We start from the raw sequence: 55590 nt of genomic DNA, 5'->3' as shown, positions 1-55590 counted from the left end.
GGACGTTGATCTCGGGCGTATCCTCAGGACAGAAGACGATTGTCTCGATCCCGCAGCGGCTGGCATAGGCGGCGAGCGCCGCGCCGGCATTGCCGTTGGTCGGCATGGCGATGCGGGTCACCCCCAGCTCGCGCGCCATCGCCACCGCCATCACCAGCCCGCGTGCCTTGAAGCTGCCGGTCGGCAGCCGGCCTTCGTCCTTGACCAGCACATTGCCGCCCGCGCTGTGCGGGATGGGGATCAGTGGCGTCTCGATCTCGCCCAGGCTGACGATACTGGCGGTATGCCGCACCGGCAGCAGCTCGCGCCACCGCCACAGGTCGGTCGGCCGCGCCTCGATCGCGTCCCGTGCCACGGCCGCTCCCGCCGCGGCGAGATCATAGCGGACCAGCAGCGGCCGGCCAGCCCGCGACAGGCCGTGCAACCGATCCGCCTCGTACCGCTCCTCCGTCATCGAACATTCGAGATGGGTGACGAAGGTGGGGCGATGAATGGAAATGTTCATTGATGCAGCCTATGGCGGGATTTCGGATGGAGCGGCGCTAGCCCGTTGGCACCCGTCCCTGCGCGGGGCGGAAATAGCTTTGCCTAAGCGAGGATGGAAGTAAGTCAGCGATGAAAAATCTTGTGCTGGGATTTGCGACGAATCAGCCTCCGGCCGCCTTCGCTACCTTCGTCAACTCTCTACGAAAGGTCTATACGGCCGATCAGTGCGACGTGGTGCTGATCGTCGACAGCCCGCCGGACGGACCGGCGCTAGATGCCAACTATGTCTCAACCCGCAACGTCTATCCGCACCGCCATGTCATCGCGCGCCGCTCCAAAAGCTTGTTCATCCGCCTCGCCAGCTCCGCTGCCTCCGCCAGCAAGTCGTTGTCGTCAGGGCCGGCCAGAGCGATACTGGATGAAGCGATGGAGCGCTGGCATCATCCGCATTACGCCAGATGGCTGGCCTATCGGCGGTTCCTGCGTGACCATTCGGAATATGAGCAGATCCTGTTGACCGACGTGCGCGATGTGCTGTTCCAAGGCGAGTTCTTCTTGCCGGATGTCAAATCGGTCCAGCTGTTTGAGCAGGACGAGTTCTATGGCACGGGCAATTGCGACAGCGATTGGTATCAGCATGCCTGGGGTACCGACGCACTAAACCGAATATCATCGCGTCCGGCAATCTGCATCGGCACTATCCTTGGTCCTCGCGATCAGATATTGATGTTAATCGATGATTTCATCGCCTATTTTTCTCCCGCACCGTTCCGTGGGGTCGAGCAGGCGATCTTCAATCGCATGCTATTCGACGGCGATCTCCGGTTTGATTATGTCGTGAACCACAACGTGGAAGGCTTGGTAGCCACCCTGTCGAACCTCGAAGCGATTGATCAGATCGTCTCTTCCGCCGGTCTGATCCGAACAGCAGCGGGAAAGATCATCCCGGTCGTGCACATGTATGACCGCGTCGACGCCCTAGCGCCGATCGCGAGCAGTTACGCCCATCAGTAATGGCGTCGGTCGTGAATGCTGGCGCTCTAGAAAATGGATGATGGATCGGGACATGGGTCGGTGATCCTGCACCGGCTCTATGGCTCACCCATGCAGCGCTGGCCGGGACAATTGATGGCGCCGGTGCTCGCCTAGCCGCTACATCTCACGCAGCCTGAACGGCACCGCTACGATGCCCCGGGAGACTATATGCCGACTACGCTGATAATCGTTCCCAGCGTTCCCGCAGCGCCTGACGGCGACCGGCTCTTTATGGACATCAAGGCGCTTGATGGCCTAACGGCCTACGCGCGTGGCTGGCCGGGACCGGTGCGATGCCTGTTCCGGCGCGGCGATCGCGGCACGATCGCGTTCGGAACCTCGATTGCCCCCGCCGACTATCCGTTTGATCTAGTGTTGGTCGGCGACGATCCTGCCGCTGACATGAGTAATTTCGCAGATGCCGCGGTGGTTTTAGCGGCAGGGGACAATCATCAGGATCTGCAGTTGGTCGATGCCGTGTCGGCGCCAGTGGTCTTCATCATAGAATACACGTTGGCGACGCGGTTGCAGATCACGCGTCTGAGCATGGGCGTCGGATTGCGGGCCGCCAAATCGCTGGTGTGGACGATCAAAACGGAACTTCGCCGGCGTCGCACCTTCCGCCGGTCATCAGGTCTGCAATGCAACGGCACGCCCGCCCATGCCGCTTATCGCAGGCTGGCGCCGAACTCCCTGCTCTATTTCGATACCCGCGTGCCGGACGCCTTGCAGATTGACGCCGCCCAGCTCGCCGCCAAGACTGCCGCCATGGTGGCGGGCGATCCGCTCAGGATCGCCTTTTCCGGCCGCCTCGAGCCAATGAAGGGGGCCGATCATCTGGTGAAGGTCGCCAAGGCGCTGCGCAACCGGGGGGTGCCCTTTTCTCTCGACATCTATGGCGACGGTTCGCTGCGAGCGGCCATCGTCGCAGAGATTGCCGCTTCGGGCCTGGATGGGCAAGTCGCGGTCAAGGGCCCGGTGCCGTTCGACACCGTGCTGGTCCCCAAGATGATAGGCGAGGTCGACCTGTTCCTGTGCTGCCACCGACAGGCCGATCCTTCGTGCACCTATCTGGAAACGCTCAGCTGCGGCGTTCCAATCGTCGGTTATGACAACGCTGCGTTCAGGGGCGTCGTGGAATTGGGAGACGTCGGGATAGCCGTTCCGGTCGACGATCCCGCCGCCGCTGCCGCAGCCATCGCCGATCTGGCATCGGACAGGCCGCGGCTGGTTCGGATGGCGGGGACCGCCGCCAAGGTCGGGGCGGCCCATAGCTTTGAAAAGGTGTTCGCGACCCGCCTGGCTCATCTGCGAGAAATCGCCGGGCTATAGCGGCCGCATCACCCCGCCTTCGCCACACCGACCAGCGCCGGGCGGAGCAGGCGATCCTTTATCATGTAACCCGCCTGCATCTCCTGCACGATCGTGCCGGGCTCGGCGTCGCTCGGCACTTCCAGCATCGCCTGGTGCTTGTTAGGGTCGAGCGTCGCGCCCATCGCCTGGATGCGGGTGATGCCGTGGCGGGCGAGCACGCTGTCTATCTCGCGACCCGTTGCCTCTAGGCCGGTGACCAGACCCTTGAACCGGTCGTCCTCGCGTGCCTCGGACGGGATCGCCGCCAGTCCGCGCGACAGGTTGTCGGCGACCGACAGGATGTCGCGCGCGAAGCTGGTCGCGGCATAGTTGCGCGCGTCGGCCGCCTCTTTCTCAGCACGGCGGCGGACGTTCTGGATGTCGGCCTGCGCGTAGAGCACATCCTGCTTGGCGGCCGCGAGCTGATCCTCCAGCTCGGCGATGCGCGCGGTCGCGGCGTCGTGCTCGGCCACTTCGGGTGCGGCTTCGGCCGTCTCGGCGCGCAGCGCCTCGGCGTCGGTGTTGGTTTCGTCGATCATCTGTTTCCCTGTAGTTCAGCCCATCAACCGGGCAAGCGTCGCCGCCGTGAAATCCACCATGGGCACGACCCGCGCGTAGTTCAACCGGGTCGGGCCGATCACGCCAACGACGCCGACCACCTGTCCGCCCGGTCCGCGGAACGGGCGGGCGATCACTGACGAGCCGGACAAAGCGAACAGCTTGTTCTCCGCGCCGATGAAGATGCGGGTGGCATCGCCGGTACGCGCCGATTCGAGCAGCGAGGCGATCTCCTGCTTGCCCTCCAGATCGTCGAGCAGGTCGCGCACCCGCTCCAGATCGGCGGCGGCGGCGGCGTCGATCAGCCGCCCCTGCCCGCGCACGATCAGGACCGGACGGCGATCGCCATCCTCGCTCCATACCGCGATGCCGCGCTCGATCAGCGCGCGCGCGACCCCGTCGAGCGTGGCGCGGCCGTCGGCCAGTTCACGCTCAAGCCGCAGCTTCGCCTCGGCCAGGGTCAGCCCGCCGAGCGTCGCGGACATGTAATTGCCCGCCTCGATCAGCGCCGACGGGGTCATGCCGGCGGGCAGGTCGATCACGCGGTTCTCGACCGACCCGTCGCCGGCCACCAGCACGGCCATCGCCTGATCGCGCGACAGCGGCACGAAGCCGACCTGTCGCAGCACCAGCTCATGCTTGGGCACCAGCACCAGCCCGGCACAGGCCGACAGGCCGGAGAGCGCGGCGGTGGTCGCCGCCAGCGCCTCCTCGACCGGGCCGCCGCGTCCGCTGTTGCGCACCAGCTGCGCCTCGATCGCGGCGCATTCCTCGGGCGAGGGTTCGGTCGCCTGCATCATCCCGTCGACGAACAGCCGCAGGCCACGGTCGGTCGGCAGTCGCCCAGCTGAGGTGTGCGGGCTGGCGAGCAGGCCGAGCGCCTCCAGCTCGCCCATCACGTTGCGTATCGAAGCGGGCGACAGGTTCAGCCCGGCGGCGAGCGCGATCGTCCGCGATCCCACCGGCATGCCACTGGCGAGATAACCGTCGACCACCGCACGAAAGATCTCGCGGGCGCGATCGGTCAGCTCGGCGACGGGCAGGGACATGCGCGCGATGTAGGCTGGCGCGGCTACGAACGGAAGGCTAGGCACGCGCTTCGATTTTTGACGAAGGAATTACCATGCGCCCCAGCGGCCGCGCGCCAGACCAGATGCGCGCCATCAGCATCGAGCCCCGTTTCACCCGCCACGCGGAAGGATCGGTGCTGATCGGCTTCGGCGACACCAGGGTGCTCGTCACCGCCTCGGTCGAGGAGCGGGTGCCGCCGTTCCTGCGCGGCAAGGGCGAGGGCTGGGTGACGGCCGAGTACGGCATGCTCCCCCGCGCCACCCATACCCGCGGCAATCGCGAGGCGGCCAAGGGCAAGCAGTCGGGCCGCACGCAGGAGATCCAGCGGCTGATCGGCCGCTCCCTGCGCGCCGTCGTCGACCTGAAGGCACTGGGCGAGCGGCAGATCGTGCTCGACTGCGACGTGATCCAGGCGGACGGCGGCACGCGCACCGCGTCGATCTCCGGTGCATGGGTCGCGCTGCGCCTGGCGGTCGACGGGCTGATGGCGTCGGGCAAGCTGACCGTGGACCCGATCCGGCAGAAGGTCGCGGCGGTCAGCTGCGGCATCTATCAGGGCACGCCCGTCCTCGACCTGGACTATGACGAGGATTCGGCGGCGGACGCGGACGGCAATTTCGTGCTGCTCGAAAACGGTCATATCGCCGAGGCGCAGGCGACTGCCGAACACGCTACCTATGACGAGGAAGCGCTGCTGCGGCTGCTGCGGCTGGCGCGGATGGGCTGTGCGGACATCTTCCGCGCACAGGGAGAGGCGGTGAAATGAGCGGAGAGGGCAAGGAGCCGCAGGCGATCCGCAAGCTCCAGCCGGGGCGGCTGGTGATCGCCAGCCACAATCCCGGCAAGGTGCGCGAGATCGCGGCGCTGCTCGACGGACGCGGGCTGGACGTGGTGTCGGCTGCCGCCCTCGACCTGCCCGAGCCGGAGGAGACGGGCACGACCTTCGTCATGAACGCCGAGCTGAAGGCGCGGGCGGCGGCCGACCTGTCGGGCCTGCCGGCGCTCGCCGACGACAGCGGGCTGTGCGTCGATGCGCTGGGCGGCGATCCGGGCATCTTCTCGGCACGCTGGGCGGGCGAGGACAAGGATTTCGCCCGCGCCATGGACCTGATCGAGGCGAAGGTGGCGGAGAGCGATCCGAACCCGGCGCGCACCGCGCATTTCGTCTGCGCCCTCGCACTCGCCTGGCCCGACGGCCATGTCGAGTGGTTCGAGGGGCGGGTCGACGGAACGCTGGTCACCCCGCGACGCGGCACCAAGGGCCATGGCTATGACCCGATGTTCCAGCCGGACGGGCACGCGCAGACCTTCGGCGAGATGGACGACGACGCGAAGAACGGCGTCAGCCACCGCGCCGACGCGTTCCGGCAGATGGTCGCGGCGGTGTTCTGAAACGGCTCCACGTCCTGCCGGGCTGGTCCCGGCAGGCCGGTCACTTTTTTAGAACGCCGCCTGCCCCATCACATTGCCCGCCGGGGCGTAGCGGCAGACCAGCACGTCGTCGCGTGAGCCGGCCACCATGGCGCAGCCGACATGGGTGGTGTGGCGCCAGATCATCTGCGAGTAATGGCCGACATCCTTCCACGCGCCGGTCCGGCTGAACCGCGGGGTCGGCGCGTTGATATAGTCGCGCGCTTCGGACAGCCAGGCGTCCACCATTTCGGTATAGGTATAGGCGTCATGGCTGCCGGCCCACAGATTCTCGCCGACGCCGGTGCGCGCCGCGGTCCGCCCGAGATGGTCGAAGCGCCCGCTCTGCGCCAGCGCCTCGGCATGCTCGCGGGCGGACGCGGCGAGTTCTTCGCTCCACAGCAGCGGCGGCACGCCGACCAGCGCGCGAGCGGTGGCATGGGTGACCAGCATGGTCCGGCGCAGGACCGCCTCGCCGCGCGGCTGCGGGGTCGGATCGATCCACGGCTCGACCCGCGTCACGACGCTCGACTGGGGCGCGGCCCCTGCCGCCGCCGCCAGTGCCGTCGAGGCCAGAAAGCAGGGAACTCTTGTCCGGGACATGCCGGCACGGATAGCGGATCATGATGAAAGACGTTGAAATCGGGGTGGTTAACACCGCGTCCGTAAAGCAGGACGATCTGGCGCTCTATGTCCACTGGCCGTTCTGCGTGTCCAAATGTCCCTATTGCGATTTCAACAGCCATGTCCGCGAGGCGGTCGACCAGGAGGCGTGGCGCGCGGCGCTGATCGCCGACCTGCGATACGAGGCGGCGCTGCTGCCGGGGCGGCGGCTGGGGTCGATCTTCTTCGGTGGCGGCACGCCGTCGCTGATGCCGCCAGCAACGGTCGCGGCGGTGCTCGACGCCGCTGCCGACGCCTGGGCGATCGCCGACGATGTCGAGATCACGCTGGAGGCGAACCCGTCGTCGGTGGAGGCAGCGCGCTTCGCCGATCTGGCGCGGGCGGGGGTGAACCGGGCGTCGCTGGGGCTTCAGTCGCTCGACGACGAAGCGCTACGCTTCCTCGGGCGGGCGCACGACGCGCGTGAAGGGCTGGCCGCGGTCGGCACGGCGCAGGACAATTTCAGCCGGGTCAGCATCGACCTGATCTACGCCCGCCCCGACCAGACGCTGGCGGCGTGGGAGGCGGAACTGGCGGCGGGGTTGCGGTTGGGCACGGAGCACTTGTCGGTCTATCAGTTGACGATCGAGCCCGGCACGCGCTTCGCGACGGAGGCGGCGGCGGGGCGGCTGGTGATACCCGATGGCGATGCGGCGGCCGACCTGTTCGAGGCGACCCGCGCAATGACCGCGGCGGCGCGGCGCCCCGCCTACGAGACGTCGAACCACGCCGCGCCGGGGGCGGAGAGCCGCCACAACCTGACCTATTGGCGCTACGGCGACTATGCCGGGATCGGACCGGGCGCGCATGGCCGGCGCGGCGGCCTGGCGACGGTACGGCACAAAAAGCCGGAGAACTGGATGGCGGCGATGGCCCGCAACGGCCACGGCGCGCAGGTCGAGGAGCCGCTTGCCCCCCATGCCCGCGCGACCGAGGCGCTGGTGATGGGGCTGCGACTTGGCGAAGGCGTGTGGCTGCCGCGGGTCGCCGCACTTGCCGGCGGCACCGCTCCCGTCGACCTCGCTGCCGTCGAACGGCTCGCCGCACAGGGACTGGTCGCCCTGGACGGCGAACGGCTGAAAGTGACCGAGGCCGGCGCGCTGCTGCTCGATGCGATCCTGACCGAGGTCGTCGCCGACGCCTGACCCTATTTGCCGAATCCCGTCGGTGCCGGCGACACCGTCACCGTCGCGCCGCCGCGGATCTCCTGCACCTCCAGCGCCCGCTCGGCCACGCCGTCGCGGTTAAAGCGGAACGCACCGTCCAGGCCCGCAAAGCCATCGGCGTCGCGCAGCCGCGCCTCGGGGAAGGGCGATCCCGGCTTCCAGTCGCGCGCGATCCGCACCGTCAGCAGCACCGAATCATAGCCCAGGCTCGACAGGCGATAGGGCGCCGCGCCGAACCGCGCCCGGTACTTGGTTACGTACTGGCGATAGAGCGTGTTCGACACGCTGGCGAACCACGCCCCGGCCAGCGCCGGCCGCGCGGCGATGCCGTTTTCCGAGTTCCACAACTCGGTGCCGAGCAGGTGCGTGCCGGCGCCAGTGCCGCGCTTGACCACGCCGGCCGCGGTCGCCGCGATCGCGCCGCCGTCAGCGACCAGCACCGCGCCATAGGGGGCCTTGGCGATCAGCCGCTGCGCCGCCGCGCTCACCGCGCCGGTGGTGCGGCCATAGGTCTGGAGCGAGACGACCTGCCCCCCCGCCCCTTCGACCGCACGGAGGAAGGCCGTGGAGGCGCGCTCGCCGTACAGGCCGTTCGGCACCAGTCCGGCAAAGGTGTCGACGCCGCGGCTGCGCGCATAGTCGACCACCCGCTCGATCGACTGCGACGGCACATAGCCCATCAGATAGGTGCCGCCGCCGGCGACGCCGGTGTCGTTGGAGAAGCTGATGACCGGCACCCCCGCCGCCTTGGCGATCGGCGCGACCGCGCGCACGTCTTCGGCGAGGAGCGGCCCCAGGATCAGCTGCGCGCCCTCCGCGATGGCGCGACGCGCCGCCCCCGCCGCGCCGCCGGCGGCGACCGCGGCGGTGTCGTAGTTGGTGATCCGCACCGACCGGGTCTGGGTGTCGAGCAGCGCCAGCATCGTTGCGTTGGCGATCGACTGGCCGACGCCCGCGTTACCGCCGCTCAGCGGCACGAGCAGCGCGACGCGGCTGCGATCGGCATCGCGGGGCAGGCCCGCTTCGACCTGCGGCGCCGTGGTCGGCGCCGGACGGGCGGCCGGGCGCGCGGGCGCCGGCTCCGCCCCGCGTGGCACGATGGTCTGGCACGCGGCCAGCAATCCGGCGGCGGCGATGACGATCCAACGGCTTAGACTTTGTTTAGAAACTCGCGGAAGAGCGAGTTTCGAGGCGGTGCCGGCCCGCTCCCCCACCCGACCTCCCATCGAGGATACCGTGTGGGAGGTCGGGTGGGGGAGCGGGCCGGCACCGCGAAACGTGCCTCCGCACGTTTCCAAACAGGCTCTTAGCCGGCGGCGTTGCAACAGTGCGGCGGCCTCTGCCATGACGATCCCCATGCTTCCTCTTGATCCCGGTCTCTACATCGTCGCGACGCCGATCGGCAATCTCGGCGATCTATCACCGCGCGCCGCCGACATTTTGGCGCGGGCCGACATCGTCGCGGTCGAGGACAGCCGGGTCACTGCGGGCCTGCTGCGCCATGTCGGCGTCAAGCGGCCGATGATCCCCTATCACGACCATAATGCCGAGGGCGTGCGCCCCGGCCTGATCGCCCGCATGGGCGCAGAGGCGGTGGCGCTGGTGTCGGACGCGGGCACGCCGCTGATCTCCGATCCCGGTTACAAGCTGGTCCGCGATGCGCGAGCGGCGGGGCACGCGGTGGTGACGATTCCCGGTCCGTGCGCGGCGGTGGCGGCCCTGACGCTCGCCGGGCTGCCGACCGACCGCTTCCTGTTCCTCGGCTTCCTGCCGCCCAAGGAGAAGGCGCGCGCCGACGCGATCGCAGAGGTCGCCGCGGTGCGGGCGACGCTGGTCCTCTACGAATCGGGACCGCGGCTGGCAGCGTGCCTCGCCGCGCTCGCCACCGGGCTCGGCGATCGCGAGGCGGCGGTGACGCGCGAGATCACCAAGAAGTTCGAGGAGGCGGTAACCGGCACCCTCTCCACGCTGGCGGCTCGCTATGCCGAGGCACCGCCGCGTGGCGAGATCGTCGTTGTCGTCGCCCCACCCGGCGAGGCGCCGCCCGCCAGCGCCGAGGACGGCGACGCCGCACTGGCGGAGGCGCTGACCCGCCTGCCCGCCGCCAAGGCCGCCGGCGAGGTGGCGAAGCGGCTGGGGCTGGATCGCAAGGCGCTCTATGCGCGGGCCTTGGTGCTGAAGGGGGCATAGCCGCCGCGCCGTTTCCCCGCGCAGGCGGGGATCCAGTGCCTTCGTCCTGACCGCACAGAAGAAGAAAGGGGCTCCCGCCTTCGCGGGAGCACAGACGGAGCCGGTTTCCCTACATTTGCACCCCGCCCCCGCTCCGCTAGGACGGACCGCATGCCCGAGATCCGCCACCGCCTTGCCTTTCACCACGTCGCCGGCACCGGGCCGACGATCATGTTCCTGCCCGGCTATGCGTCCGACATGGCGGGCAGCAAGGCGCTGGCGCTCGACGAGTGGGCGCGGGCGGCGGGGCGGGCGTATCTGCGCTTCGACTATGCCGGCTGCGGGCAGAGCGAGGGCGCGTTCGAGGATCAGACGCTGGCCGGCTGGCTCGACGACGTACTGGCGATGATCGACGAGGCGGTGACCGGGCCGGTGGTGCTGGTCGGATCGTCGATGGGTGGCTGGCTGATGCTGCTGGCGGCAAAGGCGCGGCCGGGACGCATCGTCGGGCTGGTCGGCATCGCGCCGGCGCCCGACTTTACCGACTGGGGCTTCACCACCGACGAGAAGATGACGATGCTGCAGCAGGGACGGCTGGAGAAGCCGAACCCTTACGGCCCGGCACCTACCCTCTACACCCGCGCCTTCTGGTCGTCCGGCGAGGCGCGACGCATCATGTTCGGCCAGATCGCCTTCGACGGACCCGTGCGCTTCCTGCAGGGACAGGCCGACCGGGATGTGCCGTGGGAGCGTACCGTGCACCTGGCTGGACTGATGCGGTCGACGGACGTGCAGACCTGGCTGGTCAAGGATGGCGACCACCGGCTGTCGCGGTTGCAGGACATTTCGCTGCTGATCCGCGCGGTTCACGACGTACTCGCCGCGATCACAGTCACTGGCGGGGAAACCGCCGCCGCGCCGGACGTTGAGCAGGCATGAAGTATCTCCACACCATGATCCGCGTCGCCGATCCCGAAGCGACGATCGCCTTTTTCGAGCATCTGGGCCTGAAGGAAGTCCGCCGGATGGAGAATGAGCAGGGCCGCTTCACCCTGATCTTCCTCGCCACGCCGGCCGAGATGAAGGGGCCGGGCGAGCGGGCGGATGCCGAGGTCGAGCTGACCTACAACTGGCCGGCCGAGGACGGCAGCGCGCCGGAAACCTACACCGGCGGCCGCAATTTCGGCCACCTCGCCTACCGGGTCGACGATATCTACGCGACGTGCCAGCGGCTGATGGATCACGGCTACACGATCCATCGCCCTCCGCGCGACGGGCATATGGCCTTCGTAAAGACGCCGGACGGCATCTCGATCGAGCTGTTGCAGGACGGCGTGCTCGACCCGGCCGAACCCTGGGCATCGATGCCGAACACGGGCAGTTGGTGATGGCCGCCCCGCCGCTCCAGGTCGTCGCGGTGCCGGTGCTGGCGGACAATTACGCCTGGCTGGTCTATGATCCGCATACGCAGGAAGCGGTGGTGGTCGATCCGGGTGAGGCCGGGCCGGTGCAGGCCGCGGCCGACGCGCGCGGCTGGACGATCGCGCAGGTCTGGACCACCCACTGGCATCCCGACCACACCGGCGGCAATGCGGCGATGAAGGCAGCGGGCGCGACGATCCTGGGGCCCGAGGCTGAACGGGCGAAGATCGACCCGATGGACGTCGGCCTGTCCGAAGGCGATGTGGTCCGCATCGGATCGCACACCGGACAGGTGATGGCAGTGCCCGGCCACACCGCCGGCCATATCGCGCTCCACTTCGCCGACGATGCGCTGCTGTTCACCGGCGACACGCTGTTCGCGATGGGCTGCGGCCGCCTGTTCGAGGGGACGCCGGCCGAGATGTGGGCGAACATGGAGCGCTTCGCCGCCATGCCCGACGAGACCAAGGTCTATGGCGGCCACGAATATACGCAGAGCAACGCGCGCTTCGCCGCGCATACCGATCCCGACAATCGCGACATCGCCGCGCGGCGCGAGGAGGTCGATGCCTTGCGCGCGCGCGGCGAACCGACGCTGCCGACGACGATCGGGCAGGAGCGCGCGACCAACCCGTTCCTGCGCGCCGGCTCGGCCGCGCGGCTGGGCGAGTTGCGGGCGGCCAAGGACGCGTTTCGCGGTTAGGATGTCAGGAGAGGTGCGATGCGGCGACGGTGGATGATGACGGCGATGCTCCTCCCGCTCACGGCCGGCTGCGCCGCCGGCGGCGCGCCCGCCGACAAGGTGCCGGCGGGGCAGCAGGTGTCCTACAATGACGGCAAGACGCTGGATCAGGCGCTGACCGGGCTGGTGCCGGGCAAGCCGGTGTCGTGCCTGCCGCTGAACCCGTCGCCGCCGAGCAGCGGCTATGGCAGCACGATCCTCTACCGCTACAGCGCCAAGCGCATCTACCGCAACGACCTGGGTCCGGGCTGCGAGGGGATCGGGCGCGGCGACATCCTCGTGACGTCCAATCCGATCGGCCGATCATGCCGCGGCGACATCATCCGCACCGTCGACCGCACCAGCGGCATCACCACCGGCGGTTGCGCGTTCAACGACTTCACCCCCTATGAGGCACCACGATGAGCCGGGCGCGACTGATCCCACTGGCCGCGCTGATCGTTGCCGCACCGATCGCGGCAGCACCGCGCGATCCCTTCGCCGGGCGCGTCGCCGGCCCGCCGCAGCGCTGCATCACCATATCGCCCAATCTGGGCGGCACGGTGATCGACCGGGATACCATCATCTATCAGGGCAATGGCGGCAGGATCTGGCGCACCGGCCCGACCGGCACCTGCCCGTCGCTGCGCCCGATGACGACGCTGATCGTCCAGATCTATGGCGGACAGCTGTGCGAGAACGACCGGTTCAGCACGATCGAACCGGGGATGAGCATCCCGTCGCCGCAGTGCCGGTTCCGACCCTTCGTGCCCTATACGCGCGTGAAGACGGGGAAGTAGGTTAGAAATTCCTCCCCTGTAAGGGGAGGGGGACCGCCGGCGCAGCCGGTGGTGGAGGGGTGTCGCCGCCATCGAGAGGGGGACACCCCTCCGTCAGCCCTTCAGGCTGCCACCTCCCCTTGCAGGGGAGGATTTGAGAGAAGCTACAGCACGAACCGGCTGAGATCCGCATTCCGCGCGATACTCGCCAGCTGCTTGTCGACATAATCCGCATCGATCGTCAGCGTCGCGCCGGCGCGGTCCTCGGCGTCGAAGCTGACCTCTTCCAGCAGCTTCTCCATCACCGTCTGCAGGCGACGTGCGCCGATATTCTCGACCTGCCCGTTCACCTCGGCGGCGATGCGCGCGACCGCGGCGATACCGTCGGCGGTGAAGTCGATGGCCACGCCCTCGGTGCCGAGCAGCGCGCGGTACTGCGCGGGCAACGACGCCTTGGTGTCCGACAGGATCGCGACGAAGTCCGCCTCGGTCAGCCCTTTCAGCTCGACCCGGATCGGCAGGCGGCCCTGCAACTCGGGCAGCAGGTCCGATGGCTTGGCGACATGAAACGCGCCGCTGGCGATGAACAGGACATGGTCGGTCTTCATCGGCCCGTATTTGGTCGCGACCGTCGTACCCTCGATCAGCGGCAGCAGGTCGCGCTGCACGCCCTCGCGGCTGACCGAGCCGCCGCCGCGATGCTCGGACATGGCGATCTTGTCGATCTCGTCGAGGAAGACGATGCCGTTCGCCTCGGCGTCCGCCAGCGCGGTGCGGTTGACGTCGTCCTGGTCCAGGCGCTTGTCGGCCTCTTCCTCGACCAGCTTCTCCCACGCCGCGCGCACCGGCAGCTTGCGCCGCTTCAGCTGCTGGCCACCGCCGAACGACTTCATCATCTCGGTCAGGTTTATCATCTGCGGCGCACCGCCCGGCACGTCGAAGGGCATGGACGGTGCCTGTTCCAGCTCGATCTCGATTTCGGTGCGGTCGAGATGGCCGTCGGCAAAGCGCTGGCGGAAGCTCTCTCGGGTCGCCTGGCTCGAATCCTTGCCGACCAGCGCGTCGAGCAGGCGGTTCATCGCCGCATCCTCGGCCTTGTCCTTCACCGCGACGCGGCGGCGTTCCTTCTCCAGCCGGATCGCCTCCTCGACCAGGTCGCGCGCGATCTGCTCGACGTCGCGGCCGACATAGCCGACCTCGGTGAACTTGGTCGCCTCGACCTTCACGAAGGGCGCGTCGGCCAGCTTCGCCAGCCGCCGGCTGATCTCGGTCTTGCCGCAGCCGGTGGGGCCGATCATCAGGATGTTCTTGGGCGTCACCTCGTCGCGCAGGTCGGCGGAGAGCTGCTGGCGACGCCAGCGATTACGCAGCGCCACCGCGACCGCGCGCTTGGCGTCACGCTGTCCGATAATGTGCGCGTCGAGCGCGGCGACGATAGCCTTGGGGGTCAGGGAGTCGTTCATAAAACCTCGTCATCCCGGCAAAGGCCGGGATCTCGTGCCGCCAGGGCACGCTCTGTTACGGAGAGACCCAGCCTGCGCCGGGGTGACGTGTGGTCAAGACGCCGCGTCCAGCGCCTCGATGGTCAATCGGTCGTTGGTGTAGACGCAGACCTCGGCGGCGATCGCCATCGCCTTGCGCGCGATCGTCTCGGCATCCGCCTCGTAATCGACCAAAGCCTTCGCGGCGGCGAGCGCGTAATTGCCGCCCGATCCGATCGCCGCCACGCCCGCTTCGGGTTCCAGCACGTCGCCATTGCCGGTCAGGATCAGCGTGACCTCCTTGTCGGCGACGATCATCATCGCCTCCAGGTTGCGGAGGAACTTGTCGGTGCGCCAGTCCTTTGCCAGCTCGACCGCGGCGCGCAGCAGCTGGCCCTGATGCTGTTCCAGCTTGCGCTCCAACCGCTCGAACAGGGTGAAGGCGTCGGCGGTCGCGCCGGCGAATCCGCCGATCACGCTGCCGTCGCCCAGCCGGCGGACCTTGCGCGCGTTAGGCTTCATCACGGTCTGGCCCATCGAGACCTGACCGTCGCCGGCGACGACGACCTTGCCGCCGCGCCGGACCGAACAGATGGTGGTGCCATGCCAGGTCGGCATGGAAGTGTCGTTCCCGCTCATGCCCGCCGATGTAGGGCGCGGGGCGCCATCGTCAACGCGCACCCGGCCGGTCGGACGGTCAGTGGGCGAGCTTGTCGACCTTGTTCTGCAACTGCGCGAGTTCCGCCTTCAGCGCGGCGATCTCGTCGTCCTTGGCGGCGTGTTCGGTCGCGGGCTCGGCCGCGGCCGGCGTCTCGGCAACCGACGGGGCAGCGGTCGCATTCGGGGCTACCGGCTTGAACGCCTCGAACATCGCCATGTTGCGGCGGGCCATCTCGGCGAAGGGCGAGTGGGCCAAGGCCCCCTCCACCGCGGTGCGGAACTGTTCCTGGTTGCGGCGGAAGCTGTTCATCGACGCCTCCAGATAACCTGGCACCATCGCCTGCATCGAGTCGCCGTACATCGAGATCAGCTGGCGCAGGAAGCTGACCGGCAGCATCGACTGCCCCCGCCCCTCTTCCTCCATGATGATCTGCGTCAGGACATTGTGCGTTATGTCGTCGTCGGTCTTGGCATCTACGACCTTGAAGTCGCGACCTTCGCGGGTCATCGCCGCGAGATGTTCGAGGGTGATGTAGGAAGAGGTTTCGGTGTTGTAGAGGCGGCGATTGGCGTATTTCTTGATGATGACGCTGCCACCTGCATTCTGCTTTTTCATGGCTCCCCCCGATTATGTCGTCTGAAAGTCCTACTCCGATCGATGACGCGCCGCAACATGCCCCGCGGCCCTTGCCACTGTTCCTCTCCATGCTGCGCAGCGAAACTGCAGCATCGCCCGATCGGCTGACGGCGGCGCTGACCGGGCTGCACGTCTATCAGCAGGCGGAACGCGCCCCCGCCCCGCCGCCGCTACCGGCCGAGCGACGCCACGGTCGCGCGCGCCTGACCGGCACCGGCGGAGCCGGGCGGCCGGTGGTACTGGTGCCGTCGCTCATCAATCCCGCCGCGATCCTCGACCTGTCGGAGGAGGTGTCGCTGCTGCGCGCGCTGGGTGCGGCAGGGATGCAGGCGTGGCTGCTCGACTGGGGGACACCGTCCTCGGATGAGCGGGCGATGGATGTCGGCGACCATGTCCGCGACCTGCTGCTGCCGCTGATCGAGCAGCTCGACGCGCCACCGGTGCTGGTCGGCTACTGCATGGGCGGCACCATGGCCTGGGCCGCCGCCTCGCTGACGCCCGTCGCCGCGGTCGCGACGATCGCCGCGCCGTGGCGCTTCGCCGGCTATGGCGCGGCGCGGCCGACGATGGCGGAGCATTGGGAGAGTGCCCGCGCCGCCTGCGATACGCTGGGGCTGGTGCCGATGGAGGTGTTGCAGGCCGGCTTCTGGCGGCTCGATCCGCAGCGTACCGTCGACAAGTACATCGCGTTCGGACGCCTCGCGCCCGACTGCGCGGCGGCATGCGCCTTCGTTCGGCTGGAGGACTGGGCCAATGCCGGCGCGCCGCTGACCTTTGCGGCGGGACGCGAGCTGTTCGACGACCTGATCGCGCGCGACCTGCCGGGCAACGGCAGCTGGTTTGGCGACCCGCGGCGCCTGCCCTGCCCCACGGTCGAGTTCGTCTCCACCACCGACCGCATCGTTCCCGCCGCCACCGCCGCCGGGCTGGCCGACCGCCGCGAGCTGAGTGCCGGCCATGTCGGCATGGTGATCGGCCGCGGACGCATGACGCTGTGGCGACCGCTGATCGACTGGATCACGGCGCTGCCAGCGACTAGATAGGGGCAGATCCATCCCGAGAGGACTGTTCCATGACCGCCCCCAACGACGTCGTCATCATCGCCGCCAAGCGCACGCCCGTGGGCAGCTTCCTCGGCGCCTTCGCCGCGACTCCCGCGCACGAACTGGGGCGCGTGGCGATCGAGGCGGCGCTGGAGCAGGCCGGTGTGTCCGGCGACGAGGTGTCGGAGGTGATCCTGGGCCAGGTGCTCACCGCCGCGCAGGGGCAGAACCCGGCGCGCCAGGCGTCGATGGCGGCCGGCGTGCCCAAGGAGGTGCCCGCCTGGGGCGTCAACCAGGTCTGCGGCTCCGGCCTGCGCGCGGTCGCGCTGGCGGCGCAGGCGGTGGCGACGGGCGACGCGACGATCGTCGTCGCCGGCGGCCAGGAATCGATGTCGCTCAGCCCGCACGCGCAGACGATGCGCGGCGGCACCAAGATGGGCAATGTCAGCCTGGTCGACACGATGGTGCATGATGGGCTGACCGACGTCTTCAACGGCTATCACATGGGCATCACTGCCGAGAACCTTGCCGAACAGTATCAGGTGACCCGCGGCGATCAGGACGCCTTCTCCGTCCGCTCGCAGAACCTCGCCGAGAAGGCGCGCGGCGAGGGTCGCTTCAAGGACGAGATCGCGCCGGTCACCATCAAGGGCCGCAAGGGCGACACCGTCGTCGCCGACGACGAATATATCCGCGCCGGCGCGACCGTAGAGGGCGTCTCCGGCGTCCGTCCTGCCTTCAAGAAGGACGGCACCGTCACCGCCGCCAATGCCAGCGGCCTGAACGACGGCGCCGCCGCGATCGTCGTCACCACCCGCGCCGAGGCCGAGAAGCGCGGCGCCCCCGTACTCGCCACGATCAAGAGCTGGGCTTCGGCCGGGGTCGACCCGTCGGTGATGGGCATCGGCCCGGTCCCCGCCACCCGCCGCGCGCTGGAAAAGGCCGGCTGGACGGTAGGCGACCTCGACCTGATCGAGGCGAACGAGGCGTTTGCCGCGCAGGCGCTGTCGGTCGGCAAGGAACTCGGCTGGGATGCCGACAAGGTCAACGTCAACGGCGGCGCCATCGCCATCGGCCACCCGATCGGCGCCAGCGGCGCGCGCGTGCTGACCACCCTGATCTACGAGATGGGCAAGCGCGACGCGAAGAAGGGCTTGGCGACGCTGTGCATCGGCGGCGGCATGGGCATCGCGATGTGCCTGGAACGGTGATTGTAACAAAATTGCGGCCAATACATCGATTAAGGAACATACGCATTTGCTTAGTAACTTTTCTGTCACATAGCCGGATAAAAGTGCGATAGATTATTAGGACGATATTGCGCTAAAAGATGCGACACGCTTTCTTCCAGTGAGCGGCAGCGAGCCGCCCTCTGGGGGTAAGTGAATGAGATTGACGCGTTTGTTGGGCGCTTCTGCGCTTGTATCCACCTTGCTGATCGCCGCGCCCGTGCTGGCCCAAGCGGGATCCACGACCAGCGACGGCCAGGTCGCACCGGATCAGCCGACCGCCCCGACGGGCGATGTAACCGAACGGCTGAATTCGGACGGGAGCAATCGCAACGACGAGATTGTCGTCACCGGCTCGCGCATCAAGCGTCGCCCCGGCGCGATCGCCGACTCGGTGCTGGTCATCGGGCGCGACGAAGCGACGCAGGCCGGCTTTAGCACCACGACCGACCTGCTGCAGAGCACGGCGATCACCAATGGCACGTCGCAGATCAACAATGCCTATGGCGGCTACGTTACCAATGGCGGCCCCGGTGCGAACACCCTGTCGCTGCGCGGCGTGGGCGCATCGCGCACGCTGCTGCTGCTGAACGGCCGGCGGCTGGCGCCCTCGGGCTCGCGCGGCGCAGTCGGCTCGGCCGATCTGAACTCTCTGCCCAGTTCGGTCGTCGACCGGGTCGAGGTGCTGAACTCGGGCGCCTCGTCGATCTACGGTTCGGATGCCGTCGCGGGCGTCGTCAACATCGTGACCCGCACGGTCGAGGGCATCGAGCTGAACGGCGAGGTCAATGTGCCGGAGGTCGGCGCCGGGGTGCAGCGCCGCGTGGCGCTTGCGTTCGGTCACAAAGCGGACAATTTCCGCTTCACCGGCGCCCTGGAATATTACAAGCGCGACGACCTTACCTTCGGTGATCGGGGCTTCACCCAGTGCCAGACCCAGTATCGCAACACCGCCGGCGGTGGTGCGCCGGGTAGCGGCGACCTGATCGATCCGCTGACGGGCGTGTCGAAATGCTATCCGACCGGCAACACCGGCGAGAATGGCGTGACGATCAACACGCTGGGCACGCGCGCTTTCGCGGGCAATACCGTGTTCCTCGCCCCCGGTGTTCCGGCCGGTTACGGCACGCTGCCGACCTCGGCAGGGTTCGGTACGATCGCACAGCAGGTCTGCAACCGCTTTCGTCCTAACGCCAGCGTCACCACCGGCGCGCTGCCGGGCTATGAGTGCGTCGGCGGTGGCCTGCTCGGCCTGAACATCCGCGATACCAACCCGTCCACGCTGCTCAACCAGTCGCTGATCTCGCCGACGGAGAACTTCAACGGCTTCCTGACCGGCGCTTATGAGCTGAACCGGCTGGGCGATGCGGAACTGTATGCCGAGTTGCTGGTCAATCGCCGCAAGTCGAGCCAGCTTGGCCAGCGCCAGCTGAGCATCGACTACAACCAGGGAAGCCTGCTGCTGCCGGATAACCTGCGCAACAACACCTTCTTGGCCTATTCGGCAGCGGGTACGCCCACCGGCATCCCCGGCACACCGGTCGCGGCGCGGGCCTTCACCAACTACGGCAATTACGACAATCGCCAGACCGTCGATTTCGTGAAGATCGGCGGCGGCCTGCGCGGCAACCTGCCGGCGAGCTGGAGCTATGACCTGTACGTCAGCCGGTCATGGTCGGATTCGGAGTACACCACCGATCTGGTGCTGACCAACCGTCTGGCCCAGAGCCTGGACGTCGTCGCGTCGGGCGGTGGCTTCGCCTGCCGCAACCCGATCGGCGGCTGCGTCGCCGCGCCGGCACTGAACGCCGCCACCATCGGCGGTGCCTTCCCGCGCAGCTGGATCGACTACATCACCGCCCCGGTGACCGGCACGACCAAGTTCCGCGAGACGGTCTACTCGGCGAACGTCACCGGTCCGCTGTTCAAGCTGCCCGGCGGTTCGGTCCAGGCGGCGATCGGCTTCGAGCAGCGCGAGCAGAGCATCGACGACACGCCGGCCGAGGACAGCCAGAACAACAACCTCTACTCGTTCACCTCGTCGTCGATCACGCGCGGCAAGGACCGGGTGCGGGAAGTTTACGGCGAGCTGGAAGCGCCGATCCTGCACGAGCAGTTCATCTATGATCTGACGCTCACCGGGTCGGCCCGCTACACCGACTATCGGTCGTACGGCAGCAACACGACGTGGAAGTTCGGCGGCACGCTGGCCCCCGTGCGGTGGCTGACGCTGCGCGGTACCTATGGCTCGTCGTTCCGCGCGCCGCAGCTGTTCGAACAGTTCCTGGGCGCCACCACCGGCTTCCAGGCGTCGACGACCGACCCCTGCAACAACCTGAGCGCCAACACCGCGGCGATCCGCCGCACCAACTGTCTGGCCGACGGCATCCCGTTGGGCTTCGTTGCGACCTCGGGCGTGACGGTGAACCAGCGTGGCGGTGCGGATTCGGGCCTGTCGTCGGAGACGTCGACCAACCTGAACCTGGGCGGCGTGTTCGAGCCGCGGTTCGCGAACGGCAGCTTCTCGTTCTCGGCCGACTATTTCCGTCTGAAGATCAAGGACGGCGTCAGCCAGCTGAGCTTCGCAACCGTGCTGAGCCAGTGCTACGACTCGGTCGAGTTCCGGCAGAACAGCGTCTGCAATTTGGTTCAGCGCAGCGTCGCTGCGCCGTACCAGCTCAGCGTCACCACCGGGTACGTCAACATATCGAACTACAAGCTGACAGGCATCGACTATACCGCCCGCTTCGCACATGATGTCGGCCCTGGCCGGTTCCGCCTGAACGCCCAGGTGACGCAGTTCTTCGATCGCATCAACCTGAACCTGCCGACCGACCCCAGCGTCAACCTCATCGGGCTGATCGCAAACCCGAAGTTCTCGGGCGTGTTCGACGCTGGCTACACCTATGATCGGTGGAACGTCCGCTATGGCGTGGAGTGGACCGACGCGACCGACAGCACCGACTATCTTGAGGCTGACGACACGTACAACTTCAAGACGAAGGACTATTTCATCCACACGCTGTCGATGAACTATCGTGCCGACAATTTCGGCCTGACGTTCGGCGTCCGCAACCTGCTCGACAAGGATCCGCCGCAGATCTCGTCGGGTGCGTACAACCGGGTCGGCAATGCCCCGCTGTACAGCGGATACGACTATGTCGGCCGGACCTTCTTCGCGAGCGTGACGACGAAGTTCTGATCGACAGACGATCGTCTTTCGGGGACCGGAGCGGCGACGCTCCGGTCCCTTTTTTCATCAGCGCCAATACCGCTCGAACCGCTGGCCCAGCCCTGTCAGCAGCTCGTACTGCGACATGCCGGACACGGCCGCCGCCGCCGGCAGGTCGTGGCGGATCGCGATCCAGTCGCCTTCCTCCAGCGCCGCACCGCCGATGTCGAGCGCGACCAGGTCCATCGACACGCGACCGATCACGGCCAGCGGCGCATCGCCGGCCCGGGCTACGCCCCGATCCGAGAAGCCGCGCCAATATCCGTCCGCATAGCCCAGATTGACGATCGCCACCTCGGTCGCGCGCGCGGCGGTCCAGGTCGCGTTGTAGCCGACCGTCTCGCCGGGCTCGACCCGCCGCCGCTGCAACACCTGTGCCTCGATCGTTGCTACGGGCCGGATCAGATCGGCCATCTCCGGCCGTGGAACGCCGCCGTACAGTGCCAACCCCGGACGGGTCAGGTCGAAGCCGTAATCGGCCCCCAATGCGATCCCCGCCGAATTCGCCAGGCTCATCCGCCGCGCACCCACCCGCCCCGCCAGCGCCGCGAAGCGCGCGCGCTGCGCCGCGTTCATCGGGCTATCCTCGTCGGCGCAGGCGAGGTGGCTCATCAGCGTGTCGATCGCCAGGCCGTCGAGCAGGCCGGCGCCGACCTCATCCAGCGACACGCCCAGCCGGTTCATGCCGGTATCGACCATCACATCGCACGCGCCGCCGCCGGCCGCCCGCCAGCGCGCGACCTGCGTCGCCGTGTTGAGGACGGGACGCGCCACGCCGCTCAGCGCCGCCGCCATGTCCTCCGTGCGGACGCCGTGGAGGACCGCCAGCGGCAGTTCCAGCGGCGCCAGCGCGACGGCCTCTGCCCAGGTGGCGACGAAGAAGTCACGGCAGCCGGCCTCGGCCAGGCGAGCCGCAACGCCTGCTGCGCCCAGCCCATAGCCGTCCGCCTTGATGGCCGCGCCGCAGGCCGCCGGGCCGCTCAGCCGGTCGAGCGCGCGCCAGTTGGCGACGAGCGCGGCGGTGTCGAGCCGGAGGCGGGCGGGCACGGGAAGGTCGATCATCGCCAGCGGCATAGGCGCAGCGGCGCGCTCCGTCATCCTCCCAGCCGGCCGAGTGGCACCGGCAGGTGCCGCCCGTCGCGCTCGATCAGCGCCACTTCGACGCCGAACACGCGGCCGACCAGTTCGGGGGTCAGCACCAGCGCTGCCGGCCCGAACGCGGCGACCCGGCCCGTGTCGAGCAGCAGCACGTCGTCGGCGATCCGCGCCGCCTGAACCAGGTCATGGAGCACGACGACTACCCCCATCCCCTCGCGCGCGACCTGGCGCAGGCGATCGAGCATGTCGATCGCGTGGGCGGGATCGAGGCTGGCGAGCGGCTCGTCCGCCAGCAGCCAGCGCGGCTCGCCAGCGAGCACGCGGGCGAGGAGCACGCGCGAGCGCTCGCCGCCCGACAGCTCACCGACCGGTCGATCGGCCAGATCAGCGGTATCGGTCAGGCACAATGCGGCGCCGATCGCGCGCGGGCAGCGATCGCCGTGCGGCATCCGGCCGAGCGCGACGACGTCGTCCACGCGCATGTTCCAGTGGACCACGGCGTCCTGCGGCAAATAGCCGATCAGCCGCGCCCGCTCGCGCGGATCGAGGGCAGCGACCATGCGCTCGTCCAGCCGCACCTCGCCCCGATGCGGCAGCAGCGCGGCCATCGCCTTGACCAGCGTGGACTTGCCGGCGCCGTTGGGACCCAGCACCGCCGTGATCCGTCCGGGCCGGAAGGCGGCATCGACGTCATGCAGCACGGTACGGCGACCGAGCGCGACGGAGAGGCCCTGCACCGTCAGCGCCACGCCGACCCCCGCGCACCGAGCAGCAGGAAGAGGAAGAAGGGTGCGCCGATCATCGCCATCGCCACGCCCAGCCGCACCTCGCCCGCCCCCGGTGCCAGCCGGACGAGACTGTCGGCGGCGAGCAGCAGCGCCGCGCCGCCGAGCGCGGAGGGCAGCAGCAGCGCACCCGGCCGATGCCCGAACAGCGGCCGCAGCAGGTGCGGCACGACCAGCCCGACGAACCCGATCACCCCGGTCGCCGCCACCCCTGCGCCGACTGCCAGCCCGGTGCCCGCGACCACCAGCGCCCGCGTCCGTCCTGCGTGGATGCCGAGCGACGCCGCCGCCACCTCGCCCAGCGCCAATGCATCGAGCGCCGGTGCGGTGCGCCACAGCAGCGCCGCGCCGACCGCCATCGGCGGCAGCGCCAGCGCGACATCGGGCCAGCCGCGGTCGGTCAGCGCGCCCATCAGCCAGTCCATGATCTCGGCGACCGCATAGGGATTGGGCGCGACCGAGATCAGGAAGGCGGTCAACGCTCCAGCCAGGCTCGCGAGCACGGTGCCGGCGAGGACGAAGGTGACGGTCGAATCGGATCGCCAGGTCAATGCGGCGAGCAGCGCCATCGCTGCCGCGGCACCGGCAATGGCGGCCGCGAAGACGGTCGCCCCGCCCGCCGCCCCTGCCACCAGCGCGGCAACCGCGCCGAGTGCGGCGGCAGAGGACACGCCGACGACGCCCGGATCTGCGAGCGGGTTGCGCAGATAGCCCTGCAGCACCGCCCCCGACAGCCCCAGCACCGCGCCGAGCGCCAGCGCGAGAACGGCACGGGGCAGGCGCAGGTCGACGATGATCCACCAGCGCGGATCGCCATCGAGCCACGCACCGGGCGGTACCCACGCCTTGCCGCAGGCGAGCGAGCCGAGGAACAGCAGCGCGACCAGCAGGCCGAGCATCGCCAGGCGCATGCTCCGCGTCATGCCGCCGCCCTGATCGCGGCAAGCCGGCGCAGCGCCGGTGCGATCGCCGGACCGCCGCAATTGACCAGCGCGCGCGGAAAGCGGACGACCGGCGTATCGGGCAGCAATCGCTGCCGCAGCGCCGCGGCGCGGCCATCGGCCGGGGCGAGGATCACATCCGGCGGGCGGGCGACGATCGTCTCGGCGGGCAGCCGGCCGGTGAAGGTCAGGCCGTAACGCGCCGCCGCGTTGGTCAGCCCGACATGGCGCATCATCGCGTCGAGCAGCGTGCCGCCGCCGTTCGCCAGATCGCCGGCGATGTAGAGCAGCGCCGTCGGGCGGCGCGTGCCGGGCGGCGGCGCGGTGTCGTGCAGCGCCACCTCGATCGCCGCGACCTCGCGCTCGCCTGCGGCCTTGGCACCCACCGCCGCGGCGAGCTGGCGCAGCTGCGCCTCGCTCGCCGCGATCGTCTGCGGCGCGTCGAGGTAGAGCGTCTTCAGCCCGGCGCGTGCATAGGCGTCGCGGGTCGCGGGCGCGGTGAAGCTGCTGGCGACGACCAGGTCGGGGGCGAGCGCGATCACCTCCTCGGCCGTCCCCGCAGTGGCATGGAACCGGCGCGCCAGGTCCAGGGGGATCGAGGTGGCGGCCGGGTCCTGCGAGTAATGGCTGATCGCGGCGATGCGGGCGGGCGGCAACAGCCGCACCAGCATGGCGTCGGCGCAGGGATTGACCGACACGATCCCCCCGCCCCCCGGAATGGCCGGAGCGCAGCCTGCCAGCAGGAGGGCGGGGAGGACGTGGCGCATCAGCCCAGCTTCACCCGCACGCCTCCATAGGCGGCCCGGCCGAACACGCCGTAGCCGGTGACGACGCGGTAATCCTCGTCGAACAGATTGTCGACGCGGCCATAGATCGACAGCCGCTCGGCGATCGGCAGCTCGGCACGGATACCTGCCAGCACATAGCCGTCGAGCCGCACGGTATTTGCCGCATTGTCGAAACTGTCGCCGATATGCGTCACGGTACCGCCGACCGACAGGCCGAACGGGAAGCGATAGTCGATGTTGGCGGTCACCGTCTGGCGTGGGCGGCGCAGCAGGTCGCGACCGAAATTCGCGCCCGGCGACCGGTTCTCACTGTCGATATAGCTGTAATTGCCGGTGAAGGTCAGCGCCTCGACCGGCTTCAGCGCGATCTCGAACTCCACACCCTGCGCGCGCGCGCGGGCGATGTTGCCATAGGTGAAGGTGCCGAGGTCGAAGTCGATCTGGTTGCGCGTGTTGCGGTGGAACCACGTCGCGCCGACCCGCGCCGCACCGCCCAGGAACGACTGGCTGACGCCGACATCGACGTTGCGCGCCGTCTCCGGCCGCAGCGCCTCGTTGCCGATGCTGCTGTACAGCTGATAGAGCGACGGCGCCTTGAACCCCTCGCCATAGCTGGCGCGGATCGTCGTCCCCTCGCCCAGCGCCAGCGCCGCGTCGGCGCCGAAGGTGGTGCGGTCGCCGAAGCGGCGATGATCGTCATAGCGGACTCCGCCGGTCACCGTCAGCGCGGTGATCGGCTTCACGATCAGCTCGCCATAGACGCTGGTGATGCCGGTCTTCTCGACCGTGTCGCCGTCGCGGTAGCGGCTGTCCTCATGCTCGGCCCCGGCGATCAGGCGCGCCTGCTCGACGATGCGGAAATCGCCCTGATATTCATAGCGCTGCGACCGGCCGCGACCGCCGAAATAGGGCTCGGCGCTCGCCTGGGTCAGGTAGTTGTCGCGGTTGATGTCGGCGATGGTGAAGGCGGCGCGGTTGCGCAACCGGCCATCGGCGGTATCGGCATGGACGCCGGCATAGCCATAGATTTCCTGCGACTTGGAATATTCGTCGGCATCGATCAGGCCATAGGGCGGGCTGTTCGAGAAGCCGTCGATCTGCGCGCGGCTGTGCGCGTACCAGCCGCGCAGGTCGATGCCGATGCCCGGCGCGATCTCCAGCCCCAGCCGGCCATTGGCGCCGTACTGGCGATATCCGTCGCGCTCGCTGCCGCTGGCGGCGGCGGAGATGCCATCGGTGCGCAGGAAGCCGCCGGTCAGCGATCCGCTGAGCGCGCCGGTGCCACCCGCCACGCCGGCGCTGGCGAACGCCTGGTCGGCATAGCCGTATTCGGCATTGGCGCGCGCCGAGAAGCCCTCGGTCGGAGCACGGGTGATGATGTTGACGACGCCGCCGATCGCCTGGCTGCCCCAGGGCACCGAGTTCGGCCCGCGCAGGATCTCGACCCGCTCGACCGAGGAGGAGAGCAGGTTGGCGAAGTCGAAGCCGCCGCCGGGCGCCGACGGATCGTTGACGCGCACGCCGTCGATCACGACCAAAGTCTGGTCGGCCTCGGCCCCGCGGATGCGCAGGCTGGTCTGGCCGCCGATCGACCCGGTCCGGGTCACGGTCACGCCGGGGGTGGTGGCGAGCAGGTCGGCGATGACCACGGTCTGGCGGCGCTCGATCTCGTCGCGGTTGATGACGGTGATCGCCTGCCCGACCTCGCGCACCGACTGTTCGGCGCGGGCGGCGGTGACGACGATCTGGTCGTCACCACTGGTCGTGGCAGTGGTTTCGGGCTGGTCCAGGCTCTGCGCGGCGGCGGGTGCGGCCAGCAGGGCGGTGGACAGCAACAGGTATTTCAGCATCGGGCACGTCCTCGTCACGGCCGTGCGCACCATTGCGCCCGGCCGGGGGGCGTCGCTCGCTCGAGGATATAGCCTCGTCCGCTCCGGTGCTCCCGCCGGCGCGATGGATCGACCGTGACGGGCAGGTCTCCTGGCTTCCGGGTCGTCGCGCATCGCCCTGCCTTCCCGGTTCTCACCAGTGGCATCGTCGGGCGGCGGCTCGCCGGTCACAGTTGCGGGGACAGCGCCGGGTTCGCGGACATCCGCTCACCGGCTTCCCTTTTGATCCTCATCACGAGGAACCCGTCACGCCGCCGCGGTTAGCCGCACGGGCGGCACGGGTCAACGTTCCTCAAAGATCCTCCCCGGCACGGGGAGGGGGACCGCCGCGAAGCGGTGGTGGCGGGGGCTCTCCCCAAGCGCTCCGCGCGTGGCGATCCCCCTCCACCACCAGCCTACGGCTGGCGGTCCCCCCCCCCTGGCAGGGGAGGATTTAAGGGGTGCCCCTGCGCCCCAGCGTCTCGACGCGAGCGACCAGATCCTGGCACACCGTCGGCGTCACGAATTTCGACACGTCGCCACCATAGAGCGCGATCTCCTTGACCAGCCGGCTGGCGATCGGCTGGAGCGCGACATCGGCCATCAGGAACACCGTCTCCACGTTGCGGTTCAGCTGCTGGTTCATGCCGGCCATCTGATATTCGTACTCGAAATCGGCGACCGCGCGCAGCCCGCGAACGATCACCGTCGCCCCCTCGCGCGTGGCGAAATCCATCAGCAGCGAATCGAACGCGACGACGTCGATCGCCGCCGGGATGCCGGCGACCTCGCGGCGTACCGTCTCCATCCGCTCGGCAAGGGTGAACATCGGCGACTTGGACGGGTTGGTGGTGACGCCGACGACCAGCCGGTCGACCAGGGTCGCGCCGCGCCGGATGATGTCCATGTGACCCAGCGTCAGCGGGTCGAAGGTGCCGGGATAGACGCCGATCCGGGCCGTCACCGGTCGCGTTCCACCACGTACCGCGCGATCGCCCGCAGCAGGTCCGCCTCTGGCCCATAGGAGCGCAGGTGGCCGACCGCCTGTTCGACCAGCATCCGGCACTGCTCGCGCGCACGGTCGACGCCCAGCAGCGACAGGAATGTCTCCTTGCCCGCCTCGCCATCCTTGCGCAGCGTCTTGCCGACCAGCGCCTCGTCGCCCTCGACGTCGAGCAGGTCGTCGGCGATCTGGAAGGCGAGGCCCAGATCATGGGCATAGCCGCGCAGGTGCGTCCGCCCTTCCGGCGGCACGCGGCCCAGGATCGCCCCCGCCTCGACGGCGGCACAGATCAGCGCGCCGGTCTTCATCTGCTGCAAGCGGGTGACGGTCGGCAGGTCGAAGCGCGCGCGCTCTGCCTCCAGATCCATCATCTGCCCGCCCGCCATGCCTGAAGGACCGGCGGCGCGCGCCAGATCCAGCACCAGCTCGGACCGGACGAACGGATCGGCATGGGTGCGCGGATCGGCCAGTACCTCGAACGCCAGCGCGTGGAGGCAGTCGCCGGCCAGGATCGCGGTCGCCTCGTCGAACGCCTTGTGGACGGTCGGCTTGCCGCGACGCATCGCGTCGTCGTCCATCGCCGGCAGATCGTCATGGATCAGCGAATAGACGTGGATCGCCTCGATCGCGGTGCCGACCAGCGCGGCGCAGTTGCGATCGACCGCGAACAGGTCGGCGGTCGCCATCACCAGCAGCGGGCGCAGCCGCTTGCCGCCGCCGATCGCGGCGTGGCGCATCGCCTGGTACAGGCCGGCGCGCGGATCGTCGGGGACGGCCAGCAGCGTGTCGAAACGGCGGTCGATCTCTGCGCCGACATCGGCGACGGCGTCGGTCAGCAGCATGGGCAGGCTGGTCATCGCAGGATCAGCCGGCGGCAAAGGGGCGCGTGCCGGCGGGCTTGCCCTCGGCATCCAGCCGGATCGCCTCGATCCGGGCCTGCGCCGCGTCGAGCCGGTCGGCACAGCGCGCGCGCAGCCGGTCGCCCCGCTCATAGAGGCGGATCGATTCGTCGAGCGTGGCGTCGCCGCTTTCCAGCCGGCCGACGATCCGCTCCAGTTCCTTCAACGCGTCCTCGAACGAGAGGTCGTCCACCGGCGTGTCATTATCCATGCCCGCGCTATGCGGCATGGGGTTTCGGGTGGCAAGGATCGGGTCAAAGCTCCTCCCCCTGCACGGGCAGGAGAACGCCGCGAAGCGGTGGTGGAGGGGTGTCCGCGCTGGCGAGACGATGCGCACCTTCGACCGGCGACACCCTCCGTCTGCCCTGCGGGCTGTCACCTCCCCTTGCAGGGAGGGATTTATGTGTCCGCCAGCACCTCGGCGAGCAGGTCCTTGCGACTCAGTTTGCCGATCATGGTCTTGGGCAGGGCGTCGCGCACCACCACGGCATCGACCCGCTCGTGCCGGCCGAGCTGCGGGTTCAGCCAGGCGCACAGCGTCTCACCGGTCACGGCCATGTCCTGTTCGAGCACCACATAGGCGCGCGGGTGCTCGCCGCGATACGGGTCCGGCAGGCCGATGACGAGCGCCTCCTTGATCGCCGGGTGGTGGTGCAGGATCGCCTCGATCTGGCTGGGAAAGACCTTGAAGCCGCTGACCGCGATCATGTCCTTCAGCCGGTCGACCACCCGCACGAAGCCATCCGCGTCGATCGCGCCGACATCGCCGGTGCGCAGCCAGCGGCGGCCCTCGGCGTCGGTGACGAACACCTCCGCATCGGCGTCAGGGCGGTTCCAGTACCCCTTCATGATCTGCGGGCCCGACACCGCGATCTCGCCCGGTTCGCCCGGCGGCGCGGCGCGGGTGGGGTCTTCCTTGTCGAGCAGGCGGATCGCGGTGCCGGGCACCGGCTGGCCGATGCTGCCCGCCCGCCCCTCACCCTGATACGGGTTGCACGACACCACGCCGGAGCTTTCCGACAGGCCGTACCCCTCGACCAGCGTGGCGCCGGTCACACTGCGGAACTTCTCCTTCAACTCCACCGCCAGCGGCGCGCCACCCGATACGCAGATGCGCAGCGACGAGAAGTCGGTCGCCGCCGTCTTCGGATGGTCGAGCAGCGCCTGGTACATGGTCGGCACACCCGGCATCGACGTCGCCTTGGTCCGGTGCAGCGCCGCCAGCACCTGCCCCGCCTCGAAGCGCGGCAGCATCACGATCTCGCCGCCGGTCAGCACGGTGCGGTTCAGCACGCAGGTATTGGCGAAGACGTGGAACAGCGGCAGCACCCCCATGATCCGGTCGACGGTCTTGCCGCGCTCCGGATCGAGCCCGGCGACCTGCTGCGCATTGGCGGCGAGGTTGCGATGGGTCAGCATCGCGCCCTTGGGCACGCCGGTCGTGCCGCCGGTATACTGGATCAGCGCGACGTCGCGATCGATGTCGATCGCCGGCGTGGCGCAGGTGCCCCGGTTGGCGATCAGGCGAGAGAAGGCGATGACCCGCTCGTCGCGCGGGGGCGTCGTCACCTCCGCACGGCGCATCAGGCGGTAGAGGATCGACTTGGCGGGCGGCAGCGCGCCCGCGATCGAACCGACCACCAGCCGCTCCAGCGCGCTGCGCTCCAGCACCGCCAGCGCGGTCGGCAGCAGCGCGGTCGCCGACAGGGTGAATAGCAGCCGCGTGCCTGAGTCCGCCACCTGATCCGCCAGCTCCGCGGCCGTGTAGAGGGGCGAGAAGTTCACTACCGTCGCACCCAGTTTCAGGATGCCGTAATAGGCGGCTAGGTAATGGGGGACATTGGGCAGGAACAGCCCGATCCGGTCGCCCGGCCCATAGCCCAGCGCCGCCAGCCCGCACGCCACCCGGTTCGCCCCGTCCAGCGTCTCGGCATAGCTGTAGTGCCGCCCCATGAAGTCGATCAGCGGCGCGGCGCCATGCCGTTCTGCCGATCGCTCAAATAGGGCGATCATCGACTGTGGCTCGGGGCTCCAGTCCCAGGCGACGGGGTGGCGGTAATGGTCGGCCCAGGGCTGCGCGTCGGTCATTTACATTGGTGTAAGCAGGGTCGCGATGCTGCGCAACATCACGCCGCGAACGACAGGGTGGCGGCGTCCCTCGCCCGGTCGCGCCCGGCGGCCTTGGCGGCGTAGAGCGCACGGTCGGCCTGGCGATAGAGCGACTTCCAGTCCGTCTCGCGCAGCAGCGGCCCCGAACAGGTGCCGATGCTGGTGGTGACCCGCATGTCGTACGGCATCCGCGCACTGCGCAGCGCATGCAGGATAGCGCCGGGCACCATGCCGGCATCGGCCGGGGCGACGACGGCGAACTCCTCCCCGCCGAGTCGCGCAACCAGCGCGCCGGCGGGCACTGCGGAGACGAGGGTGCGCGCGAAGCTGCGCAGCACCTCGTCGCCGCCGTCATGGCCGATCGTCTCGTTGACGCCCTTGAAATGGTCCAGGTCGGCGATCAGCAGCGTCTGCTCGCCCGCCTGCCCGATCGCCTGGTGCAGGAACGCGCGGCGGTTGAGCAGCCCGGTCAACGGATCGGCATCGGCCAGCGCGCGGGCGACCAGTTCCTGCTCGCGGGCATGGTCACGCTGTCGCTGGAGAAGGCGCAGGCGATAGGCGATGCCGATGCTCGACAGCAGCGCTTCCAGGCCCATCGACATGATCGTCGACTGGTCGAGCCAGAAGGACCAGCCGATCCAGCCCAGCCCGTGCGCGACGCGCAGGCCCGAGCAGACGATCGGCACGCCCCAGGCGATCGCGAACAGCCACAGATAGTTGCTGCGCTGCCGCCACGCCTGGATCAGCACGGCCGGGACCAGCAGGATCAGCAGGACGTAGCTGGCGGTGACGAAGTGATCCAGCGTCAGGATGTGCCGCGGCGCCAGCACCGCAAAGGCCATGTTCGACACCAGCAACCCGGCAATGACCCCATGCGCGACAAGGCCGAGCCAGCCGGCGAATACCCGCCGCTCGAAGAAATACCGCGCGAACATCAGCACCGACGACGCGCAGATCGCGAGCAGGATCGCGTTCAGCCGCAGCCGGTCGTTATTGTCGAGCAGCGGTAACCAGCGGCTGAGCATCCCCGATGTCGAGGCGGCATAGGCGAGCAGGCTGGCGAGCAGCCCGCAATACGCCGCCTGGAACGCCTGTCGCAGCGCGACGAGCAGCGCGAGATTGTAGATCAGCAACCCGCCGATCAGCCCGGCGAACGCGGCGTAGAAGGTGCCCAGCGCCAGTTCCGCGCGGCGGCTGTCGGCCGCGGTGCCGACATTGGCGCCCAGGATGATGCCGCGCAGATTGCCCGCCCCCTCGACATGCCACAGCAGCCGCACCGCCGGCACGGCACGCTGCGACACGGGCAGCTCGATCCGCGTGCCCATGCCCATCCGCGCGCTCGTCGTCGCGCTGGTAAACCCGGTTCGACGTATGGCGCCGTCGGCATACAGGATATGAAGCGTGACCCGATCCTGCCACACACTGGCACTCCGCACCACATCCACCGGCTCGCCCGACAGCGGCGCCGAGATGACCCAGAAATTGCCCGGACCATAGAAGCGCTGCGGCGTGGCGCACTCGAACCGGTCGGGCCGGGCGAACAGCGCAGCGGGGGTCATGCCAGTGGCCGCGGGAAGGACGCACAGGGCGATGTCGCGGCCGCCCGGAGCCGCCGCCCATGCCGGTTGCGTCCATGAGACGACAAAGGCCAGCGCCAGCGCCAGCCTCCCGATCCATCGCGTCATCCCGCCAACCATGACGAACGCCTAGGAGGCATTGGCGAAAAAATGGTGAATTTAGGAGATATCGGGATCGCTCCGCGGCCCCGATATCCTCTGGCTCGGGCTATTCCGCTGGCGCGGGCGTAGCCTTGCCGCCCTTTTTCTTCGGCTTCTTCGGTGCGGCCGGCTCGATCGCGAACGACAGCGCGCCGTCCTTCATCCGCACCGTCACCTCGCCGCCATGGACCAGCTTGCCGAACAGCAGCTCCTCGGCCAGCGGCTGCTTGATCTTCTCCTGGATCAGCCGCCCCATCGGCCGCGCGCCATAGAGCTTGTCATAGCCCTTCTCGGTCAGCCAGCTCTTGGCCGCATCGTCCAGGTTGATGTGGACGCCGCGGTCCGCCAGCTGCAATTCCAGCTGGAGGATGAACTTATCGACCACCCGGGCGACCACCTCGGTCGGCAGGTAGCCGAACGGAACGATCGCATCGAGGCGGTTGCGGAACTCGGGCGTGAACAGCTTCTGGACCGCCTGCTCGTCCTCACCCTCGCGGCTGAGATTGCCGAAGCCCAGCGTCTCGCGCGCCATGTCGGACGCGCCCGCATTGGTCGTCATGATGAGGATGACGTTGCGGAAATCCACCGTCTTGCCGTGCTGGTCGGTCAGCCGGCCATTGTCCATAACCTGCAACAGGATGTTGAACAGGTCCGGATGCGCCTTCTCGATCTCGTCGAGCAACAGGACGCAGTGCGGCTGCTGGTCGACCGCATCGGTCAGGAGCCCACCCTGGTCGAACCCGACATAGCCCGGAGGAGCACCGATCAGCCGGCTGACCGAGTGGCGCTCCATATACTCGCTCATGTCGAAGCGCTGGAGCGGAATGCCCAGAATCGACGCCAACTGCTTGGCGACCTCGGTCTTGCCGACGCCGGTCGGGCCGGTGAACAGGTAGTTGCCGATCGGCTTCTCCGGCTCGCGCAGGCCGGCGCGGGCCAGCTTGATCGCCGACGACAGCTTCTCGATCGCGGCGTTCTGGCCGAACACCACCCGCTTCAGGTCCGTCTCCAGCGTGGCGAGTGCCAGCTTGTCATCGGTCGACACCGATTTCGGCGGGATACGTGCCATGGTCGCGATGACCTGCTCGATCTCCTTGGGCGTGATCGTCTTCTTGCGCTTGTTGGCGGGCACCAGCATCTGCATCGCGCCCACCTCGTCGATCACGTCGATCGCCTTGTCGGGCAGCTTGCGGTCGTTGATGTAGCGCGCCGACAGCTCGACCGCCGACTTGATCGCATCGGGCGTATACTTGACCGAGTGATGCTCCTCGAACGCCGAGCGCAAGCCCGCCAGGATCTTGATCGTGTCCTCGACGGTCGGCTCGTTGACGTCAATCTTCTGGAACCGGCGCAGCAGCGCACGGTCCTTCTCGAAATGGTTGCGGAACTCCTTGTAGGTGGTCGACCCGATGCAGCGGATCGTGCCGCCCGACAGCGCCGGCTTCAGCAGGTTCGACGCGTCCATCGCACCGCCGCTCGTCGCGCCGGCGCCGATCACGGTGTGGATCTCGTCGATGAACAGCACCGCATGCGGCAGCTTCTCCAGCTCGTTCACCACCGCCTTCAGCCGCTCCTCGAAATCGCCGCGATAGCGGGTACCGGCGAGCAGCGCGCCCATGTCGAGCGAGTAGATCACGGCTTCCTTCAGCACGTCGGGAACTTCGCCCTCGACGATCTTGCGCGCCAGGCCTTCGGCGATCGCGGTCTTGCCGACGCCGGGATCGCCCACGTACAGCGGGTTGTTCTTCGACCGGCGGCACAGGATCTGGATCGTCCGATCCACCTCCGGCCCACGCCCGATCAGCGGATCGACCTTGCCGATCTTTGCCTTCTCGTTGAGATCGACGGTGAACTGCTTCAGCGCACTTTCCGTCTTGCCCTTCTCCTGTGCCTTGGCGGGCTTCTCCTCCTCGGCGCCCTTGGGGGTCGATGCCTCGGTCGCGGCGCCGCCCTTGCCGACGCCGTGGCTGATGAAGCTGACGGCATCCAGCCGGCTCATGTCCTGCTGCTGCAGGAAATAAACGGCATAGCTCTCGCGCTCGCTGAACAGCGCGACCAGCACGTTGGCGCCGGTTACCTCGTCGCGGCCGGATGACTGGACGTGCAGGATGGCGCGCTGGACGACGCGCTGGAATCCGCTGGTCGGCGAGGGATCGGTGGCGGACTCGACCTTCAGCGCGTCGAGTTCGGTGTCGAGATAATGGGCGACGGTCGTCTTCAGTTCGCCGATATCGACGTGACAGGCGGTCATCACCTTGGCCGCATGCTCGTCGTCGACCAACGCCAGCAGCAGATGCTCCAGCGTGGCATATTCGTGGCGGCGCGACGACGCGGCTTCGAGCGCCTTGTGCAGCGTGGTCTCGAGCGCGGGGGCGAAGGATGGCATTCGCAGTTACTCCAGACGGACCCGGATGGGGGCCCCGTTGCCCATTATGTCGGGATGCGCAGGCGCGGCATCAAGTTTGGACCCTAAGTTCGGAATAGCGCATCCGCGCTTGCGCGCTGGTTAACCGCATGTTGCATCCGGCGGCGGGTCCGCGCGATCTCCGCCTCCAGCGCGGCGACCCGCGCCGCCAGTTCCTCCTGCGACAGTGGGTCCAGGTCCTCGGCCGTCAGCGCGGCCAGGGTGTCGCTGCGCCGCCGGGGTGCGTCGTCGATCTCCATGCAGCACAGCGTTGACCCGCCGCAGGTCGTTGTCAATAACGCCGACACCAGATCGGGGCTGGGCAAGCGGGGGCAGATGATGGCGGGCATTCCGACGACGATGACGGCGATCGATCCGGAGTCTCCGGGCGGACCAGAGGTGTTGCGCCCGGTCGAGCGGCCGGTGCCGCAGCCGGGTCCGGGCGAGGTACTGGTCCGCGTCGCCGCGGCCGGCGTCAACCGGCCCGAGGTGATGCAGCGCCAGGGCAAATACCCGCCGCCCCCCGGTGCGCCCTCGATCCTCGGCCTCGAACTGTCGGGCACGATCGTCGCGCTCGGCGAGGGGGTGGAGCGCGAGCGGCTCGGCGAGCCGGTCTGTGCGCTGGTCGCCGGCGGCGCCTATGCCGAATATGCGGTGGTACCGGCCGGACAGTGTCTGCCGGTCCCGGCCGCGCTGTCGATGGTCGAGGCGGCGGCCATGCCCGAGACGCTGTTCACCGTCTGGACCAACCTGTTCGAGCGCGCCTTCGCGAGCGAGGGCGACATCGTCCTCGTCCATGGCGGCACCAGCGGCATCGGCACGATGGCGATCAAGCTCGCCAACCTGTTCGGGCTCCAGATCATCGTGACCGCCGGATCGCCCGAGAAATGCGCGGCGGCTCGCGCGCTCGGTGCCGATCACGCGATCGACTACAAGGCGGGCGACTTCGTCGAGGAGGTGCTGCGGCTGACCGGCGGCAAGGGCGTCAACGTCGTGCTGGACATGGTCGGCGGCGATTATGTGCCGCGCAATCTGAAATGCCTGGCCGATGACGGCCGCCACGTCTCGATAGCGGTCCAGCGCGGCGCGAGCGCGGAGGTGCCGTTGTTCGAGATCATGCGCCGCCGCCTGACCCTGACCGGATCGACGCTGCGCGCGCGTTCCACCGCGTTCAAGTCGCTGGTCGCCGACGAGATTCACCGCTCGGTCTGGCCACATGTCGAGGCCGGACGACTGAAGCCCGCGCTCGACCGCACCTACCCCCTCGCCGACGCGGCCGAGGCGCACGCCCGCATGGAAGCCGGCGACCATTTCGGCAAGATCGTGCTGACGATCGAAAGCTGACCGGATGCCCCCCCCCTGCAAGGGAGGATCAAAGCGGAACGGCCCGGACCTGCTCCACCTTGCCACCACGCGTCGCAGAGCGTACATCACCCTCATGCACGGCCGCTCCGCAAGGGGCGGCCCTTATTGTTTGTACGGAGTTCCGCCGTGGCCCAGCCGCTGATGCCCCATGCGACCGCTTCCTGGCTGGTCGACAATACCTCGCTCTCCTTCCCGCAGATCGCCGAGTTCTGCGGCCTGCACGTCCTGGAGGTGCAGGCGATCGCCGACGATACCGCCGCGACCAAGCTGACCGGCCGCGACCCGGTCCGCGCGCATGAGTTGACGCAGGACGAGATCGACAAGGGTCAGGCCGACCCGAACTACGTGCTGAAGATGATTAAGGGGCCCGAGCAGGTCCGCCGCACCAAGGGTCCGCGCTACACCCCGGTGTCGAAGCGCCAGGACAAGCCCGACGGCATCGCCTGGATCATCCGCAACCATCCGGAAATCTCCGACGGTGCGATCGGCAATCTGATCGGCACCACCCGCACCACCATCGCCGCGATCCGCGACCGCAGCCACTGGAACATCGCCAACATCACGCCCAAGGACCCGGTGACGCTGGGCCTGACCAGCCAGCGCGAGCTGGACGCCGCCGTGACCAAAGCCGCCAAGGCCGCGGGCACCGAGGCGCAGCCGACCGATACGCGCCTGGAGGGCGACCGCGACGCCCTGATCGCCCAACTCCATGCCGAGCGCGAACAGTCCGCCCGCGACGCCCAGTCCGCCCTCCACGGCGACGATCCCGCCGCCCAGGCGCGCGCGTTGTTCGACGACCCGTTCCGCCGCTGATCCGGCGATCGACCCTCGTCATCCTCGCGCAGGCGGGGATCCATACACGCTGACGCCGCGGCTCGAGCCATCGACCTCAGCGGCTCTGGATTCTCGCCCGCGCAAGAATGACGGGACGGGCGAGACGGCTTCCGCCGACACTTGCCACCCTGCCCCATCCGCCTATGCTCCTGAAACGCCAGCAGGAGCCAGGACGATGTGCGACGAACTGACCGCCCAGGACAATGACCGGGCAGAGGGTGCGAACCGGCGCCAGTTCGGCATCGGCATGGGCGCTGCCACGCTCGCGATGATGCTTCCCAGCCCTGCCGACGCGCTGTCCGTCGCCGGCCGTGCAGTGGCGATCACCACACCGGACGGCAGCGCGGATGCCTATTTCGTCGCGCCAGCCAAGGGCCGGCATCCCGGCGTGCTGATCTGGCCCGACATCATGGGCCTGCGCCCCGCCTTCGAGCAGATGGCGCGGCGGCTGGCCGAGTCCGGTTACGCGGTGCTCGTCGTCAACCAGTTCTATCGCTCGACGAAGGCGCCGTTCCTGAAACCCGGCGAATCCTATGACCAGCCCGCCGTGCGCGAGCGGATCACGCCGTGGCGTGCCGCGCTGACGCCTGCCGCCACGACCAGCGATGCTGGCGCGTTCGTCGCCTGGCTCGACGCGCAGCCGCAGGTCGATCGCAAGCGTCCGCTCGCCGTCACCGGCTATTGCATGGGCGGGCCGATGATGATCCGCACCGCTGCCGCGCACCCCGATCGGGTGCGCGCCGGTGCTTCGTTCCACGGCGCCGCGCTGGTCGGCGACGCACCGGACAGCCCCGACAAGCTGATCCCGCAGCTGAAGGGCGGCTACCTGATCGCCATCGCCGCCAACGACGATGCCCGCGCGCCCGGCGACAAGGACGTGCTGCGCGCCGCCTTCACCGCTGCCAGGGTGCCCGCGGAAATCGAGGTCTATGCCGGTGCCGACCACGGCTGGTGCCCGCCCGACAGCCGCGCCTATAACCGCACCCAGGCCGAGCGGGCCTGGGCACGGCAGCTCGCGCTGTTCGCCAAGCAGCTCTGACGACGAAGGGACGATCCCATGGCGCTCACCTTCTACACCAATCCGCAGTCGCGCGGCCGCATCGTCCGATGGATGCTCGAGGAGATCGGCGAGCCCTACGACACCGTCGTGCTCGACTATGCGACGACGATGAAGGGCGACGCGTATCGCGCGATCAATCCGATGATGAAGGTCCCAGCCATCGTCCATGACGGCCGCGTCGTGACCGAGGTGGCGGCGATCTGCGCCTATCTGGCGGAGACGTTTCCGTCCGCCGGTCTCGCGCCCACAGCGGACGAGCGCGCCGGCTATTACCGCTGGCTGTTCTTCGCCGCAGGCCCGCTGGAGGCGGCGGTAACCAACAAGTCGATGGGCTTCACACCCAACACCGACCAGCAGCGCATGGCCGGATACGGCAATTTCGAACTGACCGCCGGGGTGCTCGCCGACGCGGTCGAACGCCATCCCTATATCGCCGGCGATCGCTTCACCGCGGCGGACGTGTGCGTCGGCTCTGGCGTGGGCTGGTACACGCAGTTCGGGCTGCTCGAGAAGACACCCGCGTTCACCGCCTATCTCGAGCGGCTCCACGCCCGCCCCGCGTTCCAACGCGCCGCCGCGCTGGACGACGCGGCGATCGCGGCTGGAAACTAACCGCCCGACCCTCGTTGTCGCTCCGTAACAGGAGACGCAACGATGCTGTTCACGACGCCGACACAATTCGCGGTCCTCGGGCTGGTGCTGGTCGCCGGCTGGCTGCTGGGGCTCGCCAGCCACTCGGGCGGGCGCAAGTGGAAGGAGCGCTACGCGGCCGAGCGCGAGGCGCATGCCGCCGCCCGTCGTGATGCCGATGCTCGGGTCGCCGAGGTCGAGCGCCGCCACGCCGAGTTGGAGCGCGAGCGCGTCGTCCCTGCACCGGCAACGCCGACCGCCGCACCGGCCCGAACCCGGCCCCTCGCCGCGGCCCGCCCCGCCTACCCTGCCGGCGAACGGCGCGGCTGGTTCGACTGGAACGGGACGCGCACCGTCCGATAGCGCCTATTTCGCGGCGAGTGCCGCCTGCGCTGCCGCGAGCCGGGCGATCGGCACGCGGTACGGGCTCGCCGAGACGTAATCGAGCCCGACCTTCTCGCAGAAGGCGATGCTCGCCGGGTCGCCGCCATGCTCGCCGCAGATGCCCAGCTTGATGTCGGGCCGTGTCTTGCGCCCGCGTTCCGCCGCCAGCTCGACCAGCTCACCGACACCGTCGATGTCCAGGCTGACGAACGGGTCCTTGGGATAGATGCCCTGTTCGACATAGGCGCCCAGGAAGCGGCTGGCATCGTCGCGGCTGACACCCAGGGTCGTCTGGGTCAGGTCGTTGGTGCCGAACGAGAAGAACTCGCCGGTCGCCGCGATCTCGCCCGCCTTCAATGCGGCGCGGGGCAGCTCGATCATCGTGCCGACCAGATACTCCACGGTCCGCCCGCGCTCGCCGAAGACGGCCTGAGCGGCGCGATCGACCACCGCCTTCATCAGGTCCAGCTCGCGCTTGGTCGCGACCAGCGGGATCATCACCTCGGGGATCGGCGCCGCTCCCGACTTCTCCGCGACGTCGATTGCCGCCTCGAAGATCGCACGCGCCTGCATCTCGTAGATCTCGGGATAGGTCACGCCCAGCCGGCAACCGCGATGGCCCAGCATCGGGTTGAACTCGTGCAATTCGTTGGCACGCCGCTTCAGCGTGTCGATATCCACTCCCGCCGCGGTCGCGACCTCGGCGAACTCGGTTTCCTCATGCGGCAGGAACTCGTGGAGCGGCGGATCGAGCAGGCGGATCGTCACCGGCAGGCCGGCCATCACCTCGAAGATCGAGACGAAATCGCTGCGCTGCTCGGGCAGCAATTTGTCGAGCGCGACCCGCCGCCCCTTCTCGTCCGACGCCAGGATCATCTGGCGCACCGCGGTGATGCGGGCGGCGTCGAAGAACATATGCTCGGTGCGGCACAGCCCGACGCCCTCGGCACCGAACTCACGCGCGGTACGGCAGTCGCCGGGCGTCTCGGCATTGGCGCGCACCTTCAGCCGCCGGACCTCGTCGGCCCACACCATCAGCGTTGCGAAATCGCCGGCCAGCTCGGGCTGGACCGTCGCGACCTCACCCGCCATCACCTCGCCGGTGGCACCGTCGATGGTCAGCGTCTCGCCTTCGCGCACCTCGCGCCCCCCGACCCGCATCACCTTGTCCCTGGCAGAGATGGCGATGCTGCCCGCGCCCGACACGCACGGCCGCCCCATGCCGCGCGCCACCACTGCCGCGTGGCTGGTCATGCCGCCACGCGCGGTCAGGATGCCGCGCGCCGCGTGCATGCCGTGGATGTCCTCGGGGCTGGTCTCGGTCCGCACCAGGATCACCGCCCGGCCATCGGCGCTCCATCGTTCTGCCGTATCGGCATCGAACACCACCGCACCCGAGGCCGCGCCCGGTGACGCCGGCAGCCCGCGCGCGATCACGTCGCGCGGCGCGGAAGGATCGAGCGTCGGGTGGAGCAGCTGGTCGAGCGCCGCCGGATCGACCCGCGCGATCGCCTCGCGGTGGCTGATGAGCCCCTCGTTCGCCATGTCGACTGCGATCTTCAGCGCCGCCTTGGCGGTGCGCTTGCCCGATCGGGTCTGGAGCATCCACAGCTTGGTACGCTCGACCGTGAACTCGATGTCCTGCATGTCGCGATAATGGGTTTCGAGCGTGTCGAAGACCGCCGCCAGCTCGCCGTAAACCTCGGGCATCGCCTCTTCCATCGACGCGGGCTTGGCGCCGGCCTCCTCGCGCGCGGCGCGCGTCAGATATTGCGGCGTGCGGATGCCGGCGACCACGTCTTCGCCCTGCGCATTGATGAGGAACTCGCCGTAATAGGCGCGGTCGCCCTTCGACGGATCGCGGGTGAAGGCGACGCCGGTGGCCGAGGTGTCGCCCATATTGCCGAACACCATCGCCTGCACGTTGACCGCGGTGCCCCAGTCGGCGGGGATGTCGTTCAGCCGGCGATACACCTTGGCCCGCTCCGACTGCCACGAGCCGAACACCGCGCCGACCGCGCCCCAGAGCTGGTCGTGGACGTCCTGCGGGAACGGCTTGCCCCACGCCTTCTCGACCAGCCGCTTATACTCGACGACCAGCGCCTTCAGGTGATCCGCGCTCAGCTCGGTGTCGAGGGTGAACCCGTTATCTTCCTTGGCGATCTCCAGCGCCTCCTCGAACGCGCCGTGATCGAGTTCCAGCACGACGTCGGCGTACATCTGGATGAAGCGGCGATAGCTGTCCCACGCGAAGCGCTCGTCATCGGCCGCCTGGGCCAGCCCCAACACGGTCTCGTCGTTCAGTCCCAGGTTCAGGACGGTGTCCATCATCCCCGGCATCGACACTCGTGCGCCCGAGCGGACCGACACCAGCAGCGGATCGGCCGCGTCGCCGAAGCGCTTGCCGGTGATCCCCTCGATATGCGCGATCCCGGCCGCCACTTCGGCCCGCAGCGAGTCGGGGAACCGCTCCCCCTCCTCATAATAGCGCGTGCACATCGCAGTGGAGATGGTGAAGCCCGGCGGCACCGGCAGCCCGATCGACGCCATCTCCGCCAGATTCGCGCCCTTGCCGCCGAGCAGGTTCTTGTCGCCCTTGCCCCCGTCCGACACGCCGCCGCCGAAGCGATAGACGTAGGTTGCGTCAGCCTGCGGTTCGATCGCGGTCGCCATATCTGCTCCTCTGCATCGTCAATGCATACGTATGCTTTGACGATGCCCTAGCAGCTTGGCGGGTAATGTCGATCCCCCTCGCGTCTCCTAGCGGGACGGCTCAACGATCCGGGAGAAATCCGCGACACCGTGCACCGCCTGCCGAATGCGCCCGAGCAGCGCGAGGCGCGCGGTGCGCTTCGCCGGATCGGCATCGTTGACGGTGACCGCATCGAAGAACGCATCGATCGGTATGCGCAACGTCGCGAGCGCGGCCATCGCGCCTTCGAAATCTTCGGCAGCAACCGCGCGCGCGGCGGCGGGTTCCGCGGCATCAAGCGCCGCGATCAGTGCCGCCTCGGCAGGTTCGGGATCATAACCCAACCCCGTCGCCCCCGCATGCACCGGGGCGATGTCGGTCGGGGCGCCTTCCTTCTTCAGGATGTTCGCCGCTCGCTTGTACCCGGCGAGCAGGTTCACCCCGTCCTCGGTCCCAACGAACGCCTGCAACGCATGAACACGGGCAAGCAGGCGGACGAGGTCGTCCTCGCCGCCCAACGCGAACACGGCGTCGATCAGGTCGTGGCGAACGCCGGCCTCGCGCTGTTGGACCTTGAGGCGGTCGGCGAAGAACTCGAGCACATCGCTCTTAACCGCAGTTTCCAGGGGGAAGCGGAGGCGGTTCTCGAGGATCAGCGCGATCGCGGCAAGCGCGGAACGCCGGAGAGCAAAGGGATCTTTTGATCCACTGGGCTTCAGATCGACGGCGAAGAATTGCGCGATGCTGTCGAGCTTGTCTGCCAGCGACACCGCGACGGTCACCGGATCGGTCGGTACGTCGTCGCCCTGCCCAACCGGCTTGTAGTGATCGCGCACCGCCGCCGCCACGCGCGGGTCCTCGCCCTGTGCGGCGGCGTAGTATCCGCCCATCAGGCCCTGCAATTCTGGGAACTCGCCGACCATGCCGGTGACGAGGTCGGCCTTGGCCAGCCGCGCGGCGCGTTCGGCAATGTCTGGGTCGGCGTCCTTGACGATCCCCTCCTCGACCAGCCAGCGCGCCAGCTTGGCCACCCGGTCGACCTTGTCGGCGACGGTGCCCAGCTTCTCGTGGAAGACGATCTTGTCGAGCTTCGCCGCCTGCTCCGCCAGCGGCACCTTCAGGTCGGTGTCGTAGAAGAAGCGCGCGTCGGACAGGCGCGCCGCTAGCACCTTGCGATTGCCCTCGACGATCCGGGCGCCGCCGTCGCTCGCCTCGATATTGGCGGTGCAAACGAACGCGTTCGCCAACGCACCCTCCGGCGTGCGGCAGACGAAATATTTCTGGTTCACCCGCGCGGTCAGCTGGATGACCTCGGGCGGGACCGACAGGAACTCTGCGTCGAAGCGGCCGAGCAGCGGCACCGGCCACTCGGTCAACCCGGCATTCTCCGCGACCAGCCCTTCGTCCTGGACCAGCACCAGCCCGGCCTCCGCCGCCAGCGCAGTGGCGCGGGCGCGGATCAGGTCGCGGCGCTCCTGCTGATCGACGATCACGTGGCAGGCGCGCAACTTCTCGGCATAGTCCACCGCCGAGCCGATGGTAATCGCGCCGGGATGAAGGAAACGATGGCCGAGCGTCGTCGCGCCACTGGTAACCCCTCCGATCTCGACCGGCACGATCGCCTCGCCGAACAACGCGACGATACCCTGGAGCGGTCGTACCCAGCGTACCGCATCCTCGCGCACCGAATCCGCCCCCCAGCGCATCGACTTGGGCCAAGGGAAGCCGCGGATGATCGCCGGGATCGCCTCCGCCAGCACATCGGCGGTCGCGCGGCCGGGTCGCTCTGTGATCGCGAAGAGCACGCCGTCACGCTCGACCAGCTGCTCCCGGGTCAGCCCCGTCTTGCGCAGGAAGCCGTCCAGCGCCTGCGGCGGCGCCGAGGATTTCGGCCCCTTCACCTCTTCCGACACCGCCTCGGTCGCGAGCGGCAGGTCGCGCGCGATCAGCACCAGCCGGCGCGGCGTCGCATAGGTGTCGACCGCCCCGGCGGTCAGGCCCGCCTTCGCCAGCTCGGCCGCGAAGAGGCGGGCGAGATCGTCGCGGGCCTTATCCTGCATCCGCGCCGGGATTTCCTCCGAGCGGAGTTCGAGAAGGAAATCGCTCACGCAGCCCACCCGTTCTTCGTCATGTGCGCCGCGCAGGCGCCCTTCGCCAGATCGCGGACGCGGCCGATATAGGCCTGCCGCTCCGCCACCGAGATCACGCCGCGCGCCTGCAGCAGGTTGAAGCTGTGGCTGGCCTTGATCGCCTGCTCGTACGCGGGGATCGGCAAGCCGGCGGACAGGCAGTTCTCGCACTCCGCGACCGCCTTGCGGAACAGGTCGAACAGCGCATCGGTATTCGCGACCTCGAAGTTCCAGGTCGACATCTGGCGCTCATTCTCCAGGAACACGTCGCCATAGGTCACGCCCCCCTGACCTTTTGGGGCGTCGTTGAACGCCAGGTCGTACACATTGTCCTTGTTCTGGATGTACATGGCCAGCCGTTCCAGCCCGTAGGTCAGCTCGCCCGCGACGGGCTTGCAGTCGAAGCCCCCCATCTGCTGGAAATAGGTGAACTGCGTCACCTCCATCCCGTCGCACCACACTTCCCAGCCCAGGCCCCAGGCGCCCAGTGTCGGCGACTCCCAGTCATCCTCGACGAAGCGGATGTCGTGCAGTCCCATGTCGACGCCGATCGCCGCCAGGCTGCCCAGGTACAGCTCCTGCAAGTCGGGCGGGCTCGGCTTCAGGATCACCTGATATTGATAATAGTGCTGCAGCCGGTTCGGGTTCTCGCCGTAGCGGCCGTCGGTCGGCCGGCGGCACGGCTGGACATAGGCGGCGTTCCAAGCGTCCGGTCCGAGCGCGCGCAGGGTCGTCGCGGGATGGAAGGTGCCGGCGCCCATTTCCATGTCATAGGGCTGGAGGATCGCGCACCCCCGCTCGCTCCAATAGTCATGGAGCGCGAGGATCATCTTCTGGAAGGATAGGGGCTGGGTCACGGTCGCGGTCTGTGACCGATGGGCGGCGCTCTAGCAAGAGGCGCGGCGCGACCCTAACTGGCAGCGGCCTGCCGCTACGAAGGACAAGACCTTGCGCCTGACCCGCCCTTTCCGCGCCGCCGCCTCGGCGCTGTCGATGTTCCTGGCGCTGCCGGCCTGCGCGAAGACGCCGGCAGCGCAGCAGGCGAATGCGGCGACCGACGCCGACCCCGCCTTGTGGGTGGTGCGCGACAAGGACACGACCATCTACCTGTTCGGCACCATCCACGTCCTGAAACCCGGCCTCAGCTGGTTCGACGAGGCGGTGAAGGCCGCGTTCGACCGCTCGGGCGAGCTGGTGCTGGAAACGGTGCTGCCCGATCCCGCGGCGATGGCCGGGCTGGTGCGGGCGGCCGGAACCGCGAAGCCGGGCACCCCGCCGCTGACCGAGCGCATTCCCGCCGACAAGCGCGCCGCCTTCACCGCGGCGGTAACCGCCGCCGGGCTGCCGGGCAATGCGTTCGACGGGTTCCAGCCCTGGCTGGCAGCGACCCAGCTGTCGATCGGCCCGGTCAGCAAGCAAGGCTATGAAACCGACAATGCGCCCGAGTCGGTCCTGACCCAGGCGGCGAAAGCCGCCGGCAAGCCGGTGCGCGGGCTCGAGACGCCGGAGCAGCAGCTCGGCTATTTCAGCAGCCTGTCTGACCAGGCGCAGCTGGAGATGCTGACCAGCTCGCTCGACGAACTGCCCAAGGTTGACACGACGATCGGCAAGATGGTCGACGACTGGGCGCACGGCCGCCCCGACGCGCTCGCCGCCGAGATGAACGACAGTCTGAAGGACTCGCCGGAGGTCGCCCGGGTCCTGCTGGTCGACCGCAACAAGCGGTGGGCGCAGTGGATCGGCCAGCGCATGCAGCAGCCGGGCACGATATTCATCGCCGTCGGCTCGGGCCATCTGGCGGGGCCGGACTCGGTGCAGGCGCAGCTGGCGCGGCAGGGGATCAAGGCGAAGCGGGTGAAATACTAGCTCCTCCCCGTACCGGCGAGGAGTTGCGCTTTCTCCCCCATCCGGCTATGCGCGCCCGCTTCCGGCCATGGTCATCCCTGGAGGCGTGTCCGGAAATTCTGCAACGAGTTTCGGAGAATTACCATGAGCGACACGCTGACGCTCGCAGCCGAGACGCGTGACCGGGTTGGCAAGGGAGCCTCCCGGGCGCTGCGTCGTGATGGCCGCGTCCCCGCCGTGATCTACGGCCAGAACAAGGAACCGACGTCGGTTCACCTGGAAGAGAAGGCGCTGGTCAAGGCGCTGATGACCGGCCACTTCTTCAATTCGGTGGTGATGGTCGGCGGTGAGCGCACCCTGCCCAAGGACGTCGCCTTCCACCCGGTCACCGACCGCCCGACCCATGTCGACTTCCTGCGCATCGGCGAGCATTCGACCGTGACGGTCGCCGTGCCGGTCGTGTTCGCGGACGAGGACCAGTGCCGCGGCATCAAGCAGGGCGGCGTGCTCAACATCACCCGCCACGAGGTCGAGCTGGTGGTCGACGCGGCCGACATCCCCAGCGAACTGACCATCTCGCTGAAGGGTCGTGAGATCGGCGACTCGATCCACATCTCGGACGTGACGCTGCCCAAGGGTGCGACGCCGGCGATCGAGGATCGCGACTTCGCGATCGCCACGATCGTGCCGCCGACCGTCCCGACCGCGCAGGACGAAGCGGCCGATGCCGAGGTCGCCGAGACGCAGGCCGCCGAGTCGGCCGAGGCTGCTGCCGAGACGGACGAGGACGACGCGAACGCCTGATCCCCATGGGATCGGAGCGTGCGGGGGCAGGGTGGCGGCAACGCTCCCCTGCCCCTTTTCGTTGGGACAGGGAAAGAAGGGCGACGCGATGCAGATCTGGGCCGGGCTCGGCAATCCGGGCGCGCAATATGCGATGCAGCGCCACAATGTCGGCTTCATGGCCGCCGATGCGATCGCAGAGGTTCACGGGTTCGGCCCCGTCCGCAAGCAGTTCCAGGGCTGGACGCAGGAGGGGCGGATCGGCGCGCACAAGATCCTGTTGCTGAAGCCCGCGACCTTCATGAACGAGAGCGGCCGCGCGATCGGCGAGGCGCTGCGCTTCTACAAGCTGGGCATCGACGCCTTGACCGTGTTCCACGACGAACTCGATCTGGCGCCGTTCCGGGTGAAGGTGAAGACCGGCGGCGGCGCGGCCGGGCACAACGGCCTGCGCTCGACCGACCGCCACTGCGGTCCGGACTATCGGCGGGTGCGGCTCGGCATCGGCCATCCCGGCCACAAGGACCGGGTCCATGGCTATGTCCTGGGCAATTACGCCCGGGACGAGATCGATCCGCTGGCCGCGATGCTGGGCGCCGTGGCGGCGGAGGCGGCATGGCTGGCCGCCGGCGACGACGTGCGCTTCATGAACGACGTCGCCCTGCGGCTGGGCTGACCGACGACGCAAGTGATAGTCGTTCTCAACTCTTCTACAGTTGAGAGTGAATTGCAGATAGACTTAGCGAAATGAGACTTGTTCGCATCTTGCGTGAGAGTTGATCGCAACAGTTGTTTATTGTTGTTTCGGGAACTTTCTCGGCTTACTTGCCGTTCAGCAGACAACAACTCAGCCACGGAGATACATCATGGCCCTCACCACCGCCGGCACCGCCGCTTGCGCCAAGTGCAAGTTCTTCGACAGCGAGCAGAGCGCCGAACTCGGCCTCTGCCGTTACAACCCGCCGATCAGCCAGCCGAGCGGCGACACCGCCGGTGTGTGGCCGAAGGTGGAGGCCAGCGACTGGTGCGGCCATTTCGAGCCTGCCGCCGCCTGATCGATCCACGGCGGGCTCCACTCGCCGGGACGAATGAAAACGCCGACCGCGACAGGGACTCCCCTGCGCGGTCGGCGTTTTGATGTCTGAGCCAAACCCGCTCCGACCCCAGCGAGTTTACGCCGCTGCGCGCGCTTCCTGCGCCAACAGCGTCAGCAGGCGGGTGATGCCCTCTTCTTCGCGCGCGATATGGCGGCGAAGCGCATTCAGCGTCAGGTGGGCAGCGGCGCGATAGGTGGCAGGATCGGCCGCCACCGCCCCTTCCTTCCAGCGCTGAAGATGGCTGCGGACCGCTTCACCCGCGCCGATGCACTCGATTTTCATCTTGCGGCCCAGATCGACCCGCTCGGCACTGCCGGACGATATCGCGGGATCGAACACGTCCTCATGCTTGAATATCTGATAGTCGCGCAGCACCACGGCCATTTCGGCGCGCAGGTCGATGCTCGCCTGGTCGCGCTCCGCATCGATCGCTTCGCTCACGCGGGTCAGGACGTTCAGCGCACGGCGCTGATGCTCGTGCAGGCGAGTGAAGGGATCATCGATCGACATTCACCACCCTTACGCCCGCCAGACTTACCATCCAGTTGACAGTCGATCGCAATTGACACGATCGGTCCGCCAGACGCCCCGTCGAAGCGACCAACTGCATTGACCGGCCACCTGACATCTTGTAGTGAGAGGCATTCTCATTAGCGTCGGAACCTGCTCCATGTACGACCTGATCGACCGTCCCGTTGCCCAACTGCCCGCGTTCGAAGCGCGGCTGCTCGCCGGGATGCGCCGCTGGGTCCATGCACTGACGTTCGCCGGCGCCTCCCCTGCCCCGACACCAGAGGCCGGGTCGTTCGACGATGCGATGCGCTCGCTCGATCGCGGGTCGACGGATACGCTCGTCTTTCAGCGTCCCTGCCACTCGACCGTCGAGGAAACGGAGGCGGTGGTGCTCGGCCTGTGGCGGCTGGTCCGCGCCGATCGCCTCGCCGCTGCTCATGCCGCCGCCGCGGCGCTGGTCGGCCCGGCCGAGGTCCGGCCGATGATCTCCGCTATGGTCCGCGCCGTCGCCGCGCATCGCGATTGACGCGACCCTCCCGCCCCGGCACGCGGGGCCGATGACGATCCGGCAGCTCTTCCCCACCCTCCTCTATCGGGAGGCGATCGATCCGACGCTGGTCGCCGACCTCGACCATAGCTGCCGCGCACTGGCCCAGGATGACGGCGCCGGCCGGCGCTGGTCGCGTGAACACGGCTATCGCGGCTATACCTCCTATGCCTCGTTGAACGACCTGCCGCGCCGCGATCCGGTATTCGAAGACCTGCGCCGCGTCCTCGACCGCCACGTCGCGCGCTTTGCGGATGCGGCCGCTTTCGAACTTGGCGGCAAGCGGCTGAAGCTCGACAGCCTGTGGGTCAATGTGCTGCGCGCCGGCGGGCATCACGGCGCCCACATCCATCCGCACAGCGTGGTGTCGGGCACCGTCTATGTCGCGGTGCCGCCGGGCTCGGGTGGGCTGAAGCTGGAGGATCCGCGCCTGCCGATGATGATGGCCGCCCCCACGCGGCGCCCCGACGCGCCGGAGGGGATGCGCAGCTTCGAGACGATCATGCCGGACGCGGGCACGCTGCTCCTCTGGGAAAGCTGGTTGCGGCACGAGGTCGTGCCGCATGCCGGCAAGGCGGGCGCCGGGGGCGAACGGATCAGCGTCAGCTTCAATTACCGCTGAGCGACACCACTCGTCGCGGTCTTCGCACCTGCGGCATTAACCGGATTGATACCCGTTCGCGGTGATGGTTAATGGCCGATGGGCATGAAGCGGTGCGGCCGGGGGGGCGCACCTGACGAGCGAGGATCATCAAGTGGTTGAAGTGGCGGTCGCGACCTATGGAGTGTTGGCCAGTTTCGTGCTGTCGGGCGCGGAGCGCAACAAGCGCGCGGGGCGCCCCAATCCGCCGATGGTGGAATATACCGGCTTTGCCCTTTGTGCGGTCTCGACCGCGGCGGCGATCGGCCTGCCGGTCTGGGCCGCGGCCAATTACCTGGGCGTGATCTGATGCGTTGAGCGGCGGGCTCGTGGCGGCTAGAGGGAGGGCAACTCCCCTCTTCCAGGAACGACCATGGGTTTCCGCTGCGGCATCGTGGGCCTGCCCAACGTGGGCAAGTCCACCCTCTTTAATGCACTGACCGAGACGGCTGCGGCCCAGGCCGCCAATTATCCGTTCTGCACGATCGAGCCGAACGTCGGCAACGTCGCCGTGCCCGACGATCGGCTGCAGGCGCTCGCCGCCATCGCGGGGTCGGCCAAGATCATCGAGACGCAGCTGGCGTTCGTCGACATCGCCGGACTGGTCCGCGGTGCGTCGAAGGGCGAGGGGCTGGGCAACCAGTTCCTCGGCAATATCCGCGAAGTGGACGCGATCGTCCATGTCCTGCGCTGCTTCGAGGATGGCGACGTGACGCACGTCGAGGGTAAGGTCGATCCGATCGCCGACGCCGAGACGGTCGAGACCGAGCTGATGCTCTCCGACCTCGAGAGCCTCGAGAAGCGCGTCCCCAATCTGACCAAGAAAGGTCAGCAGGGCGACAAGGAGGCGAAGGCGGCCGCCACCGTGCTCGGCCGCGCGCTCGAGCTGTTGCGCGACGGCAAGCCCGCAAGGCTGACCCCGGTCACCGATCCCGAGGAACAGCGCCTGTTCGCGCAGGCGCAGCTGCTGACCGCCAAGCCCGTCCTCTACGTCTGCAACGTCGACGAGGCGAATGCGGCGGAGGGCAACGCGCACAGCGCACGCGTCTTCGCCAAGGCCGCCGCCGAGGGGGCCGAGGCGGTCGTCGTCTCCGCCGCGATCGAGGCGGAGATCGCGACCATGCCGGCCGAGGATCGCGGCGAATTCCTGGCCGAGCTGGGCCTGTCCGAAACCGGGCTCGCCCGCGTCATTCGTGCCGGGTACAAGCTGCTGCACCTGCTCACCTTCTTCACCGTAGGGCCGAAGGAAGCGCGCGCCTGGACCGTCGACGTCGGCGCCAAGGCTCCGCAGGCGGCCGGCGCCATCCACTCCGATTTCGAGCGCGGCTTTATCCGTGCCGAGACGATCGCCTTTGCCGACTATGTCACCTGCAAGGGTGAAACCGGTGCCCGCGATGCCGGCAAGCTGCGTGCCGAGGGCAAGGAGTATGTCGTGCAGGATGGCGACGTGCTCCTCTTCCGCTTCAACGTCTGAGCGGGCGCGCGCCGATGCCGATCGACCTCATCTGCCTCGATGCCGATGACACGCTCTGGCATAACATGCGCTTCTTCGCCGAGACGCAGGCGGCGCTGGCAGCGATGCTGGCGCCGTTCGCGGACGAACCCGTCGCACGTGCGGCACTGGAAGCATGCGAGATCCGCAACCTGCCGCAGTACGGCTATGGCGCGAAGAGCTTCACGCTGGCGATGATCGAGACGGCGATCGAGCTGGGTGGTGACGCCCTGCCGGTCACCGTCATCGCCGACATCCTCGCCGCCGGGCGCCGCCTGCTCGCCCATCCGGTCGAACTGCTCGATGGGATAGAGGCGACGCTGGACGCCCTGGCGACGCGCGGCAGGCTGGTATTGGTGACGAAGGGCGACCTGTTCCACCAGGAGGCGAAACTCGCCGCCTCTGGGCTGGGCGAGCGGTTCACCGGCGTCGAGATCGTCAGCGACAAGACCGCCGACACCTTCCAACGGCTGTTCGCGCGCTACGACGTGGCGCCGGAGCGGGCGGTGATGGCTGGCGATTCGATGCGGTCGGACGTGCTGCCGGCGCTGTCCGCCGGAGCCTGGGCGGCCTATATCCCGCAGCCTCTGGCCTGGAGCCACGAACAGGCCACCGCGCCCGCCGATCATCCCCGCTTCTGCCGACTCGATCGCCTCGCTGACCTTCCGACGTGGATCGACTCGATTTCTTAGCGGGTCCGCAACCCTGATGGCGCGATGAAGCACCCGTCTCGATGAGGGCAACCGAGCCGCTGGCCCTGCATCACAGCTGGCCGATCATGGCCGAGACCGGGCTAATCGACCTTGGCATTACCTAAGAAGCCCCCCGTCCTCGCGCCGTCCTCTGCGACGATCGAGAAGCTGGCGGCGCGTGGCATCGGCCGCTGGTGCTGCGACCTGCGCGATCAGCGCCTCGAATGGTCCGATCCCGTCTATGACCTGTTCGCCCTGCCGCGGGGCAGCGTGGTGGACAGGTCTGACTCGCTCCGCTGCTACGCCGACGAATCGCGCGCCACGATGAAGCGGCTGCGCAGCTATGTGATCCGGCACCGGCGTGGCTTCTCCATCGACGTGGAACTCCGGCCGGCGAACGGCGCATCATGCTGGATGCGACTGCTCGGCGCACCAGTGTGCGTGAATGGGCGTGTCACGCGGTTGGGGGGCTTGAAGCAGGACCTCGGGCGCCGGTATCGTTGATCCCGGCTCTGGCACCTCTGCCATCGGCCGAGGGCGGGGAGCGACGATGCGCTATTTCGAGGATGTGAAGGTCGGCGACCGCGCCAGTTTCGGCCACCATCTGGTCGACCGTGACGAGGTGATCGCGTTCGCCAGCCGTTATGATCCGCAACCCTTTCACCTGTCCGACGAAGCGGCAGCGCAGACCCATTTCGGGCGGCTGTCGGCCAGCGGCTGGCACACGTGCGCTATGACGATGGCGATGATCGTCGCCGATCTGAAGCATCGGCAGGAGGCGGGGCTCGGCTCGCCCGGGATCGACGAACTGCGCTGGCTGAAACCGGTCTATCCCGGTGACACGCTGCGTTGCGAGACCGAGGTGATCGACACCCGGGCGTCGGCCAGTCGCCCGGAACTGGGCTTCTGCAAGAGCCGCATGACCGTCTTCAATCAGGACGATGCGCCGGTGATGACCTTCGTCTCCACCGTCATGATCGCCACCCGCCCGGCGGACTGACCGGCGCCCGCGCGCCGATCGCCATCCTCCTACGGGATCTGCCGGCGACCGCCGCCTGGCCGACCGCCGCGAAACGCCCGCTGGCCTGGCGGCATACCCTGGCGGATCGCGCGGTTCTCGCGCCGGGTTTCCCGGAACGCCTGCCCGGTATCCTGGCGATACTCCCGCCGCGCCTCCCGCCGTCCGGCGCGCGCCTGGCTGCGGTCGATCGTGCCGTCACGGTACGCTTGGCGATTGTCGCGCAGGTCGCCACGATAGTCGCGCCGCTCCCGCCGGACATCGCGGCGGAAATCTGCCCAGTTGTCGCGGATCTGCGCGTTGCCGCGATAGCTGCCGCGGCGACCTTCCCAGTAGCGGCGCTGCCCGTCGTTCCAGCGATAGCGCTGGCGGCTGCGATCATAGACGTAGATGCCGGTACCCGGATAATAATAGTCGCCGTACCAGCCGAAATAGCTCGGCGCGTAGCCATAGCCATATCCCGGATAGCCGTAGCCGGCATAATTATAGCCGTCGCCATAGCCGTCATAATAACCGGCGCTGCCGATCCCGACATTGACGCCGCTATAGCCATAACCGTCCGTGCAGGCGGTGGTGGCGATACCCAAGCCAACCAACAGGCCGGTCAGACCGATACGTTTCAGAAACATGGAACCTCCCGATACTTCGAGGCTCGCGGCAGGGACGCGCCGCTCGTGAAAGGTGAAACGAGCGATGTTCGTCGCGTGTTCCGAACGCGAAAAAGGGCGACGCCGCGGCGCCGCCCTTCCCCGATTTTTCGACGATGCAGCCGGCGCCTGCCGACCGTCGATCAATGCTTCACGTCGCGCCAAACGTTCTGATAGGCGCCCCAGGCAAGGAAGCAGAAGATCGCGATGAAGATCACCGAGGCGAAGCCTGCCGCGTGGCGCGATTCCAGCTTCGGTTCGGCGGTCCAGGTCAGGAACGCGGCGACATCCTTGGCCATCTGGTCGTGGGTCGCGGCAGTCCCGTCGGTATAGGTCACCTGCCCGTCCGACGTCAGCGGCGGCGGCATCGCGATGTTCAGGTTCGCGAAGTAGGGGTTGTAGTGCAGCCCCTCCGGCGTCTTCGCGCCGGGGAACTTCTCGACCAGCTCGGCCGGCTGGGGGCGATACGCGCCCTTGCCCACCAGCGAGAAGACGTAGTTCGCCCCGTCATGACGCGCCTTGGTCATCAGCGACAGGTCGGGCGGCAGCGCGTTGTTGTTCGCGGCGCGCGCGGCGACCTCGTTGGCGAAGGGCGACGGGAAGTGATCCGACGCCACATTCTTGCGCGTCGTCGCCTCGCCCGTGTCCGGATTGATCGAGGGCTGCTCGATCACCCACTGGTTGGCGATCGCCTTCACCTCGGCCTCGGTATAGCCGATTTCCTTAAGGTCGCGGAATGCGACGTACTTCAGGCTGTGACAGGCGGCGCAGACCTCCTTGTACACCTGGAAGCCGCGCTGCACCTGGCGGCGGTCGAACGTACCGAAATAGCCCGCCGAGGACAGCGCCGCATCGCGGGGATGCAGGTGGAACTCATGCTCGGCCGCCTCCGGCGCCGGGTTCTGGATGGCGTCCTTCGCGGTGAAGAACAGCGCGAGCGCCAGCACGCCGACAAAGGCGAGGCCGACCAGGGTCGAGATTGCGCGAACCATGTCCGTGTCTGTCCTTATGGTCTCAGTTCGACGCCAGGGCGGTCTGCGCCGGGCTGGTGCCGCCATGCTTGGCCAGCACCGCTTCGGTGATCGAGCCGGGCAGCGGCCGCGGCCGCTCCGACCGCGACACCCACGGCAGGATGATGAGGAAGTGGGCGAAGTAATATCCGCTGGCGATCTGCCCCAGGATCACGTTGCGCGCGTTCGCCTCCGCCCCGCCGACATAACCCAGCAGGATGACATCGAACAGCAGCACGATCAGGAAGCCGCGATACTTCGGCCGGTAGTTGGCCGAGCGCACCGGCGAGCTGTCCAGCCAGGGCAGGAAGAACAGCAGCAGGATCGAGCCGAACATCGCCAGCACGCCCCACAGCTTGGCCGGCAGGATGAAATCCGCGGTGAAGCTCTTCAGGATCGCGTAGAAGGGCAGGAAATACCATTCGGGCACGATGTGCGCGGGCGTCGAGAGCGGGTTCGCCTCGATATAATTGTCCGGATGACCCAGCAGGTTCGGGCTGAAGAACAGCAGCAGCGCGAACAGCAGCATGAACACGCCCAGCCCGACCGCGTCCTTGGCGGTATAATAGGGGTGGAACGGCACCGTGTCCTGCTCGCCCTTAACGTCGACGCCGGTCGGGTTGTTCGAACCCGGGATATGCAGCGCCCAGATGTGCAGGATGATGACGCCCGCGATCACGAACGGCAGCAGATAGTGGAGCGAGAAGAAGCGGTTCAGCGCAGCATTGTCCGGCGCGTAGCCGCCGAGCAGCCAGACGCGGATCGTCTCGCCCACCAGCGGGATCGCCGAGAAGAAGCCGGTGATGACCTGCGCACCCCAGAAGCTCATCTGCCCCCAGGGGAGCACATAGCCCATGAACGCCGTCGCCATCATCAGCAGGAAGATGACGACGCCGAGCAGCCACACCATCTCGCGCGGCGCCTTGTACGAGCCGTAATAGAGGCCGCGGGCGATGTGGATATAGACGACCAGCAGGAACATCGACGCGCCGTTGGCGTGCGCGTAGCGCAGGAACCAGCCCGCGTTCACGTCGCGCATGATCCCCTCGACCGAGCCGAAGGCGACGCCCGCATTGGCGGCATAGTGCATCGCCAGCACGATGCCGGTGATGATCTGGATACCGAGCGCGGCGCCGGCGAGCACGCCGAAGTTCCAGAAATAGTTGAGGTTGCGCGGCACCGGATAACCGGCGCCAACCGCGTTGTAGACGAGGCGCGGGACGGGAAGCTTCTCGTCCAGCCACCGCATCAGCGGCTGCTTCGGCTCATAATGCTTGGCCCAGGGAAAGCTCATCTGCGCTACCTCAACCCACCGTCACGACGGTGTCGGAATTGAACGTATAATCGGGAACGTGCAGGTTCAGCGGCGCTGGTCCCTGCCGGATGCGCGCCGCCGTGTCATAGGCCGAACCGTGGCACGGGCAGAAATAGCCGCCGAACGGCCCCTTGTTCTCGCCCTCGCCCGCGCCCAGCGGCACGCAGCC

At 68.3% G+C, this 55590-nt stretch carries 58 protein-coding genes and 1 riboswitch (2 of these 59 running past the window's edge); of the genes, 30 read left to right on the top strand and 28 right to left on the bottom strand.

What is annotated here, in order from left to right:
• Positions 1-505: the beginning of a threonine synthase gene (locus Q5H91_RS00865; protein WP_305171340.1), read on the bottom strand. The gene continues 713 nt to the left of window position 1, outside the view; the window shows 505 of its 1218 coding nt (coding positions 1-505); the start codon lies at positions 503-505; its stop codon lies beyond the left edge, outside the window.
• 110 nt (positions 506-615) lie between these two features.
• Here Q5H91_RS00865 and Q5H91_RS00860 point away from each other — a divergent pair, with 110 nt between their 5' ends.
• Positions 616-1500, top strand: coding sequence for a hypothetical protein (locus tag Q5H91_RS00860; RefSeq protein ID WP_305171339.1), 885 nt, complete (start codon positions 616-618; stop codon positions 1498-1500).
• Positions 1501-1689: 189 nt separating this feature from the next.
• Positions 1690-2853, top strand: coding sequence for a glycosyltransferase (locus Q5H91_RS00855; RefSeq protein ID WP_305171338.1), 1164 nt, complete (start codon positions 1690-1692; stop codon positions 2851-2853).
• 8 nt (positions 2854-2861) lie between these two features.
• Here the strand turns inward: Q5H91_RS00855 and grpE are convergent, their stop codons facing one another.
• Together grpE and hrcA are read right to left on the bottom strand one after the other, a co-directional pair.
• Complete coding sequence (gene grpE, locus Q5H91_RS00850; RefSeq protein ID WP_305171337.1) at positions 2862-3413, bottom strand: nucleotide exchange factor GrpE; 552 nt, start codon at positions 3411-3413, stop codon at positions 2862-2864.
• A 15-nt stretch (positions 3414-3428) separates the two neighbouring features.
• On the bottom strand, positions 3429-4481 hold the full coding sequence (gene hrcA / locus Q5H91_RS00845) for a heat-inducible transcriptional repressor HrcA (RefSeq protein ID WP_305171336.1): 1053 nt from the start codon (positions 4479-4481) through the stop codon (positions 3429-3431).
• Positions 4482-4555: 74 nt separating this feature from the next.
• Between hrcA and rph the strand changes: the two genes are divergently transcribed.
• On the top strand, positions 4556-5269 hold the full coding sequence (gene rph, locus Q5H91_RS00840) for a ribonuclease PH (RefSeq protein WP_305171335.1): 714 nt from the start codon (positions 4556-4558) through the stop codon (positions 5267-5269).
• A complete protein-coding gene (gene rdgB, locus Q5H91_RS00835; protein WP_305171334.1) occupies positions 5266-5895 on the top strand; it encodes an RdgB/HAM1 family non-canonical purine NTP pyrophosphatase in 630 nt (209 codons plus the stop codon). The genes rph and rdgB overlap by 4 nt, the downstream gene beginning before the upstream one ends.
• A 48-nt stretch (positions 5896-5943) precedes the next feature.
• Here the strand turns inward: rdgB and Q5H91_RS00830 are convergent, their stop codons facing one another.
• The gene (locus Q5H91_RS00830; protein ID WP_305171333.1) at positions 5944-6516 is read right to left on the bottom strand and encodes a CAP domain-containing protein; all 573 of its coding nucleotides are present in this window, start codon (positions 6514-6516) and stop codon (positions 5944-5946) included.
• 20 nt (positions 6517-6536) lie between these two features.
• Here Q5H91_RS00830 and hemW point away from each other — a divergent pair, with 20 nt between their 5' ends.
• A complete protein-coding gene (gene hemW / locus Q5H91_RS00825; protein WP_305171332.1) occupies positions 6537-7721 on the top strand; it encodes a radical SAM family heme chaperone HemW in 1185 nt (394 codons plus the stop codon).
• 2 nt (positions 7722-7723) lie between these two features.
• Here hemW and Q5H91_RS00820 read toward each other — a convergent pair whose 3' ends face one another.
• A complete protein-coding gene (locus tag Q5H91_RS00820) occupies positions 7724-8968 on the bottom strand; it encodes a penicillin-binding protein activator (protein ID WP_370655194.1) in 1245 nt (414 codons plus the stop codon).
• A 118-nt stretch (positions 8969-9086) separates the two neighbouring features.
• On the opposite strand from Q5H91_RS00820, the gene rsmI reads away from it, so the two are divergent.
• The 6 genes from rsmI to Q5H91_RS00790 all read left to right on the top strand — a co-directional run bounded on the left by rsmI (position 9087) and on the right by Q5H91_RS00790 (position 12854).
• On the top strand, positions 9087-9932 hold the full coding sequence (rsmI, locus tag Q5H91_RS00815) for a 16S rRNA (cytidine(1402)-2'-O)-methyltransferase (protein ID WP_305171331.1): 846 nt from the start codon (positions 9087-9089) through the stop codon (positions 9930-9932).
• A 150-nt stretch (positions 9933-10082) separates the two neighbouring features.
• Positions 10083-10850 carry an alpha/beta hydrolase gene (locus Q5H91_RS00810; RefSeq protein ID WP_305171330.1) on the top strand — a complete coding sequence of 256 codons (768 nt, stop codon included), beginning with the start codon at positions 10083-10085 and terminating at the stop codon, positions 10848-10850.
• Entirely contained in the window at positions 10847-11299 is a 453-nt protein-coding gene (locus Q5H91_RS00805; RefSeq protein ID WP_305171329.1) for a VOC family protein, read from the top strand. The genes Q5H91_RS00810 and Q5H91_RS00805 overlap by 4 nt, the downstream gene beginning before the upstream one ends.
• Positions 11299-12036, top strand: coding sequence for a hydroxyacylglutathione hydrolase (gloB, locus tag Q5H91_RS00800; protein WP_305172332.1), 738 nt, complete (start codon positions 11299-11301; stop codon positions 12034-12036). Before Q5H91_RS00805 ends, gloB begins: the two co-directional genes overlap by 1 nt.
• Before the next feature lie 45 nt (positions 12037-12081).
• Complete coding sequence (locus Q5H91_RS00795; RefSeq protein ID WP_305171328.1) at positions 12082-12480, top strand: hypothetical protein; 399 nt, start codon at positions 12082-12084, stop codon at positions 12478-12480.
• A complete protein-coding gene (locus Q5H91_RS00790; protein ID WP_305171327.1) occupies positions 12477-12854 on the top strand; it encodes a hypothetical protein in 378 nt (125 codons plus the stop codon). The genes Q5H91_RS00795 and Q5H91_RS00790 overlap by 4 nt, the downstream gene beginning before the upstream one ends.
• Before the next feature lie 143 nt (positions 12855-12997).
• On the opposite strand, the gene hslU is transcribed toward Q5H91_RS00790, so the two are convergent.
• From hslU to phaR, 3 genes are all read right to left on the bottom strand, one after another.
• On the bottom strand, positions 12998-14296 hold the full coding sequence (gene hslU / locus Q5H91_RS00785) for an ATP-dependent protease ATPase subunit HslU (RefSeq protein WP_305171326.1): 1299 nt from the start codon (positions 14294-14296) through the stop codon (positions 12998-13000).
• A 93-nt stretch (positions 14297-14389) separates the two neighbouring features.
• Positions 14390-14953, bottom strand: coding sequence for an ATP-dependent protease subunit HslV (hslV, locus tag Q5H91_RS00780; RefSeq protein ID WP_305171325.1), 564 nt, complete (start codon positions 14951-14953; stop codon positions 14390-14392).
• Between the two features lie 58 nt (positions 14954-15011).
• Positions 15012-15590, bottom strand: a complete 579-nt coding sequence (phaR, locus tag Q5H91_RS00775) for a polyhydroxyalkanoate synthesis repressor PhaR (protein ID WP_305171324.1) — start codon at positions 15588-15590, stop codon at positions 15012-15014.
• A 71-nt stretch (positions 15591-15661) separates the two neighbouring features.
• Between phaR and Q5H91_RS00770 the strand changes: the two genes are divergently transcribed.
• From Q5H91_RS00770 to Q5H91_RS00760, 3 genes are all read left to right on the top strand, one after another.
• On the top strand, positions 15662-16654 hold the full coding sequence (locus Q5H91_RS00770; protein WP_305171323.1) for an alpha/beta fold hydrolase: 993 nt from the start codon (positions 15662-15664) through the stop codon (positions 16652-16654).
• Positions 16655-16683: 29 nt separating this feature from the next.
• Positions 16684-17865 (top strand): acetyl-CoA C-acetyltransferase, encoded by a 1182-nt coding sequence (locus tag Q5H91_RS00765; protein ID WP_305171322.1) that lies wholly within the window; start codon positions 16684-16686, stop codon positions 17863-17865.
• A 238-nt stretch (positions 17866-18103) separates the two neighbouring features.
• Positions 18104-21085, top strand: coding sequence for a TonB-dependent receptor domain-containing protein (locus Q5H91_RS00760; RefSeq protein ID WP_305171321.1), 2982 nt, complete (start codon positions 18104-18106; stop codon positions 21083-21085).
• A 57-nt stretch (positions 21086-21142) separates the two neighbouring features.
• Here Q5H91_RS00760 and alr read toward each other — a convergent pair whose 3' ends face one another.
• The 12 genes from alr to Q5H91_RS00700 form a co-directional block, all read right to left on the bottom strand.
• Positions 21143-22177, bottom strand: coding sequence for an alanine racemase (gene alr, locus Q5H91_RS00755; protein WP_305171320.1), 1035 nt, complete (start codon positions 22175-22177; stop codon positions 21143-21145).
• 32 nt (positions 22178-22209) lie between these two features.
• Positions 22210-22962, bottom strand: coding sequence for an ABC transporter ATP-binding protein (locus Q5H91_RS00750; protein ID WP_305171319.1), 753 nt, complete (start codon positions 22960-22962; stop codon positions 22210-22212).
• The gene (locus Q5H91_RS00745) at positions 22953-23921 is read right to left on the bottom strand and encodes a FecCD family ABC transporter permease (protein ID WP_305171318.1); all 969 of its coding nucleotides are present in this window, start codon (positions 23919-23921) and stop codon (positions 22953-22955) included. The genes Q5H91_RS00750 and Q5H91_RS00745 overlap by 10 nt, the downstream gene beginning before the upstream one ends.
• Positions 23918-24706 carry an ABC transporter substrate-binding protein gene (locus tag Q5H91_RS00740; protein ID WP_305171317.1) on the bottom strand — a complete coding sequence of 263 codons (789 nt, stop codon included), beginning with the start codon at positions 24704-24706 and terminating at the stop codon, positions 23918-23920. Before Q5H91_RS00740 ends, Q5H91_RS00745 begins: the two co-directional genes overlap by 4 nt.
• Positions 24706-26577 carry a TonB-dependent receptor plug domain-containing protein gene (locus Q5H91_RS00735; protein WP_305171316.1) on the bottom strand — a complete coding sequence of 624 codons (1872 nt, stop codon included), beginning with the start codon at positions 26575-26577 and terminating at the stop codon, positions 24706-24708. Before Q5H91_RS00735 ends, Q5H91_RS00740 begins: the two co-directional genes overlap by 1 nt.
• Before the next feature lie 103 nt (positions 26578-26680).
• Positions 26681-26878, bottom strand: a riboswitch (cobalamin riboswitch).
• 171 nt (positions 26879-27049) lie between these two features.
• Positions 27050-27559, bottom strand: coding sequence for a pantetheine-phosphate adenylyltransferase (gene coaD, locus Q5H91_RS00730; RefSeq protein WP_305171315.1), 510 nt, complete (start codon positions 27557-27559; stop codon positions 27050-27052).
• Entirely contained in the window at positions 27556-28455 is a 900-nt protein-coding gene (locus Q5H91_RS00725) for a polyprenyl synthetase family protein (protein ID WP_305171314.1), read from the bottom strand. Before Q5H91_RS00725 ends, coaD begins: the two co-directional genes overlap by 4 nt.
• Before the next feature lie 7 nt (positions 28456-28462).
• Positions 28463-28708, bottom strand: coding sequence for an exodeoxyribonuclease VII small subunit (locus Q5H91_RS00720; protein ID WP_305171313.1), 246 nt, complete (start codon positions 28706-28708; stop codon positions 28463-28465).
• 188 nt (positions 28709-28896) lie between these two features.
• The gene (locus tag Q5H91_RS00715; RefSeq protein WP_305171312.1) at positions 28897-30585 is read right to left on the bottom strand and encodes a long-chain-fatty-acid--CoA ligase; all 1689 of its coding nucleotides are present in this window, start codon (positions 30583-30585) and stop codon (positions 28897-28899) included.
• Between the two features lie 38 nt (positions 30586-30623).
• Positions 30624-32291, bottom strand: coding sequence for a GGDEF domain-containing protein (locus Q5H91_RS00710; protein WP_305171311.1), 1668 nt, complete (start codon positions 32289-32291; stop codon positions 30624-30626).
• Between the two features lie 100 nt (positions 32292-32391).
• Positions 32392-34710 carry an ATP-dependent Clp protease ATP-binding subunit ClpA gene (gene clpA, locus Q5H91_RS00705; RefSeq protein ID WP_305171310.1) on the bottom strand — a complete coding sequence of 773 codons (2319 nt, stop codon included), beginning with the start codon at positions 34708-34710 and terminating at the stop codon, positions 32392-32394.
• 83 nt (positions 34711-34793) lie between these two features.
• Complete coding sequence (locus tag Q5H91_RS00700; protein WP_370655193.1) at positions 34794-35078, bottom strand: DUF1192 domain-containing protein; 285 nt, start codon at positions 35076-35078, stop codon at positions 34794-34796.
• Positions 35079-35088: 10 nt separating this feature from the next.
• Here Q5H91_RS00700 and Q5H91_RS00695 point away from each other — a divergent pair, with 10 nt between their 5' ends.
• The 5 genes from Q5H91_RS00695 to Q5H91_RS00675 all read left to right on the top strand — a co-directional run bounded on the left by Q5H91_RS00695 (position 35089) and on the right by Q5H91_RS00675 (position 38980).
• Positions 35089-36072, top strand: coding sequence for an NAD(P)H-quinone oxidoreductase (locus Q5H91_RS00695; protein WP_305171309.1), 984 nt, complete (start codon positions 35089-35091; stop codon positions 36070-36072).
• Between the two features lie 147 nt (positions 36073-36219).
• A complete protein-coding gene (locus tag Q5H91_RS00690) occupies positions 36220-36906 on the top strand; it encodes a DUF1013 domain-containing protein (RefSeq protein WP_305171308.1) in 687 nt (228 codons plus the stop codon).
• Between the two features lie 196 nt (positions 36907-37102).
• On the top strand, positions 37103-37966 hold the full coding sequence (locus Q5H91_RS00685) for a dienelactone hydrolase family protein (RefSeq protein ID WP_305171307.1): 864 nt from the start codon (positions 37103-37105) through the stop codon (positions 37964-37966).
• A gap of 18 nt (positions 37967-37984) precedes the next feature.
• Entirely contained in the window at positions 37985-38599 is a 615-nt protein-coding gene (locus tag Q5H91_RS00680) for a glutathione S-transferase family protein (RefSeq protein ID WP_305171306.1), read from the top strand.
• A gap of 42 nt (positions 38600-38641) precedes the next feature.
• Positions 38642-38980 (top strand): hypothetical protein, encoded by a 339-nt coding sequence (locus Q5H91_RS00675; RefSeq protein ID WP_305171305.1) that lies wholly within the window; start codon positions 38642-38644, stop codon positions 38978-38980.
• Positions 38981-38983: 3 nt separating this feature from the next.
• Here the strand turns inward: Q5H91_RS00675 and ppdK are convergent, their stop codons facing one another.
• The 3 genes from ppdK to Q5H91_RS00660 all read right to left on the bottom strand — a co-directional run bounded on the left by ppdK (position 38984) and on the right by Q5H91_RS00660 (position 44652).
• Positions 38984-41674 carry a pyruvate, phosphate dikinase gene (ppdK, locus tag Q5H91_RS00670; protein WP_305171304.1) on the bottom strand — a complete coding sequence of 897 codons (2691 nt, stop codon included), beginning with the start codon at positions 41672-41674 and terminating at the stop codon, positions 38984-38986.
• 87 nt (positions 41675-41761) lie between these two features.
• Positions 41762-43801, bottom strand: coding sequence for a glycine--tRNA ligase subunit beta (gene glyS / locus Q5H91_RS00665; protein WP_305171303.1), 2040 nt, complete (start codon positions 43799-43801; stop codon positions 41762-41764).
• Positions 43798-44652: a glycine--tRNA ligase subunit alpha gene (locus tag Q5H91_RS00660; protein WP_305171302.1), complete on the bottom strand. Its 855-nt coding sequence runs from the start codon at positions 44650-44652 to the stop codon at positions 43798-43800. Before Q5H91_RS00660 ends, glyS begins: the two co-directional genes overlap by 4 nt.
• 118 nt (positions 44653-44770) lie before the next feature.
• Between Q5H91_RS00660 and Q5H91_RS00655 the strand changes: the two genes are divergently transcribed.
• From Q5H91_RS00655 to Q5H91_RS00640, 4 genes are all read left to right on the top strand, one after another.
• Positions 44771-45688 (top strand): TraB/GumN family protein, encoded by a 918-nt coding sequence (locus Q5H91_RS00655; protein ID WP_305171301.1) that lies wholly within the window; start codon positions 44771-44773, stop codon positions 45686-45688.
• 123 nt (positions 45689-45811) lie between these two features.
• A complete protein-coding gene (locus Q5H91_RS00650) occupies positions 45812-46471 on the top strand; it encodes a 50S ribosomal protein L25/general stress protein Ctc (RefSeq protein WP_305171300.1) in 660 nt (219 codons plus the stop codon).
• Positions 46472-46559: 88 nt separating this feature from the next.
• Entirely contained in the window at positions 46560-47126 is a 567-nt protein-coding gene (pth, locus tag Q5H91_RS00645; protein ID WP_305171299.1) for an aminoacyl-tRNA hydrolase, read from the top strand.
• A gap of 190 nt (positions 47127-47316) precedes the next feature.
• Complete coding sequence (locus tag Q5H91_RS00640) at positions 47317-47505, top strand: hypothetical protein (RefSeq protein WP_305171298.1); 189 nt, start codon at positions 47317-47319, stop codon at positions 47503-47505.
• A 117-nt stretch (positions 47506-47622) separates the two neighbouring features.
• Here Q5H91_RS00640 and Q5H91_RS00635 read toward each other — a convergent pair whose 3' ends face one another.
• Positions 47623-48057, bottom strand: a complete 435-nt coding sequence (locus Q5H91_RS00635; protein ID WP_305171297.1) for a hemerythrin domain-containing protein — start codon at positions 48055-48057, stop codon at positions 47623-47625.
• Positions 48058-48217: 160 nt separating this feature from the next.
• Here Q5H91_RS00635 and Q5H91_RS00630 point away from each other — a divergent pair, with 160 nt between their 5' ends.
• The 7 genes from Q5H91_RS00630 (at position 48218) to Q5H91_RS00600 (ending at position 52431) form a co-directional block, all read left to right on the top strand.
• Positions 48218-48586: a hypothetical protein gene (locus Q5H91_RS00630; protein WP_305171296.1), complete on the top strand. Its 369-nt coding sequence runs from the start codon at positions 48218-48220 to the stop codon at positions 48584-48586.
• Between the two features lie 31 nt (positions 48587-48617).
• Positions 48618-49229 carry a TIGR02466 family protein gene (locus Q5H91_RS00625; protein WP_305171295.1) on the top strand — a complete coding sequence of 204 codons (612 nt, stop codon included), beginning with the start codon at positions 48618-48620 and terminating at the stop codon, positions 49227-49229.
• A 133-nt stretch (positions 49230-49362) separates the two neighbouring features.
• Positions 49363-49557, top strand: coding sequence for a hypothetical protein (locus tag Q5H91_RS00620; protein WP_305171294.1), 195 nt, complete (start codon positions 49363-49365; stop codon positions 49555-49557).
• Between the two features lie 63 nt (positions 49558-49620).
• A complete protein-coding gene (gene ychF / locus Q5H91_RS00615) occupies positions 49621-50721 on the top strand; it encodes a redox-regulated ATPase YchF (protein ID WP_305171293.1) in 1101 nt (366 codons plus the stop codon).
• Between the two features lie 14 nt (positions 50722-50735).
• Positions 50736-51431 carry an HAD family hydrolase gene (locus Q5H91_RS00610; protein ID WP_305171292.1) on the top strand — a complete coding sequence of 232 codons (696 nt, stop codon included), beginning with the start codon at positions 50736-50738 and terminating at the stop codon, positions 51429-51431.
• Positions 51432-51542: 111 nt separating this feature from the next.
• A complete protein-coding gene (locus Q5H91_RS00605) occupies positions 51543-51935 on the top strand; it encodes a hypothetical protein (protein WP_305171291.1) in 393 nt (130 codons plus the stop codon).
• A gap of 46 nt (positions 51936-51981) precedes the next feature.
• Positions 51982-52431, top strand: a complete 450-nt coding sequence (locus tag Q5H91_RS00600) for a MaoC family dehydratase (RefSeq protein ID WP_305171290.1) — start codon at positions 51982-51984, stop codon at positions 52429-52431.
• Between the two features lie 29 nt (positions 52432-52460).
• On the opposite strand, the gene Q5H91_RS00595 is transcribed toward Q5H91_RS00600, so the two are convergent.
• From Q5H91_RS00595 to petA, 4 genes are all read right to left on the bottom strand, one after another.
• On the bottom strand, positions 52461-53078 hold the full coding sequence (locus Q5H91_RS00595) for a hypothetical protein (RefSeq protein ID WP_305171289.1): 618 nt from the start codon (positions 53076-53078) through the stop codon (positions 52461-52463).
• Positions 53079-53239: 161 nt separating this feature from the next.
• On the bottom strand, positions 53240-54088 hold the full coding sequence (locus Q5H91_RS00590) for a cytochrome c1 (RefSeq protein WP_305171288.1): 849 nt from the start codon (positions 54086-54088) through the stop codon (positions 53240-53242).
• Between the two features lie 22 nt (positions 54089-54110).
• On the bottom strand, positions 54111-55400 hold the full coding sequence (locus tag Q5H91_RS00585; protein ID WP_305171287.1) for a cytochrome b: 1290 nt from the start codon (positions 55398-55400) through the stop codon (positions 54111-54113).
• A gap of 10 nt (positions 55401-55410) precedes the next feature.
• A protein-coding gene (gene petA / locus Q5H91_RS00580) for a ubiquinol-cytochrome c reductase iron-sulfur subunit (RefSeq protein ID WP_305171286.1) crosses the window boundary here: on the bottom strand, positions 55411-55590 show its 3' portion. 405 nt of this gene lie beyond the right edge of the window; the window shows 180 of its 585 coding nt (coding positions 406-585); the start codon falls outside the window, past its right edge; the stop codon is at positions 55411-55413.

Source organism: Sphingomonas aurea (assembly GCF_030678875.1).
GTDB classification, from domain to species: domain Bacteria; phylum Pseudomonadota; class Alphaproteobacteria; order Sphingomonadales; family Sphingomonadaceae; genus Sphingomonas; species Sphingomonas aurea.
The sequence above is the reverse complement of the archived record's forward strand: the minus strand, read 5'-3'. Positions and strand labels throughout refer to the sequence as shown.

What these genes read in the sequence shown, in the direction of transcription:
- Q5H91_RS00860 (WP_305171339.1), top strand. Translation starts at nt 616, where the DNA reads ATGAAAAATCTTGTGCTGGGATTTGCGACGAATCAGCCTCCGGCCGCC.
- Q5H91_RS00855 (WP_305171338.1), top strand. Translation starts at nt 1,690, where the DNA reads ATGCCGACTACGCTGATAATCGTTCCCAGCGTTCCCGCAGCGCCTGAC.
- grpE (WP_305171337.1), bottom strand. Translation starts at nt 3,413, where the DNA reads ATGATCGACGAAACCAACACCGACGCCGAGGCGCTGCGCGCCGAGACG.
- hrcA (WP_305171336.1), bottom strand. Translation starts at nt 4,481, where the DNA reads ATGTCCCTGCCCGTCGCCGAGCTGACCGATCGCGCCCGCGAGATCTTT.
- rph (WP_305171335.1), top strand. Translation starts at nt 4,556, where the DNA reads ATGCGCCCCAGCGGCCGCGCGCCAGACCAGATGCGCGCCATCAGCATC.
- rdgB (WP_305171334.1), top strand. Translation starts at nt 5,266, where the DNA reads ATGAGCGGAGAGGGCAAGGAGCCGCAGGCGATCCGCAAGCTCCAGCCG.
- Q5H91_RS00830 (WP_305171333.1), bottom strand. Translation starts at nt 6,516, where the DNA reads ATGTCCCGGACAAGAGTTCCCTGCTTTCTGGCCTCGACGGCACTGGCG.
- hemW (WP_305171332.1), top strand. Translation starts at nt 6,537, where the DNA reads ATGATGAAAGACGTTGAAATCGGGGTGGTTAACACCGCGTCCGTAAAG.
- Q5H91_RS00820 (WP_370655194.1), bottom strand. Translation starts at nt 8,968, where the DNA reads ATGGGAGGTCGGGTGGGGGAGCGGGCCGGCACCGCCTCGAAACTCGCT.
- rsmI (WP_305171331.1), top strand. Translation starts at nt 9,087, where the DNA reads ATGACGATCCCCATGCTTCCTCTTGATCCCGGTCTCTACATCGTCGCG.
- Q5H91_RS00810 (WP_305171330.1), top strand. Translation starts at nt 10,083, where the DNA reads ATGCCCGAGATCCGCCACCGCCTTGCCTTTCACCACGTCGCCGGCACC.
- Q5H91_RS00805 (WP_305171329.1), top strand. Translation starts at nt 10,847, where the DNA reads ATGAAGTATCTCCACACCATGATCCGCGTCGCCGATCCCGAAGCGACG.
- gloB (WP_305172332.1), top strand. Translation starts at nt 11,299, where the DNA reads ATGGCCGCCCCGCCGCTCCAGGTCGTCGCGGTGCCGGTGCTGGCGGAC.
- Q5H91_RS00795 (WP_305171328.1), top strand. Translation starts at nt 12,082, where the DNA reads ATGCTCCTCCCGCTCACGGCCGGCTGCGCCGCCGGCGGCGCGCCCGCC.
- Q5H91_RS00790 (WP_305171327.1), top strand. Translation starts at nt 12,477, where the DNA reads ATGAGCCGGGCGCGACTGATCCCACTGGCCGCGCTGATCGTTGCCGCA.
- hslU (WP_305171326.1), bottom strand. Translation starts at nt 14,296, where the DNA reads ATGAACGACTCCCTGACCCCCAAGGCTATCGTCGCCGCGCTCGACGCG.
- hslV (WP_305171325.1), bottom strand. Translation starts at nt 14,953, where the DNA reads ATGAGCGGGAACGACACTTCCATGCCGACCTGGCATGGCACCACCATC.
- phaR (WP_305171324.1), bottom strand. Translation starts at nt 15,590, where the DNA reads ATGAAAAAGCAGAATGCAGGTGGCAGCGTCATCATCAAGAAATACGCC.
- Q5H91_RS00765 (WP_305171322.1), top strand. Translation starts at nt 16,684, where the DNA reads ATGACCGCCCCCAACGACGTCGTCATCATCGCCGCCAAGCGCACGCCC.
- alr (WP_305171320.1), bottom strand. Translation starts at nt 22,177, where the DNA reads ATGATCGACCTTCCCGTGCCCGCCCGCCTCCGGCTCGACACCGCCGCG.
- Q5H91_RS00745 (WP_305171318.1), bottom strand. Translation starts at nt 23,921, where the DNA reads ATGACGCGGAGCATGCGCCTGGCGATGCTCGGCCTGCTGGTCGCGCTG.
- Q5H91_RS00740 (WP_305171317.1), bottom strand. Translation starts at nt 24,706, where the DNA reads ATGCGCCACGTCCTCCCCGCCCTCCTGCTGGCAGGCTGCGCTCCGGCC.
- Q5H91_RS00735 (WP_305171316.1), bottom strand. Translation starts at nt 26,577, where the DNA reads ATGCTGAAATACCTGTTGCTGTCCACCGCCCTGCTGGCCGCACCCGCC.
- Q5H91_RS00725 (WP_305171314.1), bottom strand. Translation starts at nt 28,455, where the DNA reads ATGACCAGCCTGCCCATGCTGCTGACCGACGCCGTCGCCGATGTCGGC.
- Q5H91_RS00720 (WP_305171313.1), bottom strand. Translation starts at nt 28,708, where the DNA reads ATGGATAATGACACGCCGGTGGACGACCTCTCGTTCGAGGACGCGTTG.
- Q5H91_RS00715 (WP_305171312.1), bottom strand. Translation starts at nt 30,585, where the DNA reads ATGACCGACGCGCAGCCCTGGGCCGACCATTACCGCCACCCCGTCGCC.
- Q5H91_RS00710 (WP_305171311.1), bottom strand. Translation starts at nt 32,291, where the DNA reads ATGACGCGATGGATCGGGAGGCTGGCGCTGGCGCTGGCCTTTGTCGTC.
- clpA (WP_305171310.1), bottom strand. Translation starts at nt 34,710, where the DNA reads ATGCCATCCTTCGCCCCCGCGCTCGAGACCACGCTGCACAAGGCGCTC.
- Q5H91_RS00700 (WP_370655193.1), bottom strand. Translation starts at nt 35,078, where the DNA reads ATGCCCGCCATCATCTGCCCCCGCTTGCCCAGCCCCGATCTGGTGTCG.
- Q5H91_RS00695 (WP_305171309.1), top strand. Translation starts at nt 35,089, where the DNA reads ATGACGGCGATCGATCCGGAGTCTCCGGGCGGACCAGAGGTGTTGCGC.
- Q5H91_RS00685 (WP_305171307.1), top strand. Translation starts at nt 37,103, where the DNA reads ATGTGCGACGAACTGACCGCCCAGGACAATGACCGGGCAGAGGGTGCG.
- Q5H91_RS00680 (WP_305171306.1), top strand. Translation starts at nt 37,985, where the DNA reads ATGGCGCTCACCTTCTACACCAATCCGCAGTCGCGCGGCCGCATCGTC.
- Q5H91_RS00675 (WP_305171305.1), top strand. Translation starts at nt 38,642, where the DNA reads ATGCTGTTCACGACGCCGACACAATTCGCGGTCCTCGGGCTGGTGCTG.
- ppdK (WP_305171304.1), bottom strand. Translation starts at nt 41,674, where the DNA reads ATGGCGACCGCGATCGAACCGCAGGCTGACGCAACCTACGTCTATCGC.
- Q5H91_RS00660 (WP_305171302.1), bottom strand. Translation starts at nt 44,652, where the DNA reads ATGATCCTCGCGCTCCATGACTATTGGAGCGAGCGGGGGTGCGCGATC.
- Q5H91_RS00650 (WP_305171300.1), top strand. Translation starts at nt 45,812, where the DNA reads ATGAGCGACACGCTGACGCTCGCAGCCGAGACGCGTGACCGGGTTGGC.
- pth (WP_305171299.1), top strand. Translation starts at nt 46,560, where the DNA reads ATGCAGATCTGGGCCGGGCTCGGCAATCCGGGCGCGCAATATGCGATG.
- Q5H91_RS00640 (WP_305171298.1), top strand. Translation starts at nt 47,317, where the DNA reads ATGGCCCTCACCACCGCCGGCACCGCCGCTTGCGCCAAGTGCAAGTTC.
- Q5H91_RS00635 (WP_305171297.1), bottom strand. Translation starts at nt 48,057, where the DNA reads ATGTCGATCGATGATCCCTTCACTCGCCTGCACGAGCATCAGCGCCGT.
- Q5H91_RS00630 (WP_305171296.1), top strand. Translation starts at nt 48,218, where the DNA reads ATGTACGACCTGATCGACCGTCCCGTTGCCCAACTGCCCGCGTTCGAA.
- Q5H91_RS00625 (WP_305171295.1), top strand. Translation starts at nt 48,618, where the DNA reads ATGACGATCCGGCAGCTCTTCCCCACCCTCCTCTATCGGGAGGCGATC.
- ychF (WP_305171293.1), top strand. Translation starts at nt 49,621, where the DNA reads ATGGGTTTCCGCTGCGGCATCGTGGGCCTGCCCAACGTGGGCAAGTCC.
- Q5H91_RS00610 (WP_305171292.1), top strand. Translation starts at nt 50,736, where the DNA reads ATGCCGATCGACCTCATCTGCCTCGATGCCGATGACACGCTCTGGCAT.
- Q5H91_RS00600 (WP_305171290.1), top strand. Translation starts at nt 51,982, where the DNA reads ATGCGCTATTTCGAGGATGTGAAGGTCGGCGACCGCGCCAGTTTCGGC.
- Q5H91_RS00595 (WP_305171289.1), bottom strand. Translation starts at nt 53,078, where the DNA reads ATGTTTCTGAAACGTATCGGTCTGACCGGCCTGTTGGTTGGCTTGGGT.
- Q5H91_RS00590 (WP_305171288.1), bottom strand. Translation starts at nt 54,088, where the DNA reads ATGGTTCGCGCAATCTCGACCCTGGTCGGCCTCGCCTTTGTCGGCGTG.
- Q5H91_RS00585 (WP_305171287.1), bottom strand. Translation starts at nt 55,400, where the DNA reads ATGAGCTTTCCCTGGGCCAAGCATTATGAGCCGAAGCAGCCGCTGATG.